General features: G+C 66.7%; 48 protein-coding genes (1 of these 48 running past the window's edge). 18 read left to right on the top strand and 30 right to left on the bottom strand.

What is annotated here, in order from left to right; genetic code table 11:
- Positions 1-174 precede the first annotated feature (174 nt).
- Positions 175-1,263: an extracellular catalytic domain type 1 short-chain-length polyhydroxyalkanoate depolymerase gene (locus AC3FNH_RS09815; protein WP_488719896.1), complete on the top strand. Its 1,089-nt coding sequence runs from the start codon at positions 175-177 to the stop codon at positions 1,261-1,263.
- Between the two features lie 65 nt (positions 1,264-1,328).
- On the opposite strand, the gene AC3FNH_RS09810 is transcribed toward AC3FNH_RS09815, so the two are convergent.
- The gene (locus tag AC3FNH_RS09810) at positions 1,329-2,639 is read right to left on the bottom strand and encodes an MFS transporter (protein WP_488719895.1); all 1,311 of its coding nucleotides are present in this window, start codon (positions 2,637-2,639) and stop codon (positions 1,329-1,331) included.
- A 298-nt stretch (positions 2,640-2,937) separates the two neighbouring features.
- Between AC3FNH_RS09810 and AC3FNH_RS09805 the strand changes: the two genes are divergently transcribed.
- On the top strand, positions 2,938-6,846 hold the full coding sequence (locus AC3FNH_RS09805; protein WP_488719894.1) for a DUF748 domain-containing protein: 3,909 nt from the start codon (positions 2,938-2,940) through the stop codon (positions 6,844-6,846).
- A 127-nt stretch (positions 6,847-6,973) separates the two neighbouring features.
- On the top strand, positions 6,974-7,171 hold the full coding sequence (locus AC3FNH_RS09800) for a rubredoxin (RefSeq protein WP_488719893.1): 198 nt from the start codon (positions 6,974-6,976) through the stop codon (positions 7,169-7,171).
- A 43-nt stretch (positions 7,172-7,214) separates the two neighbouring features.
- Here AC3FNH_RS09800 and AC3FNH_RS09795 read toward each other — a convergent pair whose 3' ends face one another.
- Together AC3FNH_RS09795 and AC3FNH_RS09790 are read right to left on the bottom strand one after the other, a co-directional pair.
- A complete protein-coding gene (locus tag AC3FNH_RS09795) occupies positions 7,215-7,367 on the bottom strand; it encodes a hypothetical protein (RefSeq protein WP_488719892.1) in 153 nt (50 codons plus the stop codon).
- A gap of 40 nt (positions 7,368-7,407) precedes the next feature.
- The gene (locus AC3FNH_RS09790) at positions 7,408-7,590 is read right to left on the bottom strand and encodes a hypothetical protein (protein ID WP_276103187.1); all 183 of its coding nucleotides are present in this window, start codon (positions 7,588-7,590) and stop codon (positions 7,408-7,410) included.
- 282 nt (positions 7,591-7,872) lie between these two features.
- Here AC3FNH_RS09790 and AC3FNH_RS09785 point away from each other — a divergent pair, with 282 nt between their 5' ends.
- The 7 genes from AC3FNH_RS09785 (at position 7,873) to AC3FNH_RS09755 (ending at position 14,744) form a co-directional block, all read left to right on the top strand.
- Positions 7,873-8,376, top strand: coding sequence for a hypothetical protein (locus AC3FNH_RS09785; RefSeq protein WP_276100950.1), 504 nt, complete (start codon positions 7,873-7,875; stop codon positions 8,374-8,376).
- Between the two features lie 303 nt (positions 8,377-8,679).
- On the top strand, positions 8,680-10,005 hold the full coding sequence (locus AC3FNH_RS09780; protein ID WP_276100951.1) for a cytochrome c oxidase subunit II: 1,326 nt from the start codon (positions 8,680-8,682) through the stop codon (positions 10,003-10,005).
- 10 nt (positions 10,006-10,015) lie between these two features.
- Positions 10,016-11,773 carry a cytochrome c oxidase subunit I gene (ctaD, locus tag AC3FNH_RS09775; RefSeq protein ID WP_276100952.1) on the top strand — a complete coding sequence of 586 codons (1,758 nt, stop codon included), beginning with the start codon at positions 10,016-10,018 and terminating at the stop codon, positions 11,771-11,773.
- Positions 11,770-12,417, top strand: coding sequence for a cytochrome c oxidase subunit 3 family protein (locus AC3FNH_RS09770; RefSeq protein WP_276100953.1), 648 nt, complete (start codon positions 11,770-11,772; stop codon positions 12,415-12,417). Before ctaD ends, AC3FNH_RS09770 begins: the two co-directional genes overlap by 4 nt.
- Before the next feature lie 17 nt (positions 12,418-12,434).
- Positions 12,435-13,130: a heme-copper oxidase subunit III family protein gene (locus tag AC3FNH_RS09765; RefSeq protein ID WP_276100954.1), complete on the top strand. Its 696-nt coding sequence runs from the start codon at positions 12,435-12,437 to the stop codon at positions 13,128-13,130.
- 8 nt (positions 13,131-13,138) lie between these two features.
- Positions 13,139-13,504 (top strand): cytochrome C oxidase subunit IV family protein, encoded by a 366-nt coding sequence (locus AC3FNH_RS09760; protein WP_276100955.1) that lies wholly within the window; start codon positions 13,139-13,141, stop codon positions 13,502-13,504.
- Between the two features lie 16 nt (positions 13,505-13,520).
- Positions 13,521-14,744, top strand: coding sequence for a DUF2252 family protein (locus tag AC3FNH_RS09755; RefSeq protein ID WP_488719891.1), 1,224 nt, complete (start codon positions 13,521-13,523; stop codon positions 14,742-14,744).
- A gap of 21 nt (positions 14,745-14,765) precedes the next feature.
- On the opposite strand, the gene AC3FNH_RS09750 is transcribed toward AC3FNH_RS09755, so the two are convergent.
- On the bottom strand, positions 14,766-16,193 hold the full coding sequence (locus AC3FNH_RS09750) for an NAD-dependent succinate-semialdehyde dehydrogenase (RefSeq protein ID WP_488719890.1): 1,428 nt from the start codon (positions 16,191-16,193) through the stop codon (positions 14,766-14,768).
- A gap of 312 nt (positions 16,194-16,505) precedes the next feature.
- On the opposite strand from AC3FNH_RS09750, the gene AC3FNH_RS09745 reads away from it, so the two are divergent.
- Positions 16,506-17,552, top strand: coding sequence for a patatin-like phospholipase family protein (locus tag AC3FNH_RS09745; RefSeq protein WP_276100958.1), 1,047 nt, complete (start codon positions 16,506-16,508; stop codon positions 17,550-17,552).
- A gap of 21 nt (positions 17,553-17,573) precedes the next feature.
- On the opposite strand, the gene AC3FNH_RS09740 is transcribed toward AC3FNH_RS09745, so the two are convergent.
- Positions 17,574-18,188, bottom strand: a complete 615-nt coding sequence (locus AC3FNH_RS09740; protein ID WP_276100959.1) for an HD domain-containing protein — start codon at positions 18,186-18,188, stop codon at positions 17,574-17,576.
- A 25-nt stretch (positions 18,189-18,213) separates the two neighbouring features.
- Positions 18,214-21,630 (bottom strand): adenylate/guanylate cyclase domain-containing protein, encoded by a 3,417-nt coding sequence (locus AC3FNH_RS09735; RefSeq protein WP_488719889.1) that lies wholly within the window; start codon positions 21,628-21,630, stop codon positions 18,214-18,216.
- Positions 21,631-21,803: 173 nt separating this feature from the next.
- On the opposite strand from AC3FNH_RS09735, the gene AC3FNH_RS09730 reads away from it, so the two are divergent.
- From AC3FNH_RS09730 to AC3FNH_RS09715, 4 genes are all read left to right on the top strand, one after another.
- Positions 21,804-23,303: an MATE family efflux transporter gene (locus AC3FNH_RS09730; RefSeq protein ID WP_276103188.1), complete on the top strand. Its 1,500-nt coding sequence runs from the start codon at positions 21,804-21,806 to the stop codon at positions 23,301-23,303.
- A 428-nt stretch (positions 23,304-23,731) separates the two neighbouring features.
- Entirely contained in the window at positions 23,732-24,193 is a 462-nt protein-coding gene (locus AC3FNH_RS09725; protein WP_276100961.1) for a tripartite tricarboxylate transporter TctB family protein, read from the top strand.
- 12 nt (positions 24,194-24,205) lie between these two features.
- A complete protein-coding gene (locus tag AC3FNH_RS09720) occupies positions 24,206-25,708 on the top strand; it encodes a tripartite tricarboxylate transporter permease (RefSeq protein WP_276100962.1) in 1,503 nt (500 codons plus the stop codon).
- Positions 25,709-25,949: 241 nt separating this feature from the next.
- Positions 25,950-26,246, top strand: a complete 297-nt coding sequence (locus AC3FNH_RS09715) for a helix-turn-helix transcriptional regulator (protein ID WP_276100963.1) — start codon at positions 25,950-25,952, stop codon at positions 26,244-26,246.
- Positions 26,247-26,327: 81 nt separating this feature from the next.
- Here the strand turns inward: AC3FNH_RS09715 and AC3FNH_RS09710 are convergent, their stop codons facing one another.
- The 8 genes from AC3FNH_RS09710 to AC3FNH_RS09675 all read right to left on the bottom strand — a co-directional run bounded on the left by AC3FNH_RS09710 (position 26,328) and on the right by AC3FNH_RS09675 (position 36,073).
- On the bottom strand, positions 26,328-27,116 hold the full coding sequence (locus tag AC3FNH_RS09710; RefSeq protein ID WP_276100964.1) for a DUF4397 domain-containing protein: 789 nt from the start codon (positions 27,114-27,116) through the stop codon (positions 26,328-26,330).
- A gap of 523 nt (positions 27,117-27,639) precedes the next feature.
- Complete coding sequence (locus AC3FNH_RS09705; protein WP_488719888.1) at positions 27,640-28,656, bottom strand: diguanylate cyclase; 1,017 nt, start codon at positions 28,654-28,656, stop codon at positions 27,640-27,642.
- Between the two features lie 92 nt (positions 28,657-28,748).
- Positions 28,749-29,774 carry a chemotaxis response regulator protein-glutamate methylesterase gene (locus AC3FNH_RS09700; RefSeq protein WP_488719887.1) on the bottom strand — a complete coding sequence of 342 codons (1,026 nt, stop codon included), beginning with the start codon at positions 29,772-29,774 and terminating at the stop codon, positions 28,749-28,751.
- A complete protein-coding gene (locus tag AC3FNH_RS09695; protein WP_488719886.1) occupies positions 29,771-32,050 on the bottom strand; it encodes a hybrid sensor histidine kinase/response regulator in 2,280 nt (759 codons plus the stop codon). Before AC3FNH_RS09695 ends, AC3FNH_RS09700 begins: the two co-directional genes overlap by 4 nt.
- The gene (locus AC3FNH_RS09690; RefSeq protein WP_488719885.1) at positions 32,047-32,736 is read right to left on the bottom strand and encodes a chemotaxis protein CheW; all 690 of its coding nucleotides are present in this window, start codon (positions 32,734-32,736) and stop codon (positions 32,047-32,049) included. Before AC3FNH_RS09690 ends, AC3FNH_RS09695 begins: the two co-directional genes overlap by 4 nt.
- 2 nt (positions 32,737-32,738) lie before the next feature.
- Complete coding sequence (locus AC3FNH_RS09685; protein WP_488719884.1) at positions 32,739-34,001, bottom strand: CheR family methyltransferase; 1,263 nt, start codon at positions 33,999-34,001, stop codon at positions 32,739-32,741.
- Entirely contained in the window at positions 33,998-34,486 is a 489-nt protein-coding gene (locus AC3FNH_RS09680) for a chemotaxis protein CheW (protein WP_276100970.1), read from the bottom strand. Before AC3FNH_RS09680 ends, AC3FNH_RS09685 begins: the two co-directional genes overlap by 4 nt.
- A 27-nt stretch (positions 34,487-34,513) precedes the next feature.
- The gene (locus AC3FNH_RS09675) at positions 34,514-36,073 is read right to left on the bottom strand and encodes a methyl-accepting chemotaxis protein (RefSeq protein ID WP_276103189.1); all 1,560 of its coding nucleotides are present in this window, start codon (positions 36,071-36,073) and stop codon (positions 34,514-34,516) included.
- A 317-nt stretch (positions 36,074-36,390) separates the two neighbouring features.
- Between AC3FNH_RS09675 and AC3FNH_RS09670 the strand changes: the two genes are divergently transcribed.
- Complete coding sequence (locus AC3FNH_RS09670) at positions 36,391-37,719, top strand: putative bifunctional diguanylate cyclase/phosphodiesterase (protein WP_276103190.1); 1,329 nt, start codon at positions 36,391-36,393, stop codon at positions 37,717-37,719.
- Positions 37,720-37,996: 277 nt separating this feature from the next.
- A complete protein-coding gene (locus AC3FNH_RS09665) occupies positions 37,997-41,167 on the top strand; it encodes a DUF6600 domain-containing protein (protein ID WP_488719883.1) in 3,171 nt (1,056 codons plus the stop codon).
- 75 nt (positions 41,168-41,242) lie between these two features.
- Here AC3FNH_RS09665 and AC3FNH_RS09660 read toward each other — a convergent pair whose 3' ends face one another.
- The 9 genes from AC3FNH_RS09660 to AC3FNH_RS09620 form a co-directional block, all read right to left on the bottom strand.
- The gene (locus AC3FNH_RS09660) at positions 41,243-42,415 is read right to left on the bottom strand and encodes an ABC transporter substrate-binding protein (protein ID WP_488719882.1); all 1,173 of its coding nucleotides are present in this window, start codon (positions 42,413-42,415) and stop codon (positions 41,243-41,245) included.
- 58 nt (positions 42,416-42,473) lie between these two features.
- Positions 42,474-43,181: an ABC transporter ATP-binding protein gene (locus tag AC3FNH_RS09655; RefSeq protein WP_276100973.1), complete on the bottom strand. Its 708-nt coding sequence runs from the start codon at positions 43,179-43,181 to the stop codon at positions 42,474-42,476.
- On the bottom strand, positions 43,168-43,932 hold the full coding sequence (locus AC3FNH_RS09650; RefSeq protein WP_224079194.1) for an ABC transporter ATP-binding protein: 765 nt from the start codon (positions 43,930-43,932) through the stop codon (positions 43,168-43,170). The genes AC3FNH_RS09655 and AC3FNH_RS09650 overlap by 14 nt, the downstream gene beginning before the upstream one ends.
- Positions 43,925-44,947 carry a branched-chain amino acid ABC transporter permease gene (locus AC3FNH_RS09645; RefSeq protein WP_488719881.1) on the bottom strand — a complete coding sequence of 341 codons (1,023 nt, stop codon included), beginning with the start codon at positions 44,945-44,947 and terminating at the stop codon, positions 43,925-43,927. Before AC3FNH_RS09645 ends, AC3FNH_RS09650 begins: the two co-directional genes overlap by 8 nt.
- Before the next feature lie 11 nt (positions 44,948-44,958).
- A complete protein-coding gene (locus AC3FNH_RS09640) occupies positions 44,959-45,822 on the bottom strand; it encodes a branched-chain amino acid ABC transporter permease (protein ID WP_276100975.1) in 864 nt (287 codons plus the stop codon).
- A 518-nt stretch (positions 45,823-46,340) separates the two neighbouring features.
- On the bottom strand, positions 46,341-46,688 hold the full coding sequence (locus AC3FNH_RS09635; RefSeq protein WP_346348607.1) for a YkgJ family cysteine cluster protein: 348 nt from the start codon (positions 46,686-46,688) through the stop codon (positions 46,341-46,343).
- 57 nt (positions 46,689-46,745) lie between these two features.
- Positions 46,746-47,897 (bottom strand): DUF1275 domain-containing transporter, encoded by a 1,152-nt coding sequence (locus AC3FNH_RS09630; protein WP_276100977.1) that lies wholly within the window; start codon positions 47,895-47,897, stop codon positions 46,746-46,748.
- 39 nt (positions 47,898-47,936) lie between these two features.
- Complete coding sequence (locus AC3FNH_RS09625) at positions 47,937-48,767, bottom strand: fused MFS/spermidine synthase (protein WP_276100978.1); 831 nt, start codon at positions 48,765-48,767, stop codon at positions 47,937-47,939.
- Between the two features lie 13 nt (positions 48,768-48,780).
- Positions 48,781-49,053, bottom strand: coding sequence for an HPr family phosphocarrier protein (locus tag AC3FNH_RS09620; protein ID WP_276100979.1), 273 nt, complete (start codon positions 49,051-49,053; stop codon positions 48,781-48,783).
- Positions 49,054-49,239: 186 nt separating this feature from the next.
- Here AC3FNH_RS09620 and AC3FNH_RS09615 point away from each other — a divergent pair, with 186 nt between their 5' ends.
- A complete protein-coding gene (locus tag AC3FNH_RS09615; RefSeq protein ID WP_276100980.1) occupies positions 49,240-49,440 on the top strand; it encodes a CopG family transcriptional regulator in 201 nt (66 codons plus the stop codon).
- Between the two features lie 30 nt (positions 49,441-49,470).
- Here the strand turns inward: AC3FNH_RS09615 and AC3FNH_RS09610 are convergent, their stop codons facing one another.
- The 7 genes in view from AC3FNH_RS09610 to AC3FNH_RS09580 are tightly spaced (at most 10 nt apart) and all read right to left on the bottom strand, a layout consistent with a single transcriptional unit that may run on beyond the window.
- Positions 49,471-50,001: an NADH-quinone oxidoreductase subunit B family protein gene (locus AC3FNH_RS09610; RefSeq protein ID WP_276100981.1), complete on the bottom strand. Its 531-nt coding sequence runs from the start codon at positions 49,999-50,001 to the stop codon at positions 49,471-49,473.
- Entirely contained in the window at positions 50,001-51,551 is a 1,551-nt protein-coding gene (locus AC3FNH_RS09605) for a hydrogenase large subunit (RefSeq protein ID WP_488719880.1), read from the bottom strand. Before AC3FNH_RS09605 ends, AC3FNH_RS09610 begins: the two co-directional genes overlap by 1 nt.
- A 4-nt stretch (positions 51,552-51,555) precedes the next feature.
- Positions 51,556-53,010, bottom strand: a complete 1,455-nt coding sequence (locus AC3FNH_RS09600) for a hydrogenase 4 subunit F (protein ID WP_276100983.1) — start codon at positions 53,008-53,010, stop codon at positions 51,556-51,558.
- Between the two features lies 1 nt (position 53,011).
- Positions 53,012-53,671, bottom strand: a complete 660-nt coding sequence (locus tag AC3FNH_RS09595) for a formate hydrogenlyase (protein WP_276100984.1) — start codon at positions 53,669-53,671, stop codon at positions 53,012-53,014.
- A gap of 10 nt (positions 53,672-53,681) precedes the next feature.
- Complete coding sequence (locus AC3FNH_RS09590) at positions 53,682-54,629, bottom strand: respiratory chain complex I subunit 1 family protein (RefSeq protein WP_488719879.1); 948 nt, start codon at positions 54,627-54,629, stop codon at positions 53,682-53,684.
- A 10-nt stretch (positions 54,630-54,639) separates the two neighbouring features.
- Complete coding sequence (gene hyfB, locus AC3FNH_RS09585; protein WP_276100986.1) at positions 54,640-56,661, bottom strand: hydrogenase 4 subunit B; 2,022 nt, start codon at positions 56,659-56,661, stop codon at positions 54,640-54,642.
- A gap of 3 nt (positions 56,662-56,664) precedes the next feature.
- A protein-coding gene (locus AC3FNH_RS09580; protein ID WP_276100987.1) for a ribbon-helix-helix protein, CopG family crosses the window boundary here: on the bottom strand, positions 56,665-56,858 show its 3' portion. Its footprint extends 82 nt past the window's final position; only the last 194 of its 276 coding nucleotides appear in the window; its start codon lies off the right edge, out of view; its stop codon occupies positions 56,665-56,667.

Raw genomic sequence — 56,858 nt, 5'->3', positions numbered from 1 at the left:
GTTCCGCTTGAATTTTTTCGTTCTGGTGAGATGCCGTTTGCCGCACTTCGCCACTTTTCAAGGAGTGCGAAAAAGCCACGCTCGGGGCTGACCTGGCGGTCCATGTGCTATGCTGCGTCGCAACAATATGCAGAACACCGGGGGAGATTACGTCTCACGCGACCAGGAGTTCTCATGGCCAAAAGCCTCGCCACGGACTGGCAGGCGCAATTCCGGCGATTCAGCCGGGCGCAGGCCCAGACCGAAGCACAAGTGAAATCGTGGCTGGAACGTATTGAATCGTTGAGCCCGCTGGCGCCCCGGCGCCGTATCCGGACGCCGCATGGTGCGCCGCTTTCTCCGCGGCATCCCGTGCCGCAACTGCCAGGCAGCTGGGAATCACACCGTCTGCGCCTGGCGCCGCTGCCCGGTGAGCTGGTGCCGCAGCTTTCCTATCACCTCTATGTGCCGGCCAGCGCGAAGCGACGCTTTCGCGGTCCACTGCCGGTGGTGGTGATGCTGCATGGCTGCCGGCAGACCCCGGACGACCTCGCCGCCGGCACGCGCATGAACGCGCTGGCCGAGCATGAAGGCTTTATCGTGGCGTATCCCCAGCAGCCGTTGCGGCGCCAGCTCCAGCGCTGCTGGCAATGGTTCGACCTTGCCGCCGGCGAGGGCGGCCGGGAAGCGCAGGCGGTAGCGACACTGATCGAAACGCTGGCGCGACGCCACGACGTGTGCGACGACCAGGTCTACGTTGCCGGGATGTCGGCTGGCGCGGCCATGGCGGCGGTGGTGGCCCTGCGCTACCCGGAGCGCGTGGCGGCGGTAGGCCTGCATTCCGGAGTCGTGGTGGGCGCGGCCGATAACCCGCGCGCGGGCCTCAAGGCCATGCTGCACGGGTCGGCAACCGATCCGGCGATCCTGCTCGACGCAGTCGGTGCCACGCCAGGTGGCCCCGAGTTGCCGGCGATGGTGATACACGGCCTCGACGACGATGCTGTCCATCCGGTCAACGGCCGTCTGCTGGCGCGCCAGTTCCTGGCCTACAACCGCCTGGAAGACCGTCTGGGCGGCATTCCCGAGGCGCAGGTGCGCATGCCGGCCGGGCATTTCCATGAAGCGCGCTTCGGGCGCTGGAGCCACGACCTGGTCACGCTGGTGGAAGTGGAAGGGCTGGGCCACGCCTGGAGCGGTGGCGACGGCGACTACCACTACCACAGCGCCATTGGCCCGGATGCCAGCGCGATGATGTGGGAGTTCTTTCGCGAGCACCGGCGCTAGCGGAACGCCCATGAAAAAAGGAGGGCGCCAGGCCCTCCTTCATTGCAGCCACGCAAGGGCCGGCGTCAGCCGCGCGCGGGGTCCTTGACGAACAGTGCAGTGACCATGCCCAGCGCGCACACCGCGACCACGTAATGGGCGGGAGCCAGCGGATCGCTCTTGAGCATCAGCGTGACGACCATCGGCGTCAGGCCGCCGAAGATCGCATACGACAGGTTGTACGAGAACGACAAGCCCGAAAAGCGCACCTGCGCCGGGAAGGCGTTGACCAGCACGAACGGCACCGCGCCGATGGTGCCCACCAGGAAGCCCGCCAGCGCATAAAGCGGCACCAGCAAGTCCGGCCGCGTGTGGATGGTAGTGTAGAGCGCGTAGGCGCTTGCGGCCAGCAGCAGGCCACCGAAGAACAGCGTCCGGCGCGCGCCGATGCGGTCGGCCAGCGCGCCCGAGATCACGCAGCCGAAGGTCAGGCACAGCGTGGCCACGCTGTTGGCCACCAGGGCCGTGCGCGCGTCGAAGCCGTACAGCTTCTGCAGGAATGTCGGGGTCATCAGGATCACCACGACGATGCCAGCGGACAACATCCACGTCAGCAGCATCGACACCGCCACTGCGCCGCGGTGGTCGCGTACCACCGACTTCAGGGGCATTTCCGCCGCCAGTGCCTTGCGCTTCTGGAGTTCGGCGAAGACCGGCGTTTCATGCAGCCAGCGGCGCAGGTACATCGAGGCAATGCCGAACACGCCGCCAATCAGGAACGGCACGCGCCAGCCCCAGTCAGCCAGCTCGGCCGGCGTGAATACCGAATTGATGCCGGTGGCCACCAGCGAACCCAGCAGGATGCCCGCGGTCAGCCCGCACGTCAGCGTGCCGCACGCATAACCCACGTGGCGCGCGGGCACGTGTTCCGACACGAACACCCATGCGCCGGGCACTTCGCCGCCCACGGCCGCGCCCTGCAGGATGCGCAGCACCAGCAGCAGCACCGGGGCCAGCAGGCCGATGGTGTGGTAGGTCGGCATCAGGCCCATCAGCAGCGTGGGCACCGACATCAGCAGGATCGACAGCGTGAACATCTTCTTGCGGCCCAGCAGGTCGCCGAAGTGCGCCATGATGATGCCGCCCAGCGGGCGGGCCAGGTAGCCCGCGGCGAAGATGCCGAAGGTCTGCAGCTGCCGCAGCCAGTCGGGCACCGACGGCGGGAAGAACAACTGTCCGATCACCGTCGCGAAGAACACGAAGATGATGAAGTCATAGAATTCGAGGGCGCCGCCCAGTGCGGCGAGGGAGAGGGTCTTGTAATCCTGCCCCGTCAGGGGGCGCGCGGGCCGGGCTTGCGCGCCTGCGATCGGAGCGGTACTGCTGGTGGTAGACATGAATGGACTCGCATGAAAGGCATCTCATGCGAAGCGCACAACACGGGTTGCGTGGAGGGTGTGGCCGGGGTTACAGCGCGGGAGAAGCAGGCACTACGTGGCGGGTAAGCCGCAGGCTTGCGACGAGACGCTTCGCAAAGGCGTAAAGATATCAGATCGGCGCTTGTCTTGTTGATAAGACAAAAGTTGATAGCTTTGCTTTGCGTGGAAGCATTGCGATAATGTCAAAAAAATGTGAAATCCGGGGCACAAAAGTGCGGTGCGTCACCGGAGCGGGGTCAGATTCATCGGGAATGACATGGAAATCAAGAGTTCCATCCAGTTCGCCACGGCTACGCCGCGGCGAAAGCTGGCCGCGCGCGTGGCCGGCGGCGTGGTGGCCGCGTTGGCGGTGTTTGGGCTTGCGGGCTACTTCGGCGGTCCGCCACTGATCAAGTCGCTGATCGAGAAGAACGCCACCGAGGCGCTCGGCCGCAAAGTGACGCTGGGCAGAGCGCACGTGCGTCCGTTCGAACTGGGCGCGACGCTGAACGACCTCACCATCTACGAACGCGACGGGAAGACCGCCGCGGTGACGCTGGGCGAGCTGGAGGCGAACACGTCGCTGGCCTCGGTCTGGCACCTCGCTCCGGTGGTGGATTCGCTGCATATCGACCGGCTGGCCGTGCATGTGATGCGCGAGGCCAACGGCAGCATGAGCTTTGCCGATATCCAGGACAAGCTGGCCGCCCGGCCGCCGAAGCCGCCCGATGCCAAGCCGGCCCGCTTCTCGGTCAACAACATTGCGCTGACCGGCAGCACGCTGGCCTATGAGGACAAGGTGGCCGGCTCGGCCGTGCGCGTCGACAACCTGACGCTGACGCTGCCGTTCCTGTCGAACCTGCCGCACGATGTGGAGATCGTCACGCGGCCCACGCTCAGCGCGCACATCAACGGCACGCCGCTGGCGTTGGATGGCACGGTCCTGCCGTTTGCCGATTCGCGCGAGACGCATCTGAACGTCAATCTCGACGGGCTCGATGTCGCACGCTTCATGCCGTTCGTGCCGAAACTCAAGGATGCGGAGGTCAGGCACGGCCTGCTCGACACGCGCCTGACACTGGGCTTCCGCCAGCAAAAGGACAAGCAGGACATCTTCGTGTCGGGCACCGCGGCGCTGCGCGAGCTGGACGTGCGCACGCTGGCGGGCGCGCCGCTGCTCAGCAATGGCAAGCTGGCGCTGGACATCGACCGCGTGGAACCACTGGCGCGGCGCGCGCATCTGCGCAGTGTCGATGTCGAAGGGCTGAACGTGGCCGCGGCGCGCCGCACGGACGGTTCGCTGAACCTGGCGACGGCCTTCCTGCCACAGGCTGCTCCCGCCGCCGAGGCCACGCCCCAGCCGGCGGCGCCCGCATCGGCGCCGGCCGCGGCAAAGCCGCAAGCGGAGGCCTGGCGCTACGCGGTCGACCGCGTCAGGCTCAAGCAGGCTCGCATCGGCTTCGAAGACGACCTGGCGCCGTCCGGGCCGGGCAAGCTGGCGCTGGGTCCCATCGATGCCGAAGTGAATGGCCTGGCCAGTGCCGAGGCCGACCAGGCGACCAGGCTGCAGGCCACGATCATCGTAGCCGACGGCCAGACGCTTACGCATAGGGGCGAACTGTCAATGCGGCAGGGCACGCTGGCCGGCACGCTGGAAACCACGGGGCTGCAGCCGCAGGGGTTTGCGTCCTGGTGGCCGCGCGAGTTGCGCGCCCAGTTCGGCAACACCGCGGTCAACGCGGAGCTTCATTACCGGATGTCGTGGGCGCAGCCCGTGTTCCAGTTCGTGCTCGAGAAGTCGCGGCTGGAACTGGCGCCGCTGCATGTCGCGACGCGCGAGCCGGTAGCCATGCCGGCGGCCGCCGCTTCGTCCAGCGAGCCGGCGGCGCGCCAGGCGCGTGCTGAACGGGCCGAGCGCGCCAGCCGCGCCCGTCGTGCGCGCGAGACCGACAGCGAAGGTGCGAACCTGCCCTTGCTGCAGGCCGACAAGGTGGTGCTGGACGACATCGGCCTGGACCTGGCCAAACAGACTTTCGAGGCGGGCCAGCTCGCGCTCACCAAGCCGCAGATCGCGGCGACGCGCGACTACCAGGGGCAGCTGCTGGAAATGGCGCGTATCTGGGCGAGCGAATCGGCGCGCCAGACCCGGGCCGAACGCAGGCAGCCGCCCGTTTCGTCCACCACGGCGAACGGCGCGGCACCGCCCGCCGGCGGTGGCTGGAAGGTGCGGCTCGGCAAGGTGGGGCTCGACGGCGGCGCGGCCCGGCTAGCTGACTACGCGCCGGCCGAGATCAACCGGGGCCGGCCAGTCATCCTCGAGTACCGCAATATCGGCCTGACCACTGGTGCCATCGCGTGGCCGCTGGCGGCCGCGGCGGTGCCCGTCAAGTTGCATGCCGAAACGGGCAAGCGCGGCATGATCAGCATGGAAGGCAATGTGCTGCCGGCGGCCCCGGCCAGCCAGTTGCAGCTTGACCTGCGCGAGATCGACCTGGCGCCGGTGCAGCCCTACGTGGGCGATCGCCTGAACGCGGCGCTGCGCAGCGGCACGCTGACTGTCAAGGGCAGGCTGGCTCTCAGCACGCCACCAGGCAAGCCGATTGCCGCGCGCTTTGCCGGCAACGCGCAGCTGGCCAACGTGCGCACCGTGGACCGCGTGACCGGCGATGACTTCCTGCGCTGGCGCTCGCTGGCCGTGTCGGGCATCGACTTCAACATGGACGACGGCAAGGGCCCGATGCGCGTGACGCTGAACAATATCGCGCTGTCGGATTTTTATGCGCGCGTGATCCTGAACGCCAACGGCCGCCTGAACCTGCAGGACGTGATGGCGGGCGGCGCGGCCAAGGGCGAGGCGCAGCCGGCCACGAGCCTGACGCAGGCGAACCCGGCCTCGGCGCCAGCGGCCTCCGCGCCGGCAGCGACGCCGCCCGCACAGGCTGCCGCGGGTCCGAAGCCGCAGGTGCTGATCGGCGGTGTGTCGGTGGACAAGGGCAACATCAATTTCTCGGACTTCTTCGTCAAGCCGAACTACAGCGCCAACCTGACCGGCATGAAGGGCTCGGTGTCGAAGGTGTCGTCGGGCGACCCGACGCCGGCCGACCTCGTGCTCAATGGCCGGCTCGATGACGATGCGCCGGTCAGCATCAGCGGCAAGATCAACCCGCTCGGCGAGCAGCTCTTCCTGGACATCGCCGCCAAGGCGTCCGGCGTGGAACTCACGCGCCTGACGCCGTATGCGGCCAAGTACGCCGGCTACCCGATCACCAAGGGCAAGCTGACCGTGGACGTGGCCTACAAGATCGACCAGGGCAAGCTCGACGCGAGCAACCACCTGTACCTCGACCAGCTCACCTTCGGCGACAAGGTCGACAGCCCGGACGCGACCAAGCTGCCTGTGCTGCTGGCGGTGTCGCTGCTAAAGGACCGCCACGGGGTGATCGACGTCAACCTGCCCGTCTCCGGTTCGCTGTCGGACCCGCAGTTCAGCATCGGCGGCGTGATCGTGCGCGTGATCGTGAACCTGCTGGCCAAGGCGATTACGTCGCCGTTCGCGCTGATCGGGTCGGCGTTCGGTGGCGGCAGTGGCGAGGAGCTTGGCTATGTGGAATTCGCCCCCGGCACGGCAACGCTTACGCCTGCGGCGAAGGACAAGGTGGCCACGGTTGCCAAGGCGCTCAATGACCGGCCGTCGCTGAAGCTGGAAATCAGCGGCCGCATCGACCCGGCCACCGACGAAGCCGGTGCCCGCCGCGCATGGCTCGACGCCCGCGTGGCCGAGCAGAAGCGGCGCGACCTGCGCAAGAGCGCGCAGGACGGCGAAGAAGCCGGCGACAACGAAGCGGGCGAGCAGGGCGCCGACGTGAAGGTGTCGAAGCAGGAGTATCCGAAGTATCTCGAAGAGGTCTACAAGCGCACCTCGATGAAGAAGCCGCGCAATTTCGTGGGCTTTGCCAAGTCGCTGCCGCCCGAGGAAATGGAGAAGCTGCTGATGGCGAATGCCACGGTGTCGGATACCGACCTGAGGCACCTGGCCGACCAGCGCGCGCTGGTCGTCAAGCAGGCGCTGGAGCGTGACGGCAAGGTGCCGGAAGACCGGCTGTTCCTGACCGCGCCGCACCTGAGCGCGGAGGGGATCAAGGACAAGGGCACGCCGAACCGGGTGGATTTCTCGGTCCGCCAGTAAGCGCACCCGTGGCCGGCGTCGTGCGGCGCCGGCCCCCACCGCGCGCTCGTGCATCGCAAAAACCGCGTATGATTCGGCCCGGAAAATGTATCGGGCCGCCAGTGGGCGGCTGCTCTGGGAGAAAGTTTTGCAGCAGGATCAGCTGGAAGCGGCAGTCGCCTACAAGACCTGGGTTTGCGTGATCTGCGGTTGGGTGTACGACGAGGAACTGGGCTGCCCGGAAGAGGGCATTGCCGCGGGCACGCGCTGGGAGGATATTCCCGATGACTGGCGCTGCCCCGAATGTGACGTCGGCAAGGGCGAATTCGCCATGATCGAACTGTGACGTTGCGGGCATGTGCCGGCAACGCGCCTGACGGCAGCGATGCCTAGTGCCTGGCAGCGTGCCGGCAGATGCCGGCGCGTTGCCGCGCGCAGCGGCGATAGTGCATGCGATAAGGGTGGCTGCACCGCCACACTGCGATCGCGACGGTCATGCACAGCAGTACCGCCATGACGGCGGCAAGCAGGCCGATGGACATGGCCGCCCCTCTCTCCAGAAAAGTGCCCGAGCCTTGCGGCTCAGATCAGCAGCGGTAGTGCCTCCAGTACCAGCACAGCGACTAGTGCGCCGATGAGCGCACCCATGGTGCGGCAGCTGATACGCAGGAATTTGGCGGTCACCGGGATCGAGCCCATGGCGATCACGCCCACCAGTGCCATCGGGATCAGGAATACAAGATCGTGCGCCTGAAAATGCCACATCATGGCGGTCTCCTGTCTCTCTGTCTTGTGGCTCCAGTATAGACAGTGTGTGGCGAAAGAACGGCCGCAGGCATTGGTACTGACCCGGACGCCGGGTCGTGCTGCATCGCACTGCAGCGTCATATGCGCGTACCGTCCATGCCACCTGGCGGGGTGATCGGTGTGGCGCCGCGCGGACTCCCGCATCTTTTTCGCCTCATCGGGTCTAACTGTGCAGCCCGCGTGTCCTATCCTGAGCGAATACACGGGCTTGTCCCGTGACTCAGAGAGGCGGAGGTGGCTATGGAACTTCACATGCATTCGCACCATTACGTGCGGCGTTCGCCGGACTGGACCGCGGCGGCGGTGTCCGGTCTGGCCGCCGGCGCGTTGCTGCTGGTGCTGGAGCTGTTCTGGTCCACGATGGTGTCGGGCGTGAATCCGTGGGGCACCACGCGCATGATCGCGGCGATCCTGATGGGCCGGGACGTATTGCAGACCTCGCTGTTCAGCGTGGGCACCGTGGCGGCCGCCCTGGTCATCCACTTCGTGCTGGGCGCCGTGCTGGGAATGGTGCTGGCCGTGATCATCGCGCCGTTCCAGCTGGATTCGAGCATCCGCATGATCCTGCTCGCGGGCGCCGTGTTCGGCCTGGCGGTCTATCTCTTCGACTTCCATGTCATGACCCGCTTCTTCACGTGGTTTGCCGATGCCCGCGGCTGGCACACGCTGGTGGGTCACATGATCTTCGGCATGGTGGCGGCTGTGACCTACTGGAAGCTCGAAAGCAAGGACGTATCGCATTGAGCGCTGTATGCGCTGACGCATAGAGAGCGGCGCCTGATGTGCGCCGCACCGCAAGATCGCTGATTTTGCCGCGCGCATTTGCTACTACACGGGCGGCGCGACGACGACGGCGGATGGGCGACGATTTCCCATCCGCCGTTTTTTCCTTGCCTGCCGCGCACGCGCCAGGCCGCGCGGCCCTTGTGCAATGCGGCAAGCGTACGCGCCCGTGTCGCCTTGCAGTGACCTGACGGCATGCACTAGTCTTATCTCAACCCTGCGTGACTTCCGCATCCCTCGCCATGCGCGAGGAGGAGGTTGGATATGGCGATGGCCATCGCAATCGTAGTCATCGTCGTCGCTTCGGTGCTCTTTCATTTCCTGAGCCCGTGGTGGGCGACCCCGCTGGCGTCCAACTGGAGGCAGATGGACGACACGCTCACCATTACCCTGGTCATTACGGGGATCTTTTTCATCGGCATCAACCTGTTCATTGGTTACAGCGTCTGGCGCTTTCGTCATGATGCGCCGCGGCACGACGGACAGCGCGGGCACCGTGCCGACTACCATCCCGAGAACAAGAAGCTCGAAATCTGGCTGACGGTGGGTACGGCGCTTGGCGTCATGGCGCTGCTCGCACCGGGTCTGTTCGTCTACGCCGACTACGTCCGGCCACCGCGAGAGGCCATGGTGATGGAAGTGGTCGGCCAGCAGTGGCAATGGGCGTTCCGCTTCCCGGGCAAGAGCGGCCAGCTTGGCACGTCCGACCCGCGCTTCATCAGCGGCACCAACCCGCTTGGTCTCAACCCGGAGGATCCGCGCGGCCAGGACAACGTCGTCATCAGCGGGCCGGAAGTGCACCTGCCGCTGAACCGGCCGGTCAAGGTGCTGCTGCGTTCGCGCGACGTACTGCATGACTTCTACGTGCCGCCGTTCCGCGCGCGCATGAATATGGTGCCGGGCATGGTGACGTCGTTCTGGTTCACGCCGACGCAGGCCGGCCGCTTCGAGATCCTGTGCGCGCAGCTCTGCGGCGTGGGGCACTACAACATGCGCGGCATGGTGGTGGTGGAAGAGCAGGCCGCCTTCGACGCCTGGCTGGCAAAGCAGCCGACCTTTGCGATGACGCTTGCCAGGGCAGCGGCACCTCCGCCGCCCGCGCCCGCCGGGGCAGCCAGTGGCGTAGACGCCGTGCTGATCGAAAAGGGCCACGCGCTGGCGCAGAGCAAGGGATGCGCGGGATGCCACAGCGTTGACGGCAACCCGGGCGTAGGACCGACGTGGAAGGGCCTGTTCGGCAGGACCGAGACCTTTGCCGACGGCAGCAGCGCGCCGGTCGACGACGCCTTCCTGAAAGAGGAGATCACCGATCCGCAGGCCCGCCTGGTGAAGGGGTTCGGCCCGGTCATGCCCAAGATACCGCTGACCGACGATGAAATCGGTGCCCTGATGGCGTATATCCGCGCCCAGGGCAGCGGCGAGGGCGCGGGCGTTGCGCCGCCGGAGCCGGCGTCGGCAGGGGCGCCGGCTGGGGCCACTACCGCGGCCGAGGTCAGTTCCCAGGCGGCGTCAGCGGCTTCCGGCACCTACACGACATCCAATGCCGCCGTAGTGCCGCCGACCGCCTCGCCCAAGGCGGCGACGAAGTGAGGAGAGACGCATGGCTTACGCCGACGATGCAGACCACCACGCACCGTACAGTTTCTGGACCCGCTATGTCTGGAGCCAGGACCACAAGGTGATCGCCGTGCAGTACACCATCACTGCCATCGTGGTGGGGCTGGTGGGCGTGGCGCTGTCGAACCTGATGCGCATGCAGCTTGGGTTCCCCGGCAAGTTCGATTTCATCGACGCCAACCGCTACTACCAGTTCGTCACCATGCACGGCATGATCATGGTGATCTACCTGCTGACTGCACTATTCCTCGGCGGCTTTGGCAACTACCTGATTCCGCTGATGGTGGGCGCGCGCGACATGGTGTTCCCGTTCCTCAACATGCTCAGCTACTGGGTCTACCTATTGTCGGTGATCGTGCTGCTGGCCAGCTTCTTCGTGCCGGGCGGCCCGACCGGCGCAGGCTGGACGCTGTATCCGCCGCAGGCCATCCTGCCCGGCACGCCAGGCTATGAGTGGGGCATCATCCTGATGCTGGTGTCGCTGGCGATCTTTATCGTCGCGGCCACCATGGGCGGCCTGAACTACGTCACCACGGTGCTGCAGGCACGGACAGAGGGCATGACGCTGCTGCGCATGCCGTTGTCGGTATGGGGCATCTTCATGGCGACCATCCTGGCGTTGCTGGCGTTCCCGGCGCTGTTCGTCTCGGCCGTGATGATGCTGCTCGACCGCACGCTCGGTACCAGCTTCTTCATGCCGGCGATGGTGTCGATGGGCCAGCAGCTCAACTACAAGGGCGGCAGCCCGCTGCTGTTCCAGCACCTGTTCTGGTTTTTCGGACACCCGGAGGTGTACATCGTCGCGCTGCCGGCCTTCGGCATTGTCTCGGACCTGGTCAGCGTGCATTCGCGCAAGAGCATCTTTGGCTACCGCACCATGGTGTGGGCCATCCTGGCCATCGGCGTGCTGTCGGTGGTGGTGTGGGCGCACCACATGTTCGTGAGCGGCATGAACCCGTACTTCGGTTTCTTCTTCGCCACCACCACGCTGATCATCGCCATACCGACGGCCATCAAGGTCTACAACTGGGTCATCACGCTGTGGCGCGGCGATATCCACTTCACGGTGCCGATGCTGTTCGCCATCGCGTTCATCAGCACCTTCGTCATCGGCGGGTTGACGGGGCTGTTCCTTGGCAACGTGAGCGTGGACATCCCGCTGTCGAACACGTACTTCGTGGTCGCGCATTTCCACATGGTGATGGGCGTATCGCCGATCCTGGTGGTGTTCGGCGGCATCTACCACTGGTATCCCAAGGTGACGGGCCGCATGCTGGACGACCACCTGGGCCGCGTGCATTTCTGGGTCACCTTCATCGGCACCTACGCCATCTTCTTCCCGATGCACTACCTGGGTGTGCTGGGCATGCCGCGGCGCTACTACGCGTACGAGAACTACGCGTTCATTCCGGAATCCGCGCACGTGATGAACATGTACATCTCGATCGCGGCCTTCATCGTCGCAGCGGCCCAACTGCTGTTCGTCTTCAACCTGGCCTGGAGCGTCAGGCACGGACGCAAGGCCGACAGCAACCCGTGGCGCGCGGCGTCACTGGAATGGCAGACACCGCAGACGCCGCCCGCGCACGGCAACTGGGGCCCGCACCTGCCGGTGGCCTACCGCTGGGCCTATGCCTACAGCGTGCCCGGCGCGAAGGAGGACTTCATCGCGCAGAACGCGCCGCCCGAGGCCGGCGGCGCCGAGCCCGAACCTCACCCCAGCCGTGGAGCCGTGGCATGAACGCCGAAGCTCTCTACAAGGTCAGCCGCGACGAGTTCGGCGGCAGTCCGTCGGGCGGTGGCCAGACCCGCAATGAGAACGCCGGCGGCGCGCCCGCCTCCATCGGGCTGTGGGTCTTCATGGGCGTGGTCACGGTGCTGTTCGCGCTGTTCCTGACGGCGTATGCCATGCGCATGGACAGCCCCGACTGGCAGCGCATTGCGCTGCCGTGGCAGGTATGGCTGTCCACCGCGCTGCTGGCGGCAGGCAGCGTGGCCATGCAGGCGGCGGTGCGCCTGGCACGTGCGGGCCGCATGGCCGGGGCGCGGCGGGCGCTGCGCCTGGGCGGGCTGGGCGCGGCGGCCTTTGTCGCGTCGCAGCTATGGGCCTGGCTGGCGCTGCAAGCCGCTCATGTCGGTCCGGCGAGCAACCCGGCCGGCAGCTTCTTCTACCTGCTGACTGCCACGCACGGGTTGCACGTGCTCGGCGGCCTCGCGGGCTGGGCCTTCGCGGCGGGATTCCGGGGCAGCGGTGAAGGCGCCGTGCTGCGCATGGTGCTGTGCGCCCGGTACTGGCATTTCCTGCTCGCGGTGTGGGTGGTGCTGCTGGCCGCGCTGGGCTGGCTCACGCCCGAGATCGTGCGCTACATCTGCGGCACCGCGTAGCGCTGAGGAGAGAGCCCATGTCTTCGAACGTCTCGTCGCAGCCCGCCGCGCCGGGGGCCATCGCCACGGGCCTGCGCGGCCTGGTGGCGGACTGGTCTTCCGACCAGCGCGCCTTCAAGGTGTCGTGGGGCAAGGCGATGATGTGGATCTTCCTGCTGTCCGACACCTTCGTGTTCAGCTGCTTCCTGACGGGCTACATGACGGTGCGCATGGCCACCACGGTGCCCTGGCCCAACCCGAGCGAGGTCTTCGCCCTCAATATCGGCGGCCGCGACGTGCCGCTGATCCTGATCGCCATCATGACCTTTGTGCTCATCACCAGCAGCGGCACCATGGCGATGGCCGTCAACTTCGCCTACCGGCGCGCGCGGAAGCAGTGCGCTCTGCTGATGATGGTGACCGCGCTGTTCGGTGCGACCTTTGTCGGCATGCAAGCCTTCGAGTGGACCAAGCTGATTGTCGAGGAAGGTGTGCGTCCCTGGGGCAACCCGATGGGCGCGGCCCAGTTCGGATCGACCTTCTTCATGATCACGGGCTTTCACGGCTTTCACGTGACCTGCGGCGTGATCTACCTGCTGGTCGTGGCGACCAAGGTCCTGCGAGGCCGGTACGAGGCGAGCGGCAACTACCAGATCGTGGAGATCGCGGGCCTGTACTGGCACTTCGTGGACCTGGTCTGGGTCTTCATCTTTGCATTGTTCTACCTCTGGTGAGGCTTGCCATGGCTTCGACTCCGACTCCCGCCTCGCCCGGCGCTGCGCACGGCCAGGACGACACCGCGCACACTGGCCAGCAGCATCCGATCAGCCTCTACCTGAAGATCTGGCTGCTGCTGTTCGTGCTGTCCACGCTGTCATACATGGTGGACTACGTCGGCTTCACCGGCTACCTGCGCTGGACGCTGATCCTGCTGCTGATGGTGATGAAGGCCGGCCTGATCGTCGCTGTCTTCATGCACATGGCCTGGGAGCGCATGGCGCTGATCTGCGCGATCCTGGTGCCCCCACTGTGCCTGCTGGTGCTTGTCGGGCTGATGGCGGAAGAGGCAAACTACACGTTCCTGACGCGCGGCATCTTCTTCCACTGAACCGACCCCCGCACGCATGCATCCTGCCACCGAAGCCATCCTGCGTTTCAACCAGGGCCGCGACCCCGAGCGCTTCACGCGCAAGCTCGCTGCCATCGCCGCCGACCCGTTCGCCTTCTTTCGTGGCACCAATCACCTGTACGTGGCATCGCTCAGCCATGCAGACGCGCTGCTGGACGCGCCGTCCACCTATGTCTGCGGCGACCTGCACCTGGAGAATTTCGGCAGCTTCAAGGGCGACAACGGCCTGGTCTACTTCGACCTGAACGACTTCGACGACGCGCTGGTCGCGCCGCTGACGGTGGATGTGGTCCGCGTGCTGTCCAGCGTGCTGGTGGCGGCGGGCCAGATTGGCCTGTCCGACGAGGACGCGGATCGCGCCAGCGAGGCGATGCTGGCCGAATATGCGGGGGTACTGGAGGGCGGCAAGCCGCGCTGGCTCGAGCGCGCCACCGCCACCGGCATGGTGGCCATGCTGCTGAGGCGGGTCAAGCGGCGCCGGCGCGGCGAACTGGTCGCGGAACGCACCCAGACGCGCAAGGGGCGGCAGCGGCTGGTTTGCGATGGCAGTCACGCCTTACCCGCCGACGCCGACGCCCGCAAGCGGGCCGTGGAGATCCTGAACGCCTATTCGGGCCAGCCGCACGGCCATCGCTTCCGCGCCGAGGATGTTGCGCGGCGCGTGGCCGGCATCGGCAGCCTGGGACTGGAGCGCTACGTAGTGCTGGCGCGCGACGAGCGCGCGGGCGGCATGCCGCGCCTGGTCGACATCAAGCGCGCGGCGCCTTCCGCCTGGCAGGACCTGCCGAACCGCTCGCAGCCACGCTGGGGCAGCGATGGCAGGCGCGTGGCGACCATACAGAAAATCATGCAGGCGGCATCGCCCGCGCTGCTCTCGTCCGTGGACAAGGGCCGTGCGTCATACCTGGTGAAAAGCCTGCAGCCCACCGCGGACCGGGTCAACCTGGCGCACTGCGACAGCGCCGCGTCGCTGCGCGAAGTGCTCGCGACCATGGCCCATGCCGCGGCCTGGGCGCACCTGCGCGGCTGCGGGCACCATGCCGCGGACCGTATCGAGCAACTGCAGGAATTTGCCGCCGGCACGCGCTGGCGCAAGGCAGTGCTGCGCCTGGCACGGCATGGCCATGCGGTGTCGCTGGCGCAGTGGAAGGTCTATGCGGAGGACTACCGCAAGGCCAGGGGCAGCGCCGTCAGCCTGCCTGCCGACGGCGCCCGGTAGTGCAACGCAGGCGGCAGGACGTCAGACCTGCGTGATGAACTTGGTCACCAGGTAGCCATCGAAGGTTTCCATGCCGCCTTCGCTGCCGATGCCGGAGTCCTTGACGCCGCCGAACGGCGTTTCGGACAGTGCCATGCCGAAATGGTTGATGTTGACCATGCCGGCTTCCAGGCCGTTGGACACCTCGTGCGCGGTCTTCAGCGAATTGGTGAAGACATACGAGGCCAGCCCGTAGGGCAGGCTGTTGGCGCGGCGCAGCACCTCGGCCGTGTCCTTGAAGCGCGTGACGGGGGCCACCGGGCCGAACGGCTCGTCGACCATCAGTTTGGCGTCGTCGGGCAGGTCGGTCACCACGGTCGGGGCGAAGAAGTAGCCCTTGTCGCCGATGCGCGAACCGCCAGCCACGACCTTGCCGCCACGCTGGCTGGCATCGTCCAGGAATTGCTCCATCGAGAACACGCGGCGCTCATGGGCCAGCGGGCCCATCTGCGTGCCTTCTTCGAGCCCGTTGCCGACCTTGATCGAGCCGATCACCTCGGTGAAGCGGGCCAGGAACTTGTCATAGGCCTTTTCCTGCACGTAGAAGCGCGTTGGGGAGACGCACACCTGGCCCGCGTTGCGCAGCTTGAAGCGCGCCAGCATCTCGGCGGCGGGCTCGATATCGGCGTCGTCGAACACCAGCACCGGCGAATGCCCGCCGAGTTCCATGGTCACGCGCTTCATGTGCGCGCCGGCCAGCGCGGCCAGCTGCTTGCCCACCGGCACCGAGCCCGTGAAAGAGATCTTGCGCACAATCGGCGATTCGATCAGGTAGGTAGAGACCTCGCCCGGCACGCCCCAGACGATGTTGAGCACGCCCGGGGGCAGGCCGGCATCATGGAACAGCTGCGCCAGCGCGACCACGGCGCTGGGCGAGTCTTCCGGTCCCTTCAGGATCAGCGTGCAGCCCGCGCCCACGGCCGCCACGATCTTGCGGATGGCCTGGTTGAACGGGAAATTCCACGGCGTGAAGGCCGCGCAGACGCCGATCGGCTCGCGCACCACGATCTGGCGCACATTGGGCTGGCGCGGCGGGATCACACGGCCGTAGATGCGGCGGCATTCCTCGGCGTGCCAGTCGGCATGCTCGGCGCAGACCAGGACTTCGCCGACCGCCTCGGCCAGCGGCTTGCCCTGGTCCAGCGTGATATTGCGGCCGATGTCCTTGGCGCGTTCGCGAGCCAGTTCGCCCACGCGGCGCAGGATCCGGGAGCGCTCGAGCGGCGAAGTTTTCTTCCAGCTTTCAAAGGCACGCTGGGCGGCGGCCAGGGCGCGGTCCAGGTCGGCGCGGCTGGCGTGCGGCAGCTTGCCCAGGACTTCCTGGGTGGCGGGGTTGAGCACATCCTGCTCGCGCCGGTCGCCGCCCTTGATGAATTCCCCGTCGATATAGAGGGCAAGATCCTGGTACATGCGTGTTCTCCTGGTGGTCGTGTCGGGTCAGACGTGTCGGCGGCGCGACGGTGCGCGCTGCCAGGTCCGCTAGCTTAACGCCTCGGCGCGGATCGTGCTGGCGATGCGGCCGGCGCAGATGGGGGGCAGGAGACCGATAAAGCCGCACGTGCGCAAAGCGGCCGCGACGACGCCGCATCTTCACTACACTCTACGAAAAAGGGTCGCAACGGGTCGCGTCCCCGGCGCCCCGCCGGAACGCGGGGCAGGTCAGGGATGCAGAACCTCCGCGCTCACGCCCCAGTGCCCGGGCCGCATACCAGGAGCCACGCCATGGATGGAAATTCGGGCAATCGTGCCGGCGGCGAACGCAAGCCCATCGCGCTGGCGCTGCAGGGCGGCGGCATGCACGGAGCCTTCACGTGGGGCGTCATCGACCGGCTGCTCGAGGACGGCAGGCTCGACATCGAAGGCATCAGCGCCACCAGCGCCGGCGCCATGAATGCCGCCGTGCTGGCTTACGGGATGCTCAAGGGCGGCCCCGATGGCGGGCGCCAGGCGCTGCATGACTTCTGGCTGGCGATTGCGCGCTCGGCCGAGCGCTACAGCCCGTTCCGCTGGATGCCGTGGATGAAGGGCGGCCACAGCTTCGGCCTGGACAACTCGCCGCTGTATGCGATGGCCGACATGGTGCTGCGCATCCTGTCGCCGTACCAGTTCAATCCGCACAACATGAACCCGCTGCGGGACGTGCTGGCCAGCCAGGTGGATTTCGAGGCCTTGCGCCGCGAGTGCCCGTGCCATCTGTTCCTGTGCGCCACCAACGTGGAAACCGGGAAGATACGCATCTTTTCGGGAGCGGACATGTCGATCGAGGCCGTGCTGGCCTCCGCCTGCCTGCCGACGCTGTTCCAGGCCGTGGCCGTCGATGGCCAGCACTACTGGGACGGCGGCTACGTCGGCAATCCGGCCATCTTCCCGCTGATCTACCAGTGCAAGACGCACGATGTCGTGATCGTCCACATCAACCCGATCGTGCGCCCGGGCGTGCCAAGGACTGCTGCCGAAATCCTCAACAGGGTGAACGAGGTCAGCTTCAACTCGTCGCTGATGCGCGAGATGCGCGCCATTGCCTTCGTGACCTCGCTGATCCAGCAGGGCAAGGTCGACAAGAAGGAGATGAAGGAGATGCGCATCCATTCGATCCGCAACGACGAGACCATGGCCGCGCTCGGCGTATCGAGCAAGTACAACGCGGACTGGAAGTTCCTGTGCTTCCTGCGCGACAAGGGCCGCGACCATGCCGGTACCTGGCTGGAGCGCAATTATGACCACGTCGGGCAGCGCTCCAGCGTGGATATCAGCGGCGAATTCCTCTGAGCCCGGCCCTGCCCGGCACCGTCAGCCACGCACCGGCTCGGCGAGCCGCAGCGCGAGGTTGCGTCTGGCCAGCGCCTCGTAGCGGTCGTGGAACAGGTCGGTCAGGTAGAGGCGCTGGCGCGCCAGCAGCCGGCCCAGGTACTTGCGCTCGGCCGCATCATAGGCAGCATCGTCCAGGTCCGGACGCTCGGCGCGCAGCAGCATTCCATTGCGGCGGAACCGCACGCCGGGGCTGCCGAGCGTCGCCAGGTCGATATCGACCGCATAGCAGGCGGCCAACCCGTCGGGTACGCCGGTGTGCGTGGTGTCCAGGATCATGGCGGCAATGTCGTCGGCGCGGGCAATGCGTCCGTCGGCCCGGCGCAGGAACCAGTCCGCGCTGCGTGCCTCGTTGTCGCGCGCGCCCGGCACGTAGATGACGTCGTGGCACCAGAGTGCGAGCTCCACGGCGTCGGCGTCGGGAACCTGGGCGTGGGCCCAGTCCAGGTCGCGCAGGCAGCGGCGCACGTGGAACAGCGTGTGGTAGTAGCGGCCCGGCCCCGAGTAGTGCCCGGACAGTTCGGCATAGGTGTCCTGAGCGCGCTGGCCGCCGCAGCGCGACCACAGGGACTCGAAGCGGGCCTGGAACCGGTTCATGGGCCTCCTTCGCGGCTGCGCCGGTTCAGCCGACCTCGTCGAGCAGGGCCCGCGCCTGTTGCAGGTCGGCCGTGTCGAAGCCTTCGCGGAAGGCGCCATAGATGCCGGCCAGTACCTCGCGTGCGGCATCGGGCTTGCCTTTGCGGCACAACAGCCGCGCCAGGCTCAGCGCCGCGCGCAGCTCCAGCGACCTCGCTCCCTGCTCGCGTGCAATGGCGACGGCCTTGCGGAAGCAGGCTTCCGCTTCGTCCCGGACCAGCCGGCCGTCCTCGGACCCGGCGAGGATAAGTTCTCCCTTCAGGCGGAGCAGCGTTGACGCGTCCAGCCGTTCGCCGGTCTTCTCGGCAAGCGGCATGGCCTCGTCGAGCAGCGCCAGGCCGGCGCGGTACTCGCCGGCCAGGCCGTGCGCATCGGCCAGCAGGCCCAGCAGGCTCGGCCTCGCCAGTGACGCGCCGGTCGCAGCGTAGGCGTCGAGGCCTTGCTGTATCTGCGCGATGCCCGCCTGATGGTCGCCGCGCTCGGCCACCGTCCAGCCCTGCAGCACCACGCCCCATGCCAGGTAGATCGGAAAGCCCTGTTCGCCGGAAATGGCGATGGCTGCCTCGGCAAACTCGCGCACCTGCGGCACTTCTCGCCGGCACAGGTGTACTTCCGCTGCGAAGATCAGGCACAGGGCAAGATTGAATGCGTCGGGACGCTGCCTCGCCAGCGCCAGCGCTTCCAGCGAGCGCGCACGCGCGAGGTCCGGCAAGCCCTGGTACCACAGGATCCAGCCCAGCGTGGCCATGGCATGCACGGCGGGGTCGCGCCCGTAGCCAAGCAGGAATTCGTAGGAGGACTGGTCCGGCCGCTGCACGGCCAGCACTTGCTCCATGTGGTCGCGTGCGACGCTGATCTGGCCGAGGCGGAACGTGGTGGAGCCCAGCACGCGATGCCCTTCGGCGAGCTGGTCCGGCTTGTGCGAGCGCAGGGCCATGCCAAGCAGCCGCTTGCCGAGTGGCAGCGACACGTTGTACTGCGCGCGCAGCTGGTAGAACGCCCACAGCCCGAGCTGCGCGGAAAAGACCTGCGGCGTAGGCTCGCCCTGTTCGCACAGCGCGAGCGCGCGCCGGTAGTTGGCTTCCACCTCGGTGGAGGCCTGGCCGCGCGTGGCGATCAGCGCGGGCCCCAGCGTCAGCAGCAGCGACAGCTCCTGCCGCGCGCGTTCGGGTGTGTCCGGCAACTGCTTGAGCAGCGCAATGGCCTTGCCCAGATGGCCGATCGCCTCGGGCAGGGCAGAGCGTTGCACGGCTTGCTGGCCCGCGGAGTGCAGGTACTCGATCGCCTTCGGCACATTGCCGCTAAGGCTGTAGTGGTGGGCGAGCTCGCCGCAATAGTCTTTCAGCCGGCCCGGGAACAGCGATTCGATCGCCAGCGCGGTACGTTCATGCAGCGCGCTGCGCCGCTCGGTCAGCAGGCCGTGGCCGGCGACTTCCTGGGTCAGTGCGTGCTTGAATGCATACTCGACATCGGGGAAGGCAGGCTGCTCGTAGATGAAGTCGGCAGCCTGCAGCGCGGCGAGCAGCGGGCGCAAGGTGTCGTCATCCTGCCTGGTGACGTGGCGGATAAGGCTCAGCGAGAATTCCTTGCCAATCACCGCCAGCGTTTGCAGCAGTTCCTTCTGTGCCACGGGCAGCCGGTCGATACGCGCGGCCAGCACGCCCTGGACCGTCGTCGGGATGTGCAGCAGGGCCGGTGCCTGTTCGATGCGGAAGTTGCCTGGCGGCCCGAGCAGTACGCCTTCCTCGGTCAGCGTCTGGACCACTTCTTCCATGAAGAACGGGTTGCCCTCGGTCTTGTCGAGGATCAGCCGCTTCAGCGGCACCAGGCTGCGATCGTCGCCCAGCAGCGCGGTGAGCAGGCCCTGGGCCTCGGCAGGGCCCAGCGGTTCGAGCTGGAGTTGCGTGTAGGCGCCGCGGGCATGCCAGTCGTGCGAATACTCGGGGCGGTAGTTGACCAGCAACAGGATGCTGGCGTCCGGCACATGGTCGACGAGGATGCCGAGAAAGCCCTCGGTCTCGCTGTCCAGCCACTGCAGGTCCTCGAAGATCAGCGCGAGTGGCTGGTTCTGGCTTTCGCGCACCAGCAACTGGGCAATGGCCTCGAAGGTCCGCTGGCGCCGGATCGTGGCATCCATGGCCGGCAAGGTCGATCCTGGCTCGCTGTTGCCGAGCAGGTAGAGCAGGTAGGGCAGGTGCACCTCCAGCGAGCGATCGAGCGTCAGCAGCTTGCCGGTCACCTTCTCGCGGCAGGTCCGGTCGTTGTCCTGCGCGGCCACCTGGAAGTAGTTTTTCAGCAGTTCGATCAGCGGCAGGTAGGCAAAGGCCTTGCCGTGCGATACGGAAAAGGTTTCCAGCACCTGGCAGCCTTGCCGCGACCTGGCCTTGAACTCGTGAAACAGGCGGGACTTGCCGACGCCGGCCTCGCCGACCACGCCGACGATCTGGCCCTTGCCGGCCCGGGCCAGCTCCAGTGCCGCGTGCAGCCGCTCCAGTTCGGCCTGGCGGCCGACGAAGCGAGCCAGCCCGCGGTGCGCCGCAACCTGCAGGCGCGTGCGCAGCGCGCCGAGGCCCAGCACCTCGTAGACGGCCAGTGGATCGCGCACGCCTTTGACATGCGTGGTGCCGAGCGCCTTGAACTCGAAATAGCCTTCGGTGAGCTTGTGGGTCGACTCGCTGATCAGGATCGAGGCCGGCGTCGCCACGCCTTCCATGCGCGAGGCGATGTGGATCGTGTGTCCCACGGGATCGTAGTCCGTGTGCAGGTCGTCCTTGCGGATCGAGCGCACCACGACCTCGCCGGTATGGATGCCGACGCGGATCTGCAGCGGGATGCCCAGCTCCAGGCGGACCCTGTCGCTGTGGCGGCGCATCGCGTCCTGCATGCGCAGCGCCGCGTACAGCGCGCGCAGGGCGTGGTCCTCGTGCGCGATGGGCGCGCCGAACAGGGCCAGGATGCCGTCGCCGAGGAACTTGGCGACGTAGCCTTCGTAGTGGTGCACGGCCTCCATCATCAGCGTGGCGACCGGGTCGATCAGGCGGCGGGCCTCCTCGGGGTCCAGGTCCTGCGTCAGCGCGGTCGAGCCGGCCATGTCGGCGAACAGCGCGGTAATGGTCTTGCGTTCGCCCGCGGCTTCGCCGCGCGCTTCCATGGCCGCGCGTTCGGCCAGGATGCGCTCGGCCAGGTGCGGCGGGGTGTACTGGACGGGGGGCGTGGCCGATGCCGGGGCGGACGCCTGAGCGGCTGCCAGGCCGGCGAGAGGGGCGCCGCATCCGCGGCAGAACTTGGCCGTGGGGCCAGCCGGCTCGCCGCACTGCGGGCAGGCCCGTGGCAGTCCGGCACCGCACTCCTCGCAGAAGTTGGCCTTTGCGAGGTTCTCGAACCCGCAATTTGTGCAGCGCATATCGCCTCCTGCCCACCCTGGCCCGCGTGATTCCGGCTTCAGTCCATTAGACGCGCGATCGGGGCGGTTGGCAAGGCGCGCCAACGGCCGCCGGCGGGATCGCGTATGCTGGCAGGCTGACCGCCTCGCGCAGGGACCATGCAGGGCCCATGCAGCGGCGAAACAAGGACGACATGAAGCCTGACGCCAGACTCACCACCGGCCCCATCGGCCGCACGCTGCTGACGTTCTCGCTGCCGGTGCTCGGCAGCAACATCCTGCAGTCCCTCAATGCCTCGATCAACTCGGTCTGGGTCGGGCGCTTCCTGGGCGAAGCGGCGCTGACCGCGACCTCGAACGCCAACATCATCCTGTTCTTCCTGCTGGGCGTGGTGTTCGGCATCAGCATGGCCAACACCATCATGATCGGGCAGGCCGTCGGCGCGCGCGACCTGGACGAGGCGCGCAAGGTCGTCGGCACCAGCACCACGTTCTTCGTGCTGCTGTCCGTGGCCGCGTCGGTCTTCGGCTACATCTTCACGCCAGACATCCTTGCGGCCATGCAGACCCCGCAAGACGCTGCGCCGCTGGCGGTGACCTATCTGCGCATCATCTTCGTTGCGCTGCCGTTCATGTACTTCTACAACTTCGTGATGATGACGCTGCGCGGCGCCGGCGATTCGCGAACGCCGTTCTACTTCATGTTGTTGTCGGCGGTGCTCGACGTGGTGCTCAATCCGGTGCTGATCTTTGGCGTGGGCCCGCTGCCGGCGCTGGGCATCGCCGGCTCGGCGCTGGCCACGCTGATCGCGCAGCTCACCAGCCTTGCCGCCATGATCGCGCTGCTCTATCGCCGCCGCCATTTCCTGCTGCTGCACCGCGAGCAACTGGCGCTGCTGTGGCCGGACCCGGCCATCATCCGCGCGCTGGTGGCCAAGGGGTTGCCGATGGGCCTGCAGATGGTGGTGATCTCGTCGTCGGCGATCGTGATGATGTCGCTGGTCAACGCCTACGGCTCGCAGACCACTGCCGCCTACGGCGTGGCCTCGCAGCTCTGGACCTATGTGCAGATGCCGGCGCTGGCGGTTGGCGCGAGCGTGTCGTCGATGGTGGCGCAGAACGTCGGGGCCGGGCTCTGGCACCGCGTCACGCGCATCACCCGCGTGGGCATGCTGTTCAACGTGGCGATGACCGGCGCGCTGGTCGCGCTGGTCTACCTGTTCGACCGCCATTCGCTCGGCCTCTTCCTCGGCACCGACGGCGTGGCCATCGGCATCGCACAGCATATCAACCTCGTGGTGCTGTGGTCGTTCATCCTGTTCGGCTTCACCATCGTGATCTTCGGCACGGTGCGTGCTACGGGCGCGGTGATGGCGCCGCTGGTCATCCTGTTCCTGTCGATGTGGGTGATCCGGCTGCCGTTTGCATGGGGCCTGGGCAAGAGCTGGGGCGCGGAAGCAATCTGGTGGAGTTTCCCGCTGGGATCGGTGGTGTCGGTTGCGCTGGCCGCGGGCTACTACCGTTTCGGCAACTGGCGTGCGAGCCATATCCTGCCGGTACCGCCGCATGCGCCAGAAGCGCTGGGCCAGGCACCCGACACGAGCATGGGCACGCCGTGCGAAGACGCCGGCCCGGTTGCCGAAGCGGATGAGACGGGCGAGGCGCCGTCCCGTACGGTGGAAACCGTACGTTGAAAGCCAATCGAAAGATCCGCGTGGCATTGTGCGTCCGCTGCTGGTTTTCGCGGCAGCGGATGCGTTCGCCCGCGTGCGAGCGGACGACGTCCGCGCATGCCACAGTTCCTCTCCCATACCGCGTCGTTGCCGCATGGCAACGGCGCGCGTCCGGCCTTCCTAGCCCCACCTTCCCGCTCGCTCCGGCATCGCATCAATACATCATGTGGTGATGTATTGGCGCGGATGCGCAGCTGCGGGCCTGTCGCGCGCGCAGCGCATTGGTGAATACCCGTAAGCGAAGACAAATGAAAGGCGGCTGAAAGATCGCGTCTCTAACGTTCCGATCTACCGTCGGGGCATGCGCATGCATGCAGCAGTTCGCGCGACAGAGCCAGCGCACGAAACCGGCACGGCATTAGTGAAAGTGAACTTTGAGGAGAATCGTTTTGCGCATACGTAGCCAAAAGGACTTTGCCTCCGGCCTGATGTTTGTTCTGGTCGGTCTGGGCTTTTCCTGGGTCGCACGCGGCTATTCCATGGGAACCGCCGCGAAGATGGGCCCCGGATATTTTCCGTTCCTGCTCGGGCTGGTGCTTGCCGTGCTGGGCGGCCTGGTGCTGATCTCGTCGTTGTCCAGCAAGGGCGAGCAAGACCATCTCGCACGCTGGGACCTGAAGACGCTGCTGTGGATCCTCGGTTCGGTGGTGCTGTTCGGCCTCCTGCTCAAGCCGCTGGGCATGGTGCTTTCCGTGTTCGTACTGGTGCTGGTGTCGTCGATGGCCAGCCACGAGTTCAGCTGGAAGGGCGCATTGCTCAACAGCGTGGTGCTGGTGCTGATCAGCCTGGGCGCCTTCGTGTACGGCATCAACCTGCAGATGCCGGTGTGGCCTGCATTCATCACCGGTTAAGGGAGCGCCGAGATGGAATTGATTGAACACCTTTCACTGGGATTCTCGACGGCAATGTCGCTGCAGAATCTCGCGTACGCGTTCCTGGGCTGCGTGCTCGGTACGCTGATCGGCGTGCTGCCGGGGCTGGGGCCGCTGGCCACCATCGCCATGCTGCTGCCGGTGACCTACACGCTGCCGCCGGTGGCCGCGCTGATCATGCTGGCCGGCATCTACTACGGTGCGCAGTACGGCGGCTCGACCACCGCGATCCTGGTGAACCTGCCGGGTGAATCGTCGTCAGTGGTGACGACCATTGACGGCTACCAGATGGCACGGCGCGGACGCGCCGGCGTGGCGCTTGCCACGTCTGGCCTGGGCTCGTTCTTCGCGGGTTGCGTGGCCACGCTGATCCTGGCCGCGTTTGCCACGCCGCTGTCGGAACTGGCGTTCAAGTTCGGCCCTGCCGAGTACTTCTCGCTGATGGTGCTGGGCCTGATCGGTGCCGTGGTGCTGGCCTCGGGCTCGCTGCCCAAGGCGGTCGCCATGATCGTGCTGGGCCTGCTGATGGGCCTGATCGGCACCGACGTGAACTCGGGCGCCGCGCGCTTCTCCTTCGACGTGCCAGAACTGACCGACGGTATCGACTTCGTCGCGCTGGCGATGGGCATGTTCGGCTTCGCGGAAATCATCGCGAACCTCGAACAGAAGGAATCCCGCGAAACCTTCACCGACGCGGTCACCAATCTCTGGCCGACCAGGGACGACTTCAAGCGCATGGCGCCTGCCGTGCTGCGCGGCACGGTGCTGGGCTCGGCCCTGGGCATCCTGCCGGGCGGTGGTGCGGCGCTGGCCTCGTTCGCGGCCTACTCGCTGGAGAAGAAGACCTCGAAGTACTCGCACGAGTTCGGCAAGGGCGCGATCGAAGGCGTGGCCGGTCCGGAATCGGCCAACAACGCCGCGGCACAGACCTCGTTCATCCCGCTGCTGACGCTGGGCATTCCGCCCAACGCGGTGATGGCGCTGATGGTGGGTGCGATGACCATCCACAACATCCAGCCCGGCCCGCAGGTCATGACCAGCAACCCGGCGCTGTTCTGGGGCCTGATCGCGTCGATGTGGATCGGCAACCTGATGCTCATCATCCTGAACCTGCCGATGATCGGCATCTGGGTGAAGCTGCTGACCGTGCCGTACCGCTTCCTGTACCCGGCCATCCTGGTGTTCTGCGGCATTGGCGTGTACTCGGTCAACAACCAGACCTTCGACGTCTTCATGGCGGCTGGCTTCGGCGTGATCGGCTATCTGTTCCTGAAGCTCAAGTGCGAACCGGCTCCGCTGCTGCTGGGCTTCGTGCTGGGGCCGATGATGGAAGAAAACTTCCGCCGCTCGCTGCTGCTGTCGCGTGGTGACTTCAGCGTGTTCGTGACCCGTCCGCTGTCGATGGGCCTGCTGATCGCGGCTGCGGCGCTGGTGGCGGTGGTGGCCCTGCCGTCGATCAAGGCCAAGCGCGAGGAAGCGTTCCAGGAGGAGTAGCCCCCGGCGCTCCGGAACCGCGCCGCCCCAGGGCGGCGTGTGCAACGCAAGCATTCGGGGTGCCTTCGCGCACCCCGTATTTTCTTGCGGCGGGGCATGGCTGCGCGACGATCGTTGAAGCAGAGCGTGCCCGGCTGCGGCAGCAGTCATGGGCCGCGAAAAGATGAACAGGAACTCCGCTCCGGCCCTTCACCGGATCCCAGCATTCCGGTGTCGTGGGGCGGGAGCTTCGCCGGCGCCGATGAAACCGCCTTCCCTTGATCGGGTCTTTTCCCGGATCTTCATCCTCAAGCTCGTGCGCGCGAGCCCGTCGACCGTGATGAATCTGGTCGACCAGCTGCGCGAGTACGGCATCGAACTGAACATTCGCTCGTTGCGCCCGATCCTGCGCAGCCTGATGATCGCGCGTGCGATCACGGCCGAGCTGGTCGAAGGCAGCGGCCGGGTGTACTGCATCACCGACAGCGGCCGCGACGAACTCGAGCGCTATCTGTCCCATCTCGATATCCTCAAGCGAGGTGGCAATGCCGATGGCTGACGCTGTCGCACGCAGAAACAGAAATGGGCCCGCTTGCGCGGGCCCATTGCATTCCGGGATGGCGTTGCCGGATTACTGGCTCTACTGGGTCACGAGTTCCAGGCCAGCCTGTGATTCATCATTGCCGCGCGCGACCAGCACCTTGATGCGGTTCGGCAGCGTAGCCTTGATGCCGTCCACGGGAATCGTGGTGATCAGCCAGTCGGCATTGTTGTCCAGCGTCAGCGGGCCGGAATCGAAGATCACGGTCTTGCTGCCGGCGGTCGTGATGCGCAGCCGGTAGGTGCCACCATTCAGGTTGATCGAATCCTTGCCCGAGGCAGGCACCGCGGACTTGAACGTCACGGCCGAGAATGTCGGTGTGACGGAGTTCAGGTCAACGGCCGGCACGGTCACGTAGATGTCCACGTTCTGCGCGTTGAACGATGCGTTCAGTGCCCTGACGCGTGCCTTGTCGGAGAACAGGCCGACTTCGAACGGATCATCGATCTGGATCACATCCGCGGCGGTGTCGCTGCCCGGCATGGCCACCACCGTGTACTTGTGGCCCGTGTGGGTGTTCACGGTCGTGTGGCCGAGTTCCGTGGTCGTGCCGGCCACGTCAAAGGCGAAGAGCTGGTTCCCCTCGTCGACGTCGCGGTAGGTCGACACGAACTTGTAGGGCTCGTTCAACAGATTGGTTTTCGCTCCGTTCTGCAATATGTCGACGTTCGGCCCACCTGGTATGGCATGGATCAAGCGTACGGTCGGCTTGCTGAGGCCGACGCGTGCGGCAATGCTGTCGTCACCGCCTCCGCCGCAAGCGGAAAGGACTGCTGCGGCTGCAATGGCGAGGCCGAGGATAAGACTGGTCTTCTTTGAGCGGATCATAGTGCCACCTTTCTCCGATGCGTTGGTTTTGGGGCGAGCGCCGGCACGGCCGCGGCTGGGGCGGCTGCATGGGCGAGGCGTGTCATCAGGCCGGTGACGTCGTTTCTGGAGTCGGGTGGCCTTATTGCAACGATAGGAAGGAACTTTGGGGGGAGGCAGGCGCGGGTATCCGATATCGGTGTCGGAGGATTCCCACAGGGGGATTGTTGGCGGACGGGGAGGGTAGTTATGTGGGGCGCCGTTTTTCTTGGCATGCGCTGCTGTTTCGCCGGCTACGCCGGCGAAACAGCAGCGCATGCCAAGCACGTCAGCGCATCATCATCAATCAACCCAAGCCCTTTTGGCATCAACGTCGCAGGCGCGAGCGCTTCCCTTCTTCGTTTTTCTGCTCGGCCGCTCGCAGCGGGGGCCACTATGGATGTAGCGATTTTGAAGGAGGTGGGCCCGGCGAGCTTGGGCTTGTGCACGCAGGAAGGCGCGCTTTCTGGTTCTTCTGCCGCTCGGACAGAAAGTGATTCGCGGGCTATGACGCCACCACCACCCGATTCCTCCCATTGCGCTTCGCCTCATACAATCCTGCATCCGCAACCTCGACCAGCCGGCTGCTCGCTTGCCCCTCTTCAGGCACGATCACAGCCGCACCGATGCTGACGGTAACGCAGCCGCCCGTGCCCGCCTCGCTGTGGGCGATGCCGAGCGCTTCAATGTCGCGCCGGGCCTTTTCCGCGAGGAGCCGGGCGCCGCCGGGCGAAGTCGAGGGAAGAATCATCGAGAACTCTTCACCGCCAAAGCGCGCGGGGAGGTCGGCCGGGCGCGAGCAGTTGTCGCGCAGTACCGCGGCGACGCGCCGCAATACCTCGTCGCCGGCCACGTGCCCATACGTGTCGTTGTAGGCCTTGAACGCATCGACATCGATCATCAGCAGCGCGAGCTGGCTCTTGTCACGCTGCGCGCGCTTCCACTCTGCGTTCAGGTATTCGTCAAAGTAGCGGCGGTTGGACAGCCCCGTGAGCCCGTCCGAATTGGTGAGCCGCTGCAATTCAAGATTGGTCTCCAGGAGCTGCTGCTGGCTTTGGCGCAGCGCGCGATAGGCTTCGTCGCGCTGCAGCAGGTTGAGGTACGAGCGCGAGTGGTAGCGGATGCGCGCAATCAGCTCGATGCTGTCCGGCAGCTTTACAAGATAGTCGTTGGCGCCCGCAGCGAAGGCCGCGCTTTTCATCGCCGCCTCCTCCTTGGTAGACAGCACGATGATCGGGATATCGCGCGTGGCGGCGTGGTCGCGGTAGCGGCGCACCAGCGTCAGGCCATCGACGCCAGGCATGACCAGGTCCTGCAGGATCACCGTAGGGCGGGTGCGCTCCGCCACGGCCACGGCGTCGTCCGGTGTCGCGCAGTAGTGGAAATCGATGTCGGGCTCGGTGGCGAGGGCGCGCCGTACGGCTTCGCCGATCATGGCCTGGTCGTCCACCAGCAGCACCATGGCGGGATAGCTGTTCGCTGCGGCAGTGGCGGTAAGAGCGTGGTTCTCGGGTTGTTGCATGCTGGCTTCCTGGATGGCTCGACCCCAAATCGTTCCTGGTTGAGGCATCGGCGATCTATTGTCGTTCTGGTATGTTCTGTTGGCTGCAGCGGTCAGCCCGGTGCGGGCCGCAAGCCGCTGCAGGCCTGCACCAGACGCGGTGCAATGGCCGCGAGCGGCAGGATCTCGGTGGCGGCGCCAATCGCCGCGGCCGCCTTGGGCATGCCATAGACCGCGCTGGTGGCCTGGTCCTGGGCAATGGTCAGGCAGCCATGGCCGCGCATGGCTTTCAGCCCGCTGGCGCCGTCGCGGCCCATGCCGGTCAGCAGCACGCCAATGGCACGTCCGCGCCAGTGCTCCACCACGCTTTCAAAGAACACGTCGATGGAGGGCCGATAAAGATAATCGCTGGGCTGCTCGGTATAGGCCATGCGGCTCGACCCTAGCAGGCGCAGATGGTTGTTGGTACCGGCGATCAGCACCGTGCCGGCCTGCGGCGCTTCGCCGGTGGCGGCCACGCGCACGGGCAGCGCGCACTGGCCATCGAGCCATTCCGCCATGCCGGGCGCAAAGGCTTCGTCGACGTGCTGCACGGCCACGACCGCCGCGCTGAAATCCGCGGGCAGGGCGCCCAGCAGCGTGGCCAGCGCCGCCGGCCCGCCGGCCGAGGCGCCGATCGCCACCAGCCGCGAGGCGGCCGGCTTGCCCTGCACCTCGGCCACGACGGGCCGTGGTGCCGCCCGTCCCGCCACCAGCCGGCCGACATTGCGCATCTTGCGCAGCAGCGGGCCCGCGGTCAGCTTGGCGTCGGATTCGGTCAGCGTGGGCGTGTCCACGGCGTCGATGGCGCCATGTCCCATGGCGTCGAACACCTGGCTGGCATTGCGGCCGAGATCCATGGTGACCACCACGATCGGGCACGGCGTGGCCGCCATGATGCGGCGCGTGGCCTCCACGCCGTCCATGACCGGCATCAGCAGGTCCATCAGGATCAGGTCGGGCGTGTGCGAGGCCGCGAGCTGTACCGCCTGTTCACCGTCGCCGGCGACCCATGCGATTTCAAACGCAGGGTCCAGCGCGATGGCACGGCGCAGTGCGGCCACGGCCAGCGCCGAATCATTGACGATGCCGACTTTCATGGTCTTGCCTCACCGATCAGGTCGTGCACCGCATCGAGCAGCGCAGCGTCATGGAAACTGCCTTTCGCAAGATAGTAATCCGCGCCGGCCTCCAGGCCGCGCTGGCGATCCTGCTCGCGGTCCTTGTACGACACCACCATGACCGGCAACTGCTGCATTCGCGGCTCTTTGCGGATCAGCGTGACAAGCTCGATCCCATCCATGCGCGGCATGTCGATATCGGTGATGACCAGGTCGAAGGGCTCCGCGCGCAGCACGTTCCAGCCGTCCATGCCATCGACCGCGACCGTGACGTCGTAGCCGCGCCCGGCCAGCAGCTTGCGCTCCAGCTCGCGCACGGTGAGGGAATCGTCCACCACAAGCACGCGCTTGCGCCGCACCTGCGCGGCGGCCGTAGCGGCCTGGCGTACGTGCTCGATGCGCCCATCGGTCACGAGCTTCTCGACCGAACGCAGGAGGTCGTCCACGTCGAAGATCAGGACCGGCGTGCCATCGTCGGTCAGCGCGCCCGCGGCGATGTCCTTGATCTTGCCAAGCGCCGGCGCCAGCGGCTGCACCACCAGCAGGCGCTCGCCCAACATGCGGTCCACGGCAATGCCGTAGACGCGCTCCTGTTCGCCGATGATCACGACCGGAATCTCGTCCCCGTCCAGCGGGCGTTCCGGGCGCTGCAGCACCTGCGCGGCACTGACCAGGCCTACCGCGCGCCCGGCGTGGTGGAAATGCTGGTGGCTCTCGGTCTGCGCCACGTCCTGCCGGCCCACCGTGGCGGCGCGCAGCACATGGCCGAGCGGGAATGCGTAGGCTTCGCCGGCGATCTCCACCAGCAAGGCGCGCACCACCGACAGCGTCAGCGGCAGCTCCAGGCGGAACTGCAGCCCGCCACCGGGCGGCTGCGCCAGGCGCAGGTTGCCGCGCACGCGGCGCACCATTTCCTGCACCGCGTCCAGGCCGACACCGCGGCCCGAGACCTCTGAAACGGTTTCGCGCATGCTGAAGCCCGGCAGCAGCAGGAACTCCAGCAGCTCGGCCTGCGACAGCCGCGCGGCAGTGTCCTCGCTGGCCAGGTGCCGCCGCACGATCGCCCGGCGCAGCGCGTCAAGATCCACGCCGGCGCCGTCGTCGCCGATCTCGATCACGAGCCGGCCGGCATTGTGCCGCGCCTGCAGCAGGATGCGCCCTTCGGCAGGCTTGCCACAGGCCAGGCGTACATCGGGCGGCTCGATACCATGATCCACGGCATTGCGCAGCAAGTGCGCCAGTGGCGCGTCCAATGCCTCGAGGATGTCGCGGTCCACCTGCGTGCCGGCGCCGACCAGTTCCAGGTGCACGGCCTTGCCGAGCGAGCGCGCAAGGTCGCGCACCATGCGTGCGTAGCCCGCAAGGCCATCGGATAGCGGCCGCATGCGGCAAGCCAGCGCGGTGTCATAGAGGCGGCGGGCCAGCCGGGCAGTGCGGTGCTCATACTGGTCCAGCTCTTCCTGCCGCTGTGACAGGTCTTGCGCGCCGTCTTCGAGCAACTGCCGGGCATCGGACAAGGCGGCCATGGCGCCGGCATCGGCGCCGCTCCCGGCGAGCGCGTCGCGCAGCGTGTCCAGCGCCTGCAGCGCACGCGCCTGTTGCCGGCGCGCCTGCAGCATGGCCTTGGCGAACGGGCGCAGCCAGTGCGATTCCACCATGGCCTCGCCCGACATGGCCAGCAACTGGTCAAGCGACTCGGCGCCGACGCGCAGCATGCGCTCATGCGATGCCGGGGCAGGGCCCTGGGGCTGCACCGATTGCTCCGGCGGCGCGGGCGTGCCAGGGTCGGCCGTGCTGGCCACGGCGGGAGGTTCCGGGTGGTCCAGCGCAACTGCCGCGGCCGCGCCTTCTCCGCCAGGCAGCGCCTGCAGGCGCTGCACCACGGCGATGATCTCCGCGCGACCCTGGCGGTCCGCCCAGGCGGGGTCGCCATCAGGCGGGTGGCCGATCCGCTGCAGCAGGTCGGTGCCTTGCAGCAGCGCGTCGATATGCTCGGCGCTCAGTGCCATGCCGCCTTGCGCGGCCACCAGGCAATCTTCCATGGCATGCGCCAGGTGCACGCCGCCGTCCAGCCCGACAATGCGCGCCGCGCCCTTGATGGAATGCGCCGCGCGCATGCAGGCGTCGAGCTGGCTGGCGGCAGCAGGGTCGCGTTCCAGCGCGAGCAGGCCTGCATTGAGCACCTCGGCCTGGGATTCGGCCTCGAGCGCGAACAGTTCGAGCAGCGAAGCATCGCGCAACTGGTCGGGGTTCATGCCAGGCTCCGGGTCAGCGCCTGGCGCACCAGCGCGGCGTCAAGCAGGCCGACACTGCGGCCCTGGTCGTCAAACAGCGCCTGGCTGTAACGCGTGGACGCCCGCGTCAGCGTGGCCGGCAGCGGCTGCAGCGCATTGCCGTGCAGGCGGCGCACGCCGCTCACTTCGGCGACCGGCAGGGCGATGGCGCCGCGGCCCTGGCCGAGCACCAGGAAGCGCTGCCCCTGCCGCGGGCCCGCCTTGGCATCGGGCTCCGCTTCCATGCCGAACAGCCTTGCCAGCGACAGGCAGGCCAGCAGGCTGCCGCGCACGCTTGCCAGGCCCAGCACCGCGGCGTCGCGGCGATGCGGGAGCGAATGCACGGGACAGGGCGCGGTGACCTCGCCAACGGCTTCGGTAGGAAGGGCCAGCCATTCCTCGCCGACGCGAAACACCAGGCAGGACAGGCCGGTGCCGGACGGCTCCGCATCCGGCTCGCGGTCTGCCGGCGCATCGGGCAGCCCGGTCATGGCCTGCGCATCGAGCAGGGCCTTGGCGGCCTGGGAATAGGTGGGACAGTTGCGGCAATGGATGTGCGTGTCCAGCAGCGGGCAGCTGCCGTCGCCCCGCACGCCGATGCGGCGCCAGCAGTCGTCGACAGTTGCGTTGACAGGCGCGTTGACGGAAAGAGTCGGATGGTGAGCCATGGCTAGCCGGTACGGGTATGGCGCTGTGCGCGCTGGCGCAGGCGCGCGGCGCCGGCGTGGTCGCCCTCGGATTCGAGCAGCGCGGCCAGATGGTAGAGGGCCTCCTGGTGGCCCGGGTCCAGGTAGATCGCGCGGCGATAGGCGTCACGCGCGCTCGCCGCGCGGCCGCTGGCGTCATGGAGCACGCCAAGCATGCAGCAGGCATCGGCGCTCGGGCCCTGGCTGGCAATCAGCGCTTCGCAGGCCGCGGTAGCCGCTTCCAGCTCGCCGCGATCGGCCAGCGTTGAAATCCTGGCGAGCGCGTCAGCCGGTTCACCGGCTGACGGCTGCGGGCGGTGGTGGCTTGGCCGTGGCGTGCGCATCGCTGGCGCAGCGCGTGCATGAAGCGCGGCCGGCCGGGGCGGCACACTGGCAGTCACCCTTGCGGGCGTGGCACTGCCCTGCATTGGCCATACAGTGCGCGCTTCACCCGGCAGCGGCTTGTGAAACGCAAAGGCCAGCGGTACCCCGGCGGACTGCAAGCCTTGCGCGCTGAGCAGGCTGGCTTCGGCAGGGCCGACGAAGATCATGCCATCGCTCGCAGCCAGCCGCACCAGGGTTTGCACGGCGCGCCGCTGCACGTCGGCATCGAAGTAGATCAGCAGGTTGCGGCAGAAGACGAAGTCATACGGCGCCTCGCCGGCCAGCAGGTCGGGGTCGACGAGGTTGCCCAGCTGCGTCTGCACCAGTTCGCGCACGCGCGCGTCAAGCGCGAAACCACCCGCGCAGGGCTTGAAATAGCGGTCGCGGAAATCCAGCGGCGTGCCGCGGAAGGCATTGCTGCCATAGATCGCGGCGCGCGCGCGTGCCAGGGCGCGTGCGCTGATATCCAGGGCATCGATGCGCAGGCGCGCGGGCGGGATGCCTGCGTCGAGCAGTGCCATGGCGATCGAATAGGGCTCTTCGCCGCTGGCGCAGGGCAGGCTCAGCACACGGAGTTGCCGGGTGGGGTTGCCGGACACGCGCCCGGCCGCAAAGCGCCCAAGTGCGAGCAGCGCCTCGCGGTGCCGGAAGAACCATGTCTCGGGGACGACCACGGCTTCGATCAGCGCCTGGAACTCGTCCGGGTGGCTGTGCAGCAGGTTCCAGTAAGCCGCTACATCGTGCGCTTGCAAGGCGGCCTGGCGCTCGCGCAGCGCGCGTTCGAGCGCGCCGGGGCCAATCGATCTCGCATCCAGCCCGATGCGCGCCTTCAGCAATGCCTCGATATGGGTTGCCGTGCTCATGGCAAATACGCCGGGCAAGCGTCACGCGCGGCGTCGAACAGCATGGCGTGGACGTCGTCGGGCAGCAGCGCGTGGACCCGCACCCATTGCACCAGGCCACGCTGCTCGTCATGGCGCACAGGGCCCAGGTAGCGGGCGGTGCCGGCATGGATGCCAGCATCGACGAACGACTCCGGCGCACAGCGCAGGGTCTCGGTGGCATGCTCCAGACGCAGCCCGAGCAGGCGCGGCGCATCGCCTTCGCGGCGCCGGTAATCGACCAGCACGGTGCGCGTGCTGGTGCGCTGCGCCGAGGCGGCGCCCGTGGCAAGCGCGCATAGGTCGATCACCGGCACCGGCTGCCCGCGCCGCGACAGCACGCCGGCCACCCATGCGGGGGTGCCGGGAATCTGCTTAAGCGCGGTCAGCGGCAGGACCTCGGCCACTTCGGTGGCATCGAGCGCATAGTGGTCATTGCCGAGCCGGAACAGCAGGAACAGCTTCATCGGCGCACGGCCTCCCGCCCCACGACGCTATACCTTGAAGCGCGAGACGCCGCTGCGCAGCTCATTGGCCACCAGCGTCAGCTCGTCGATGGCCAGGCTCGACTGGCGCAGCGACTCGACGGTCTGCTGGGCGGCTTCGGACAGCTGCATCAGCGCCTGGTTGATCTGCTCGGCGCCGCCGGCCTGCGCCTGCATGCCTTCGTTGACCATCTGCACGCGCGGCGCGAGCGACTGCACCTGCCCGATGATCTGCGACAGCTGGTCGCCCACCTGGGTCACGTCGGACATGCCGCGGCGCACCTCTTCCGAGAACTTGTCCATGCCCATCACGCCGGCGGCCACTGCGGACTGGATCTCGCGCACCATCTGTTCGATGTCGTAGGTGGCGACCGCGGTCTGGTCGGCCAGGCGGCGGATCTCGGTGGCCACCACCGAGAAGCCGCGGCCGTATTCGCCGGCCTTCTCGGCCTCGATCGCGGCATTGAGCGACAGCAGGTTGGTCTGGTCCGCCACCTTGGCGATGGTGGTGACCACCTGGTTGATATTGCCGGCCCGTTCGTTGAGCGTGGCGAGCTTGGCATTGACCGAGCCGGCCGCGTCCATCACGTGCTGCATGGTGGCTTCCATGCGCGACAGCCCGACCTGGCCCGTGCCCGCGAGCCCGGCGGCCTGCTCGGCCGCGTTCGAGACTTCATTGATGGTGCGGACCAGGTCGCGCGCGGTGGCGGAAATCTCGCGCGACGTGGCGCCGATCTGCGTCGTGGTGGCGGCGGTCTCGGTGGCGGTGGCCTGCTGCTGCCGCGCGGTCGCGGCAATCTCGTTGACCGAGGTGGTGACCTGGATCGCGGAGCGCTGCGCCTGGCCGACCAGCGAGGTCAGCTCGCCCGTCATTTGGTTGAAGCCTTCCTCGACGTCCTGGAACTCGTCGCCGCGCTTCAGCGCCATGCGCAGGCGCAGGTCGCCGCCGCGGATGCCGGCCAGGAGGCCGACAATGGAGCGCATCGGCACGGTAATCGCGCGCAAGAGCAGATAGCCGCAGATGGCCGCTACCGCGACCGCCACGAGCAGGGCCACCTCGATGCCTACCTTGGCCGAGCCGACCGCGTCGTTGATGCCGCGCGCCGCGCGCTCGTTGACGGCATTGTTGTCGTCCACCATGCTCTGCGCGAGCTTGCGCACCTCCGCCCATGCGTGGTTGGCGTCGCCGCGCAGCAGCGCTTCCGCGGCCTCGTTGCCCTTCCAGCTTGCCGGCTCCAGCAGCGGCAGCGCCACCTGCTCAAACCTGGCCTTGGCCGCCTTGTACTGGCCGAAGTTGGCGCGGTCATTGTCGCGGGTGATGGTGGTCTCGTACTGCTGCTCGAACCGGTCCAGCCGCTGGCGGACATCGGCGACTTGCTTCTGGTAGGCCTGGCGCTGGGAGTCGCTGGTGGCCTTGACGGTTTCCCAGGCCAGCACATAGATCTCGCCCCAGGCGCCGCGGATGCTGGTGCTGTGGTCGAGGCCCGGCAGGGCGTCCTTGAGCATCAGGGTGGTTTCCCGCTCGATCGACGACAGCCGGTTGTAGGCCACAACCCCCATCAGTGCCATGACCAGCAGGATGAAGGTAAAGCTTGCCAGGATGCGATTGCGGATGGTCCAGTGGTTCAAGGCTCGGTTCCCGTTTTCGTTCTTCTTCAGCGGCAGCCGCCGCGCCCGACGCCGGGCCGGCTGTGCGGCGATGCGCGGTAGGGTACTGTAACGCCGGGGCGGTTTCAACGTTGCGCGCCGCTCAGGGGGCGGGCGTTGCTACGCCGCATTGGCGCGCGGGCTGGAATGCCTGAAGCGCTTGCTTTTTTCATGGTTTTCGTCACACTTCCAGAATCGCAGATCTGGTAACAATGTCGATAATTGCAAAAGAGGCAGGGATGGTGGCCAAGTCGGGGGCGAAAGCGGCTGGCGCTTCGCCAGACGGGGAGACCGATCCGCTGACCGGGGTCGGGAATCGCGGGGGATTCCTAAAGCGGCTGGAGGCGCGCCTGCATAGCGAGGCCGTGCCCCGTTGCGCGCTGCTGCTGATCGGCATCGACGATTTCCGCGCCTTCAATGATATGCATGGCCATGCCGAGGGCGATCTGATCCTGCAGGGCGTGGCACGCCGGCTGCGCGACGCATCGCCGCGCGATGCCGTGATCGGCCGCATCGGCAGCGACGAGTTTTCGGTGCTGCTGCCTTCCATTTCGGACCCGACCCTGGTGCGGCACGTCGGCGCCGCCATTCTTTCCATGCTGTCCGCCCCGCACGAGTACAGCGGGCGCCGCCACCACGTGCTCGCCAGCATCGGCGCCTGCGTGCTGCCGGCTGCCGGCGATCTCGCGTCGGACGCGCTCGCGGCGGCCAGCCTGGCGCTGGCCCGCGCCAAGCACGATGGCGGGCGCACCATCCGGTTTTTCAAGCCGCAGATGCGGCAGGACGTGACCACGCGGCTGTCGCTGGTCCAGGCGCTGCACGAGGCGTACGCGCAGCGCCAGTTCGAACTGCATTACCAGCCCCAGGTCGACCTGCGCGATGGCCGCATCCTGGGGGCCGAGGCGCTGCTGCGCTGGCGCCATCCGACGCGTGGCCTGCTCGCGCCGGCCAGCTTCATCGATGCGCTGGCGTCCAGCAGCGTGGCCAGCGACGTAGGCATGTGGCTGCTGCAGACCGCCTGCGCGCAAGCGCGGGCGTGGGCGCTGACATTGCCGCAGGCACCGCGCGTGGCCATCAACCTGTTCGCGGCGCAGCTGGCCGAAAGCCGCCTGGTGACCGAGGTGCGCCACGTATTGCGCGCCCTGGAGCTGCCGCCGACCAGCCTGGAGATCGAGATCACCGAGACCATCGCCCTGCAGCAGGGCGACGAGGTGTCCGACCAGCTCCAGGCGCTGCGGCGCGACGGCGTGACCCTGACCTGCGACGATTTCGGCACGGGCTACGCCTCGCTGAGCTTCCTCAAGTCGTTCCCGGTGGACCGGCTGAAGATCGACCAGTCCTTCGTGCGTAACGTGACTCAGGACCCGGTGGATGCCGCCATCGTCCGCTCCGTCATCAACGTCGGGCAAAGCCTGCAGATCGACGTCGTGGCCGAAGGCGTCGAAACGGTGGAGCAGCGCGACTTCCTGCTGGCCAACGGCTGCTGGGAGGCGCAGGGATACCTTTACGGCCGCCCGATGCCTGCGGAGCGCCTTTCCGAGCACTTGCGCAATCAGGAAACCCGCTGATCCATTTCCTTTCGCCTGCGGCGCGTCCCCGGGGACAGGCCACGGAGTTGTATCCAGCTTTCACCGCCTCTGGCCGGCTCCCGGCAGGATGCACGCGCGCCATCCGCGCCAGTGGCGCCTGTTGAGGCGGTGCGGGGCCGATTGCGCTGCGGCGCGGCGAAATACCCGCTTACAAAGTCCTGTGCGCTACCGGTGCCGGTGCGCGTTGGTTGGGATATCTACACTGATAACAGGATGGTCCCGCGTGACTGGGGCCCTTCAACCATCATTTCCAGCCATGCCTCCTTTCCCTAGATTCGATGGCGCCGACCGCGGCACTGCCCGCGTGCCGGCAACCGGCCGGCTGCGCCTGCTTGCGGTGGCGGCCGGACTCGCCCTGGCGCTCGTGCAATGGCCCGCGCAGGCCCAGCCATCGCCGCTGGGCGATCCCACCGCGCAAGTCGGGCAGACGGATCCTTCGTCGCGCATCGCGACCCTGACAGACGTTCAAGGCAACCTCAGCTTCGCGCCTGCCGGATCCGACGACTGGGCCGCGGCCAGGCAGAACCGTCCAATCACAACAGGCGACCGCCTGTGGGTGGACAACGGCGGACGGGCTGAACTGCACGCCGGTTCCACGGCCATCCGCCTGGGCGGTGCGACCGCCGCCAGCGTACTGAACCTCGATGACAACGCCACCCAGGTCAAGCTGACGCAAGGCACGCTGCAGCTGCGGGTGCGGGCGCTGCCGCCCGACCAGTCGGTCGAGGTCGATACGCCCAACCTGGCCTTCGTGCCGCGCGAGCCGGGTGATTACAGGCTGGACGTAGCGCCCGACGGCAGCACCACCACCGTGACGATGCGGCATGGCCGCGCCGTCATCTATGGCGACAACCGCTCGCTGGAAATGCGGCGCGGCGAGCAGATGAGCTTTGCCGGCACCGACCTGGCCGATGCGGGTTCGGGCGGTATTCCGCCGGGCGATGCCTTTGACCGCTGGACCGCCGCGCGCGATGCGCGCGAGGACGCCTCGCGCTCGGCGCGTTATGTGCCGCGAGAGATGACTGGCTACGCCGCGCTGGATGACTACGGCGACTGGCAGGAAGACCCCGGCTATGGGGCGATCTGGTTCCCGCGCGTGGTGGACACCGGCTGGGCGCCGTACAGCACGGGCCACTGGGCCTGGATCGCGCCGTGGGGCTGGACCTGGGTTGACGACGAGCCGTGGGGGTTCGCGCCGTTCCACTATGGCCGCTGGGCGCATATCGGCAACCGCTGGGGCTGGGTGCCGGGCCCGTATGTGCCGCGGCCGTGCTATGCGCCGGCCTTGGTCGCCTTCGTCGGCGCAAGCGGCCCCAACTGGAGCGTGAGCATTGGCGGCGGGCCCGGTGTCGCCTGGTACCCGCTTGGTCCGCGCGATGTGTACCGCCCGGTCTACCGGGCCAGCCCGGCGTACATTACGCAGATCAACCAGGTGACGGTCAACAACGTCACGATCAATGAACGGCTCCGCGGCGAGCCGCGCTTTAACCGCGATGTGCCGGGCGCCATCACGGGAATGCCGGCGCGCAATTTTGTCGAGGGCCGGCCCGTGCCGCGCGACATGCATCGCGCGGAATGGCGCAATCTGCCGGCTGGCGAAGCCAGGGGGGCGCCGCCCGTGGCGCCGGTCAAGAGCAGCCTGCTTGGTGCCGCCCCGGTCCATCAGCTGCCGCCGCAGGCGCGGCAGGGGTTTGAACGGGAGGCAATCGCTGCGCGCGCGCCTGGCCGCCCGGCGCAGGATGAACTCGCCCGGCGTTTTGCCCGCGAGGGCGGCGTTGTGCCCGGAGCCGGCCCGGCATGGCGCGGCGGCGACATGCGGTCAAGGCACCCCAACGCGCCGGCCGTACCCGAGGTGCGCATGAGCCAGGCGGCAATGGCAGCTCCTGGACGCGTGCCGCAGGGCCCCGAAGGCCGCGGGCCGGGCACGCGGCCGGACCAGGCACGAGGCATGGCGCAGGCGCCGGATGCGCAGCGGCAGGGGCAGGAGATGCAACGCCAGCAACAGGCGATGCAGCGCCAGCAGATGGATCAGCAGCGGCAGATGCTGGAACAACAACGCCAGCAACAGCCGGGTCACGCCGACGGCCGGGGCCTGAGCACGCGACCAGACCAGGCGCATGGCATGGCGCAGGCGCCGGATGCGCAGCGGCAGGGGCAGGAGATGCAACGCGAGCAACAGGCAATGCAGCGCCAGCAGATGGATCAGCAGCGGCAGATGCAGGAACAACAACGACTGCAACAGGCCGGTCACGCCGATGGCCGGGGCCTGAGCACGCGACCTGACCAGGCGCGTGGCATGGCGCAGGCGCCGGATGCGCAGCGGCAGGGGCAGGAGATACAACGCCAGCAGATGGAACAGCAGCGTGCCGCGCAGGATCAGCAGCGCGCCATGCAGGAGCAGCAGCACCAGCAGCAGTCCGCGCAACGCCAGCAGATGGAACAGCAGCGTGCCGCGCAGGATCAGCAGCGCGCCATGCAGGAGCAGCAGCACCAGCAGCAGTCCGCGCAACGCCAGCAGATGGAACAGCAGCGTGCCGCGCAGGATCAGCAGCGCGCCATGCAGGAGCAGCAGCGCCAGCAGCAGTCCGCGCAACGCCAGCAGATGGAGCAGCAGCGTGCCGCGCAGGATCAGCAGCGCGCCATGCAGGAGCAGCAGCGCCAGCAGCAGTCCGCGCAACGCCAGCAGATGGAGCAGCAGCGTGCCGCGCAGGATCAGCAGCGCGCCATGCAGGAGCAGCAGCGCCAGCAGCAGTCCGCGCAACGCCAGCAGATGGAGCAGCAGCGTGCCGCGCAGGATCAGCAGCGCGCCATGCAGGAGCAACAGCGCCAGCAGCAGTCCGCGCAACGCCAGCAAATGGAGCAGCAGCGTGCCGCGCAGGAACAGCAGCGCGCCATGCAGGAGCAGCAGCGCCAGCAGCAGGCCGCGCAACGCCAGCAGATGGAGCAGCAGCGTGCTGCGCAGGAACAGCAGCGCGCGATGCAGGAGCAGCAGCGCCAGCAGCAGGCCGCACAGCGCCAGCAGATGGAGCAGCAGCGTGCCGCCCAGGAACAGCAGCGCGCGATGCAGGAGCAGCAGCGCCAGCAGCAGGCCGCACAGCGCCAGCAGATGGAGCAGCAGCGTGCCGCCCAGGAACAGCAGCGCGCGATGCAGGAGCAGCAGCGCCAGCAGCAGGCCGCACAGCGCCAGCAGATGGAGCAACAGCGTGCCGCGCAGGAACAGCAGCGCGCGATGCAGGAACAGCAGCGTGCCATGCAGGAGCAGCAGCGCCATCAGCAGGACCAGCAGCGGCAGATGCAGGAACGCCAGCGGCAACAGCAGCAACAGCAACAGCAGCAGATGGACCAGCAGCGCCAGCAGCAGCGCGCGCAACAGGATCGCGGGCACATGGAGGCCCGCAACGGCCAGCGGGACGGCGACGGCCGCTAGCCGGTCCGCAACCGGGCAAAGCAACACGGGCCGTCAGGGTGTCCCCTGACGGCCCGTGTTGCTATGTCCGCCGGCTTACTTGGCCAGTTCCGACAGGCGGACCGGCGAGATCTTGCCGTTCTGCACCCAGCCTACCACGGTGTCGGCGACTGAACCGCCCTTGGCATCGATGCCTTCCACCTCGTTCGGGTTGGCGTCCTTCGGCAGCGCCTTGACGGCATCCGGCATCTTCGCGCGGATCGCCGCGGCATCGCTGGTGGTGCCGGCCAGCTTCATCGCACCGGCCAGCGCATACACCATGGTGTAGTTCAGCGACATCTCGGTCGTGGCATCGCGCCCGTCGTGCAGCTTCTTGTACCTGGCATTGAAGCTCTGCGCGGCCGGGCGGCCGTCGTTGACCAGCGGCAGCACGCCGATCGAGCCTTCCAGCATGGCCAGGCCGTTGGTGACCTTGGCCATCTCGTCCATCTTGGCCTGGTCCATGACGATGAAGCCGCCCTTGAAGCCGAGCTCGCGCGCCTGCTTGACTACCAGCGCGGTCGGCTCGGACGGGCCGCCGATGAACATCACGTCGGGCTTGTCGGTGATGGCGCGCGACACGCCGCTGTAGAAGTCGGTGGCCTTGGTATAGGACATCGGGTTGTTGCCGACGACCTTGCCGCCCGCGCCTTCCCAGGCCGGGACGAAGGCCTGCACCCAGGCCTTGGCGTAGTCGTGGTCGGCCGGCGCCAGCGCCACGTTCTTGCCGTAGCGCTTCATCTGCGCCTTGACGAAGGGCTCGATGTAGCCGGTGTAGGCGGGCGGGATGCGGATGGTCAGCTTGTTGCCGGCATCGGTGATGCGCGGCACGCTCGAATAGGCCATGACCAGGAACTTCTCCTGCTCGTTGAAGGCCTGCAGCGCGAAGATGCCGCCCGAGTGCGGCACGAACACGGCGGTGGTCTTGTGCTGCTGCACCAGGCGGCGCGCGTTGATCGCGGCCTCGGCGGGCGAGTACTTGTCATCGAGCGCCACGACTTCGAGCTTCACCTTCTTGCCCTTGACCTCGAGGCCCGCGGCGTTGATCTCGTCCACGGCCATCTGCACGCCCGACAACACGTTCTTGCCATACAGCGCGGCGCCGCCCGACAGCGGGCCGGTGTAGCCGATCTTGACGACCTCCTGGGCCAGTGCCGCGCCCGAGGCCAGCATGGCGGCGACGGCGGTGGCCGCGAGCGGGAAGAGTCGGCGGAAGGTGTTGCTCTGCATGTCTGTCTCCTTTATGGATGCCTACTGCGCTGGTCCAGCTTGATAGAAGCGCGGCTTCCTAGCCGCCGATATATGCCTTGCGAATGCCCTCGTCCTTCAACAGCGAATCGCGGTCCCCCTCCATCACGATGCGCCCGCTTTCGATCACATAGGCCCGATGCGCGATGCCCAGCGCCGCATAGGCATTCTGTTCCGCCAGCAGCACCGTGGTGCCGGCGCGGTTGATGCGCTGGATGATTTCGAACATCTGCTTGACCACCAGCGGCGCCAGGCCCAGCGAAGGCTCGTCGAGCAGCAGCGCTCGCGGACGGCTCATCAGCGCGCGGCCGAGCGCGACCATCTGCTGCTGACCGCCGGACAGCGAACCCGCGGGGTCGTCCTGCTTCTGGCGCAGGATCGGGAACATCTCGTACACCTCTTCGAGCGTCTTGCGCATGCCGGCGGCATCGCGGCGATGCACGTAGGCGCCGAGCGTCAGGTTCTTCTCCACGCTCATGGCCGGGAACAGCTTGCGGCCTTCCGGGCAATGCACGAGCCCCGCCTGCACGATCTGCGACGGCTTCATGCCCGACAGCTCGCGGCCGTCGAAGCGCATGCTGCCGCTGCTGATGCGGTGGATCGCGCTCAGCGCCAGGAAGATCGAGCTCTTGCCGGCACCGTTGGCGCCGAGCAGCACCACCAGCTCGCCGGCGCCTGCATGCAGGGTGATGTTGTCCAGGGCGCGGAAGCTGCCGTACGACAGCGAGACGCGTTCAAGCTGCAACATGGTCGGCTCCCAGGTAGGCTTCGATGACATGCGGATCCTGCTGGATCTGCGCGGGCGTGCCCTCGGCAATCTTCTCGCCGTAGTTCAGCACCATGATCTTGTCGGCCAGGCGCATGATCATGTCCATCTTGTGTTCGATCAGGCAGACCGTCTTGCCGTGGCGGACCATCTTGCGGATCAGTTCGGCCAGGCCCACGGTTTCCTCCGGATTGACGCCGCCGGCCGGTTCGTCGAGCAGCAGCAGTTCGGGGTCGGTGGCCAGCGCCAGTGCAAAGGCCACGCGCTTGCGCGCTTCCTGCGTGATGTCGGCGGCGATCTCGTGGGCCAGGTGCGTGAGGCCTACGAAGTCGAGCGCCGCTTCCGCCTTCTCTCGGCACAGCCGCTCCTCCTCGCGCAGGCGGCGCGTGTTGAACAGCACGTCGCCAAGGCCTGAGCGCGTGCGCAGGCGGTGGCCGACGATCAGGTTGTCCAGCACTGTGGCGCGGTCGAACAGCGCGGTCGCCTGGAACGTGCGCGCCACGCCGAGCCGCGCGATCTGGTCGGCGCGCAGGCCGGCCACGTCCTGCCCCTTGAACAGGACCTGGCCCGAACTCGGCGCATGCGTGCCGGCGATCAGGTTGAAGAAGGTGGTCTTGCCGGCCCCGTTGGGGCCGATGATGGCGTTGATATGTCCCTGCTCGAAGGTCACGGACACATCGTTGACCGCGGTCAGGCCGCCGAATTTCTTGGTCAGGTTGCGGATCTCAAGCACGGTCGGCTCCGGCGGGGGTGGCTACGGGGGAGGCAGCGGGGGAGGCAGGCTGGCGGTTGCCGCGGCGCGCGGCCGCGGCCTTGCGCGCCTGCTTCTTCAGCCAGGAGCCGACGATTCCGTCCGGGAAGAAGATGATCAGCAGGATCAGCACCGGGCCGAACACCAGCATGCGGTAGTCCTGCAGGAACTGCAGCGTCTGCGTGACCCACGGCACCAGCACCGCGCCCAGCAGCGGCCCGAACAGCGTGCCGGTGCCGCCGACCAGCATTGCCATCACCATGTCGAAGGTCAGGTCGGTGCGCGCGATATCGGGGCCGAGGAAGCGCACCTGGCCCGCGTAGAGCGCGCCCGCGAAGCCGGCGTAGCCGACCGACAGCACGAACGACAGCACCTTGGTGCGCATCAGGTTGATGCCGAGCGCCTCGGCCAGCGCGTCGCTGTTGCGCACGGCCATGAAGCTGCGGCCCAGCAGCGAGGTGACGATGCGGTGCATCAGGAAGGTGCCGGTTACCAGGAAGGCCAGCACCAGGTAGTACTGCGCCGGCACGCTGTCGAACGTGACGGGGCCGATCGCCGCCGGCACCGGGATGCCGATCAGGCCCACCGTGCCGTGCGTCAGGCTTTCCCACTTCTCGATCAGCAGATAGATGATGTAGCCGATGCACATCGTGAAGATAGAGAAGTAGTGTCCCTTCAGTCGCAGCGATACCAGGCCCACCACATAGCCGACCGCCATGCTGACCACGCCCGACAGCGCGAAAGCCAGCCAGAACGGCACCTGGTGGTCGACCGTCAGGATGCCCAGCGTGTAGGCGCCGATGGCCATGAAGCCGCCATGCGCGAGATTGAGCTGGCCGGTGTAGCCGGTGATCAGGTTCAGCCCGAGCGTGGCGATGGCGTAGATGAAGGCCAGCGTCATCACGGTCAGGTAGTAGCTGTTGGGCGCGATCAGGGGGAACGCAATCGCCAGCGCCAGCAGCAGGGTCCAGCCGGTCTTTCCTTGCAGTGCTTTCATGGTCGTATTCCTCAGGCCGCCTTGCCGGCGAACAGGCCTTGCGGCCGGATCGACAGGATCACCACCAGCAGCACGAAGGCGATGATGTCCTTGTAGTCGGTCGATACATAGAAGCCGCCGAAGCTTTCGGCCATGCCGATGATCAGCCCGCCGGCAATGGCCCCGGGAATGCTGCCCATGCCGCCCAGGATGATGATGACGAAGGCCTTGGTGATGACCAGGTTGCCCATGCTCGGGTAGACCAGGTTGATCGGCGCGTAGAGCGTGGCGGCGATGGCGGCGAGCGCGCCGGAGATGGCGAACACCAGCAGCGTCACGCGCGTCGCGTCGATGCCGACCAGCGCGGCGCCTTCGCGGTTCTGCGCCATGGCCATGATGGTAGCGCCGGTCATGGTGCGCGTGAGGAACAGGTGCAGCAGCACCATCAGCGCGAACGCGGCGGCAATGATCAGCAGGCGCTGCAGCGGCGCGGTCAGGCCGAACAGGTCCACGACCTGCCCGTAAGGCGTCGGCATGCGGTGGAAATCCGCGCCCCACAGTGCCTGCGCGCCGGCTTCCAGGAACAGCAGGATGCCGATGGCCGCGATCATGTCGTGCAGCTCGGGCGCGTTGCGCAGCGGATGGAACACCAGCCGGTCGGCCAGCATCGACAGCATCGCGACCACCACGGCCGCGCCGAGCATCGCCAGCCAGTAGTTCATGCCGAGCGACGTCATCAGGTAGTACGAGACGTAGGCGCCGGCCATGTAGAACGCGCCGTGCGCAAAGTTCGGCACGTGCAGGATGCCGTAGACCAGCGTCAGGCCAAGCGCCACCAGGCTGTACACGCCGCCCAGCGTCAGGCCGTTCAGGATCTGTTGAAGGAACAATGCCACAGGCTCACCTCGTGCGGTTCACGAAACAGGGCACGCGCCGGCCGCAAGCGGGCGCGCGGATTCATGGCGGCAGCCTTGGGCCGACGCGCATGCGGAAGTGGGGATCAGTCGAGGGCTCGGGCCGCCGCAAGCGATGCCGGGTCCGGATTGGCGCGGTGCGCCGATCGAGTGCCGTGCTCGCGGACAGGTGCATACTGCTGATGCTGCATGGTTTGTCTCCTATGCGATGCGGTCTGCGCTGTTGCGCCGCGGTGCCGGTCGTGGCCGGCGACGCCGTTGCGTGGAAGCGATAATTCCCGCACGGTCGTTCGTTTTCAACGACTTTTGCATAGGGCCGAAGGGCCAGTCAAGGAAACCGGCCTAGTATTCCGCAGGGCGAAATAGCGGGCTGCTGCGGGGCCTGCGGGCAGCATTTGACATAGAGGAAATCCCTGACTGGGGTGCGGGATGCACGGGCCGCATTGGTCAGGTCACGGGGCAGGGCACGCATCGTCCATGGCGGACCGCTGGCTCCTGCTTCAGACCAGCACGTGACGTGTCTCTGCAAAGAAGCGCTGAATCTCTTGTTCGATGTCCGGGTCGATCATTTTGTCCGGCCTGTTTCCGTTCGGACAGGCAAGCCTTGGGGTGGTGCCAAACAAGCGACAAATCAGCGGACGCTCCGCATACACGCTGCAACCCCTGGCATCAAGATGAGGGCAGCTCAGGTTTGCTAGCGCAGCCTCGTGCTCGGCCTCACTCTTGACGGGAAGCCTTGACATCTCTTCCGACGACGTTGTCACGGGACCACAACAGTCATGACATCCAGGGGTGCACTCGAATGTGGGAATTCGCGAGCGAAGAAATCTGATTTTTTGACTATTCATTGGCGCAGGTTCAGGCAGCCGGTCATCAGAAGCGGGGGCCGATCTCTTGCAGGTACATCAACGGCCGGGCAGATGCCGCACGAGCCAGATCGACGCCGACATTGCGGCAATAATCCAGAGCGCTACGATCAACATCGCCGCAGCGTAGCTGACGGGGCGATTTGCGGCCTCTGCCGCGGCTGCACGATGCTGGCGCATCACGTCAACCGGAATCCATCGTATTGCCAGCAGCAAGGCGAGAGGCACCAACACCATGTCGTCCAGATGGCCAAGCACCGGAATGTAATCAGGAATCAGGTCAATGGGTGACAAGGCATAGGCGGAGACCGGCAAGGCAATCGCCTTCGCATACCATGGTGTGCGGGGATCCTGGGCGGCCAGCCATACCGCATGCACATCCTGCCTGACTGCATGCGCCCAGCGCCGGGACCGTGCGAGCAGATGAGGCAGAAGATCACGGCGCCACAAGTGCAGACGCACATCGTCCAGGACCGGGACGGCAGCGAGCGCGACCAGCAGGGCTGCCAGCGCAAGCGTGGCGCTGAACCCGACGTGCTTGAACCCCAGCGCGCCAATCACGCCACCGGCAAAGAACAATGCGACCAGTGTGATGAGTACCCGCAGCTTGTGCCGATTGGCGAGCACCAGTGGCTTGCCAGGATCGGCTCTGGACAGGTTGCAATAGAACAGCTTGCCGAGCTCGATGCCGATGTCGGTGACCATGCCGGTCACGTGCGTGGTGCGGATCTCGGCGTTCGACAGCTTGGTGACCATGGCATTTTGCAAGCCCATGATGAAACAGAGCACCATGACCGTTGCTGGTACAAACAACCATTCGTGGTGCTCGAGATTGCCGCCGAGCAGGCCAAAACACACCAGCAGCGCGGCCTCCAGCATGAGCGGCAATGCATATTCGCTATGCAGCCTCTCGCGCCGGGCCCAGTTGATCAGCACCGCCGAGCAGGCCGCGCCCGCCAGGAACGACAGCAGGGCCCCCAGGCCATCCAGCATCAGCCAGAAACTGCCAAGCGCCAGGTTGTCGGCCATGGCGGACACGATGCCCGACATGTGCGAGGTGTACTGCTGCACAGCCAGGAACCCGCCCGCGTTGGTCGCCCCGGCGACAAAGGCCAGGTAGCAGGCCAGTTGCCGATTGATTCCGGGATTGCGCTCCTTCCCGGTGAGCCTGCGCAAGTACAGGATTGGCATGGTCGCGTTGATCAGGGGGCTGTGCGCGAGAGGGGGAGGTCAGGACAGAATCTGCGGCCTTGCCAGCTTATGCCAGGCGGCGCGATCCGACGCAAGCTGCTCGCCGCGCTTCAGGCGGCGGGCAGCCGTAGTGAGTTTCAGTGAATGCGCCGTTTCCAGGATGCGCGCCCGCGCCATCAGCGTGTCCAGGGAGGGCAGCCTGTGCGCGCCCTTCCAGGCGAATAGCGTGTAGTTGGCGCTGTCCTCCGAAAGGGAAATTGACATCGAATTGCCGAACGCGGTACTGACTTCCTCCAGATAGAGCGGGATATCGGGATCGCTTTCGAGGAAATTGGCGACCAGCACGCCCGTATCGCTCAAGCGTGCATGACAGGCCGCATAGAAGTCAGCGGTGCCCAACTGCACTGGCATGCCGTCGGCCAGGAACCCGTCCACCAGGATCACGTCCGGCCGCGCATTCTGGTTCGCGACATATTCGGCGCCATCCGCGCAGACCACCTCGAGTCGTTCGTCGTCCGGCGGGATCTGGAACTGCTCGCGCAGGGCAATGACCGCCGGGTTGATTTCGATCGCCACAATCGTGGTGTTGGGCAGATGCCGGTAGCAATATTTGGCAAGAGAACCGCCACCCAGGCCGATCATCGAGATTCTGGCTGGAGTCGGGTGCAACAGCAGGAATCCCATCATCGTCCGGGTATATCCCAGCACGAGCTTGTCGGGGTCCTTGCGCGACATGAAGCTTTGGGTAGCCAGCGCGTCGAAATGCAGCGACAGGGCGTGCTGGGTTTCCAGCACCTGCGGCGTGCCGTCGTTGGTCGCCTCGGCAAGAAATTTCAGATAAGCCTCAAACGAGGAGCGGTCGGCGAGCATCTGTCGGTTTCCATTAGCGCGGTCTGGGGAGCGCTTCCCCCCTGAGCAAGGCGGCGATGGTGACGATCGCGGCGGCCTCGTCCACGCCGTCCGCCTGGATGCACAGGTGTGTTCCCACGCGGGCGGACAGGCGCATGACCTCAAGCACGTTCTTGGCGTTCGCGATCCAGGGGCCGTTGGTGAGTCGGATCTCGCACTCGAACTGATTGGCCGTGAAAGCCAGTCGCGCCGAATTGCGTCCTTGAAATCCGTCCCTGGCAGTTGCCTCTAACGTCACCTCTACCACTGTGTCCTCATTGAAGAATAGTGAACTCCAGGACGCCTACGTGCTGGCTTCGCCTGTGTATTACTCGGCACGCGTCTAATGATTGGACTCTCAGAGGCATGGCGGTATGGCATCGGGTGAGCGTGGCGGGCGTCGTAGTTGTATGTAATGATAATGCAGTTATCACACAATGACACTCCAGCACGTATGGAATCCAAGACTGCCCGCCTGACCGTACTAATCGATCCGGTGAAGAAACAGGCCCTTGAGACGCTGTGTGCCGCCCAGGACCAGACACCGTCTCAAGTTGTTCGCCAGCTGATTCGCGACTATTTGCAGGAGCACGAGGTGGACTACGCCACCAGGCCGAGGGTCGGCACGCCCAGGATGGCGAAGGAAGGCGGCTGACACTGATACGTAGTAGAACGGGCAATCGCGCTAGCGCCGTGCGGAACCGGTCTGCCGCCGTCGCACGGCGTTCAGAATTCCGCGCAGGATCTCGATGGGGGGCGGTGGACAGCCTGGCACGGCTAAGTCGACCGGGATGACGTTGGCGACGCGGCCGCAGCTCGCATAGCTTTCCCCGTAGATCCCGCCGGTACAGGCGCAATCGCCTGTCGCCACCACCAGTCTTGGTTCGGGCGTCGCCGCGTAGGTGCGCCGCAGGGCCTCTTCCATATGACGCGAGACGGGTCCGGTCACCAGCAGCATGTCGGCATGGCGCGGGCTGGCGACGAACTTGATGCCCAGGCCTTCGATGTTGTAGTAGGGGTTGCCGAGTGCATGGATCTCCAGCTCGCAGCCATTGCACGAGCCGGCGTCGACCTGGCGGATCGTCAATGCCCGGCCGAGAATGTCGAGCAGTTCCTGGTGGATGTGTTGAACGGAGGCAGCCTCACCCTCCGCGCAAGGCGGCGCAGGCTCGGTGACGATGCCGGTGCGGACGATCTGCTTGAGGATTTGCCACATCAGAGGTCGTGCCCCGAATAGCTGAGGTTGAATGATTTGTTGATGAGCGGGAAGTCCGGCACGATATTGCCGATGATGGCGTGCTCGAGCACCGGCCAGTTCTGCCACGACGGGTCGTGGCAATGGCAGCGCAGGATACGGCCGTCATCGGCAAGTTCGAGCGAGACGAAGACCTCCCCACGCCAGCCCTCCACCCATCCCGCCCCGATCGTGGCGGTGCCGGGCGCCTGCGGCACGATTCGCGCGGCGCCCTCCGGCATGTCTGTACAGATGGCCCGGATCAGGCGCAGCGACTCCAACACTTCGTCGAATCGCACCGCCACGCGGGCGGCGACATCGCCGGCACTGTGGGTGGCCATTTTCACTGCCAACGCGTCGTAGGGCAGCCAGGCGTAGTCGCAGCGCAGGTCCGCCGCGCGGCCGCTGGCACGCCCTGCCAGGCCGGTAAGCCCAAGCTCGGCAGCAAGCTGCGGCGACACGCGGCCCGCCCCAAGAAAACGGTCCTGCAGTCCGGCATGCTCGTCGTACACCGCGCGCAGGGTACGGACTTCCTGCTCGATACGGTCGCACTGCTGCCGCAGGCGCTCAAGCATGGCGGGCGTCAAGTCCTGCGCAACGCCGCCTGGTACCACGGCATCCATCATCAGCCGATGGCCGAAAGCCTCTGCGGACAGCCGCTGCCAGTCTTCGCGCAGGCGCGAGAATTGCGCCAGGCCGAAGGCCAGCCCCGCGTCGTTGCCCAGCGCCCCCAGGTCGCCCAGGTGATTGGCCACCCGCTCGCGCTCTAGCATCAGGGCGCGCAGCCAGCTTGCCCGCGGCGCGGGCGCGCAGTCCCAGGCGGACTCCAGCGCCATGCAGTAGGCCCAGGCATAAGCCACGGTGGAATCGCCCGAGACCCTTCCGGCCAGCCGGCAGCCCTCGAGCGGTGCCAGTTCGGTGAAACGCCGCTCGATGCCCTTGTGCGTGTAGCCCAGGTGTTCTTCCAGCCGCAGCACCTTCTCGCCGACCACGGAAAAGCGGAAGTGACCGGGTTCGATGATGCCGGCATGTACCGGGCCGACCGCAATCTCGTGCACCCCATCTCCCTCCACACGCACGAAAGGATAGTCGGCAGGCAGTTTGCCGGCCGTGGCCACACCCGCCTGCGCGCCGCTTTGCAGCGGCCGCGGCCCTGGCGGCCACAGGCCGTGGTCAAGCCAGGGCCGGACATCACGGCTGCCCTGCACGGCGATACCCACCAGGTCGGTCATGGCACGCTGCATCCGGTCCGCGCTTGGGAATACGCCGCTGAGATCCGGCACTACGGGCGCGGCACCATCAAGGCGTAATTCGAGCCATATCAGTCCTCGCGGCACGGCGTACGCTGCACATGCCGCCAAGGTACCGCCGATGGCAAGCCGGTCGACGCCCCATAGCGCGACCAGGCGCCCGCCAGCGTCAGCCACCGCGCGGGCCGTTGCGGACCAGTCATCCTGCCCGACCAGGCCATGCCAGAGCGGCGGCGGCGCGGGCAACTGCTCCAGATCGAGGCTGAGATCTGCTGGTGTCATCGGCTCAGCTCCCCAGCATTGCGGCTGCCTGCCGGTACCAGGTGTTGAGATACGGCGGGACATAGAGACCCAGCATCAGCCCCAGGGCGAGGTGTGTGAACACCGGGACCAGGGCTGGCGGATGCGCCAGCGGCTTGAGCGTGGTGTCGCCGAAGACCATTGGCTGCACCCGGCTGAACACCGCCGCGAACGCCAACCCGAGTGCGATCAGCAGGAAGGGCGTAGCCCACGGCTGCTCGCGCATGGCGGTGGTGACGATCAGGAACTCGCTGGCGAAGACGCCAAACGGCGGCATGCCCAGGATGGCGAGCGCCCCCAGCATCAGGCCCCAACCCACCGTGGGGCTGACGCGGATCAGTCCGCGGATGTCGTCCATGACTTGCGTGCCCGCTTTCTGCGCGGCGTGGCCGACGGCGAAGAAGATCGCAGACTTGACCAGCGAATGCACCGTCATGTGCAGCAGGCCGGCATAGCTGGCGATCGGTCCGCCCATGCCGAAGGCGAAGGTCATCATCCCCATGTGCTCGATGGATGAATACGCAAACATGCGCTTGATGTCGCGCTGCCGGATCAGGAAGAAGACGGCTGCCACCACCGATACCAGGCCGAATCCCATCATCAGGCGGCCGGTGAGATGGTTGCCCAGTGCCGCATCGGTCAGCACCTTGCAGCGCAGCACGGCATAGAGCGCCACATTGAGCAGCAGGCCGGAGAGCACGGCCGACACGGGGGTAGGGCCTTCCGCGTGCGCGTCCGGCAGCCAGTTGTGCAGCGGGACCAGCCCGACCTTGGTGCCATAGCCGATAAACAGGAAGGCGAACGCCAGCGTGATGATGTTGGGATCGAGCTGGTGCTTGACCGCGTCCAGATTGGTCCACAGCAACGCGCCACCCTCCGCGCCGATGACTTTCTCGGCGGCCATGTAGAGCAGCACCGTGCCGAACAGCGCCTGGGCAATGCCCACCCCGCACAGGATGAAGTACTTCCATGCCGCCTCCAGGCTGGCCGCAGTGCGGTAGACGCTTACCAGCAGCACCGTCGTCAGCGTGGCAGCTTCCATCGCGACCCAGATGATGCCCATATTGTTGGTCGTCAGCGCCAGCAGCATGGTGAAGGTGAAGAGCTGGTACATGCTGTGGTACAGGCGCAGCCGCGGCGGCGTCATCTTGCCGTGGTCGTGCTCCACCCGCATGTACGGCCGCGAAAAGATCGAGGTGGTCAGGCCCACGAATGCGGTCAGCGCTACGAGGAATACGTTCAGCGGGTCAATGTAGAACTCCCGGCTCCAGACCAGCATCGGGCCGTCGGCGACGATTTGCGCCGTCAGGACACAGGAGGCGAGGAACGTCCCCAGGCTGAAGGCGACATTGATGTCGCGTGCGCGCTCGCGATGCCCCACCAGAGCCAGTACCAGCCCGCCGGCGAGCGGACATGCGAGCAACAGGGCCAGCGCAATCAACTCAATCCTCCTTCAGTTTTTCAAGATGGCGGATATCCAGGCTGTCGAACTGCTCACGGATCTGGAACATGAACACACCCAGGATCAGCACGCCGATCAGCACATCCAGCGCGATGCCCAGCTCGACCACCATCGGCATGCCGTAGGTCGCGGCGGTGGCCGCGAAGAAGAGGCCATTCTCCATTGCCAGGAAGCCGATGACCTGCGGCACCGCCTTGGAGCGCGTGATCATCATCAGGAAGGACAACAGCACGCAGGCCAGCGCAATGCCCAGCGTGCCGCTGGCGAGCTTCAGCGACAGCCGCGCGATTGGCATGGTGAGATTGAAGGCGAAGATCACCACCAGGATGCCGATCAGCATCGTGGTGGGAATGTTGATCAGCGTCTCGACATCGCGGCGGATCTGGAGACGATCGATAACGCGGTGCAGCAGGTAGGGGATGAGCAGCACCTTGAGCATGGCGGTCAGGCCGGCCGACAGGTAAAGGTGCGGCTGGCCCGTCACGTAGCCGACGACGGCGGTGGCCACTGCCAGCGTCGCGCCCTGTAGCGTGAACAGGTTGATCAGCGACAGGATTCGTCGCTGCGAGATCATGGCGAAGGCGAGGATCAGGAGCACCGCACCAAGGAGGTTGACGAACTGGGTGAGGAGCGCAGTCATTGCCGGGTGCTCAGTGAGCCAGCAGCAGGTGGACCAGCATGCCGATCACCGCCAGCAGAAAAGCGGTGGCCAGAAATTCCGGCACGCGGAAGATGCGCATCTTGGCGCTCACCGTTTCCAGCGCCGCCAGCAGGATTCCACCCATGATGAGCTTGAACAGCAGCGCGGGCAGCGCCAGCAGCATGGCCAGGGGAGCCTGCGCTTCCGCGACTCCCCACGGAAAGAACAGCGCCAGGCCGATGCAGGAATAGGCAAACAGTTTCAGGCTTGCCGCCCACTCCAGGAGCGCCAGGTGCCGGCCCGAGTATTCCAGGATCAGCGCCTCGTGGATCATCGTGAGCTCGAGGTGGGTGGCGGGGTTGTCGACCGGCACGCGGGCGTTCTCGGCCAGCGACACCATGGTGAACGCCACGCCGGCAAACGCCAGTCCCGGATAGATGGCCAGGTCCCGGTGCGCAATCGTCTCGACAATGGTGGTGAGCGAGGTTGACTTGGAGACCAGCGAGGCGGAGAACAGCACCATCAGCAGCGCCGGTTCCGCCAGGAAGCCGACCAGCATTTCGCGCCGCGCACCGAGGGTTCCGAAAGCGGTGCCGACGTCCATTGCCGCCAGCGAGATGAAGACCCGCGCCAGCGCGAACAGGCCAACCAGGGCGATCGCGTCCGCGGCCGGAGCCAGCGGCAGGTCCGTGGACACGGTAGGGACGATCGAGCAGGCCAGCGCCATGCAGCCGAACACCACATAAGGCGTGGCGCGAAACAATGGCGACGCGTTATCTGCAATCACCGATTCCTTGTTGAACAGCTTGTGCAGCATTCGGTACGGCTGCCAGATGCTGGGCGCCGACTTGTTCTGCAGCCAGGCCCGCCACTGATTGACCCAGCCGGTCAGCAGGGGCGCAAGCGTAATCGAGATCACGATCTCGATCAGCTGTGACAGAATCCCCGTCAGGCTCATGTAGCCCTCATCACATCACGGCCAGCAGCGTGGCGGCCAGGGTCAGGAAGCTGTACAGCAGGTACGCCGAGATGCGTCCCTGCTGCATCAGGCCAATCAGCCGGGCCAGATACGACGCCAGATCGATCACCGGGACATACAGCCAGCGCCAGAAATGGTCCGCCACCGTGACCCGGTAGCGCGGCTGTTCATCGAATGGCGTCGGCAAGTCACGGCGCATCAGGAAAAACGGTTCAAAGATCTGGCGGATCGGCTGACCGAAACCCTCGGCCGTGTCCTGCATGCGCGCGGTGCCCCATGGGAAGCCGCAAGCCCACGGCGGGCTGCGGCGAAGCCGGCCGTGGTAGAAGCGGCGCACCAGCAGAAAGGCGAGCGCAAAACTGGCCAGAATGCCGAGCAGGAAAATGACCGGCCCGTAGCTGGCCTGGGCCTGCCCATTGGGTGCCAGCAACCAGTCACTGGCCGCGGTCCGGGCGCCCAGTCCGCTTGCCACCAGCTGCTGCGTCACCGGATCGATCAGCTGGACGAATTGCGTCGGCAGCAGGCCAAGCGCGATACAGCCCAGCGCCAGCCACAGCATGCCCGCCCGCTCCCAGCGGCCGGTGTCGTGCGCGTGGACCAGCTTGGGCTCGCGGGGCTGGCCGAGGAAGATCACGCCGAAGAACTTGACCATGGTGTAGCCGGCCAGCGCCGCCACCAGCGCGATCAGCGCGGCAACCACCGGGATCAGCATGGTCAGTATCGGTTCGGGAAGACCCGGCGTGAACAGGAAGCTTTGCAGCAGCAGCCACTCCGAGACGAAGCCGCCGAGCGGCGGCAGCCCCGCGCTGGCCAGCACGCCCAGCAGCGTCAGCCAGCCCACCCAGGGCATATAGCGAATCAATCCACCCAGCTTGCCGAGGCTTCTCTCCTCGGTGGCGTGCAGCACGCTGCCGGTTCCCAGAAAGAGCAGGCTCTTGAAGAAGGCATGGCTGGCGACATGATAGAGCGCAGCCGTCAGCGCCAGGGCGGCCATTGGCCTCATGCCGTAGGCCGAAAACAGCAGCGTCAGGCCCATGGCAACGAAGAGCAGGCCCATGTTCTCGACTGACGAATAGGCCAGCAGCCGCTTCATGTCGGTCTGCACCGCGGCGAAGACCACGCCGAACAGCGCGGTGGCCAGCCCAACCGCGAGCAGCAATCCGCCCCACCACCACAGACGCATCTGCAGCAAGTCGAAGCACACGCGCAACAAGCCGTAGATTGCCGTGTTGAGCATGACGCCACTCATCATTGCCGATACCGGCGAGGGCGCAGCCGGATGCGCCTCCGGCAGCCAGACATGCAGCGGAAGGATGCCAGCCTTGGCGCCGAACCCGAACAGGGCGAGCAGGAAGCCGGCGGAGGCCCAGAACGGCGTCAGCGCCTGGGCGCGCATATTGGCAAACGTGTAGTCGCCGGTGTTGGCCTGCAGCACGCCAAAGCACAGCAGGATCGCGATCGCCCCGATGCGGGCCATCGTGATGTAGAGATAGCCTGCGGCGCGCACTTCGGCGATGCGGTGGTTGGCGGTTACCAGGAAGAATGAAGACAACGCCATGGTTTCCCACATCACCATGAACGAGTACGCGTCGTCTGCCAGGATCACCCCGGCCATACTGGCGAGAAACAGATGGTATTCAAGGCAAAGCAGGCCCGGCGGCGTGCCTTCCCCCTTGCGGAAGTAGCCTGCCGCAAACGTCGAAATGCCAGCCGCTGCGCCCCCCATGACCATCAGGAAGTAGGCCGACAGGCTGTCGAGCCGGACGTGGAACGGCAGCGCGGGCAGGCCGATCGGCAGCACGGCAGCTTCAGGCGTGCCGAACACAGCGTGCAGCGCAAGACCGGACAGGGCCAGTCCCAATGCTCCCCCGATGGGGAATAGCACGCGGGATACCAGGGCAAACCGATGCAGCACCAGGATTCCTGCCACGCCGACAAGCAGCCAGGCGCCAACCACGATCAGGATCCAGTCGAGATGGAGCCATTGCGCGAGAGGGGGCACGCTGCTCATGGCTCAGGCTCCGCGACGGGCTGCCCGGCGCTTGGCAGGGGGCGCCGCACCGCGCCGCGACGGCAGCTCCATCGGTGGCCTCTCGTTGCCATTGGCTTCCGCTTTGGCCGTGTCCACGCCGCTAGGGACATATTGGACGCCATGCTGGACCAGGTAGTCGCGGATGAGGCGCCGGATCACCTGCGAGGCGGTCAGAT

The sequence above is a fragment of the Cupriavidus sp. 22TCCZM01-5 genome (genome assembly GCF_057798915.1).
The sequence above is the reverse complement of the archived record's forward strand: the minus strand, read 5'-3'. Positions and strand labels throughout refer to the sequence as shown.

Bases quoted from the DNA above. Each gene is read 5' to 3' on its own strand.
- AC3FNH_RS09815 (WP_488719896.1), top strand. From the start codon at position 175: ATGGCCAAAAGCCTCGCCACGGACTGGCAGGCGCAATTCCGGCGATTC.
- AC3FNH_RS09810 (WP_488719895.1), bottom strand. From the start codon at position 2,639: ATGTCTACCACCAGCAGTACCGCTCCGATCGCAGGCGCGCAAGCCCGG.
- AC3FNH_RS09805 (WP_488719894.1), top strand. From the start codon at position 2,938: ATGGAAATCAAGAGTTCCATCCAGTTCGCCACGGCTACGCCGCGGCGA.
- AC3FNH_RS09795 (WP_488719892.1), bottom strand. From the start codon at position 7,367: ATGTCCATCGGCCTGCTTGCCGCCGTCATGGCGGTACTGCTGTGCATG.
- AC3FNH_RS09790 (WP_276103187.1), bottom strand. From the start codon at position 7,590: ATGTGGCATTTTCAGGCGCACGATCTTGTATTCCTGATCCCGATGGCA.
- AC3FNH_RS09785 (WP_276100950.1), top strand. From the start codon at position 7,873: ATGGAACTTCACATGCATTCGCACCATTACGTGCGGCGTTCGCCGGAC.
- AC3FNH_RS09780 (WP_276100951.1), top strand. From the start codon at position 8,680: ATGGCGATGGCCATCGCAATCGTAGTCATCGTCGTCGCTTCGGTGCTC.
- ctaD (WP_276100952.1), top strand. From the start codon at position 10,016: ATGGCTTACGCCGACGATGCAGACCACCACGCACCGTACAGTTTCTGG.
- AC3FNH_RS09770 (WP_276100953.1), top strand. From the start codon at position 11,770: ATGAACGCCGAAGCTCTCTACAAGGTCAGCCGCGACGAGTTCGGCGGC.
- AC3FNH_RS09765 (WP_276100954.1), top strand. From the start codon at position 12,435: ATGTCTTCGAACGTCTCGTCGCAGCCCGCCGCGCCGGGGGCCATCGCC.
- AC3FNH_RS09760 (WP_276100955.1), top strand. From the start codon at position 13,139: ATGGCTTCGACTCCGACTCCCGCCTCGCCCGGCGCTGCGCACGGCCAG.
- AC3FNH_RS09755 (WP_488719891.1), top strand. From the start codon at position 13,521: ATGCATCCTGCCACCGAAGCCATCCTGCGTTTCAACCAGGGCCGCGAC.
- AC3FNH_RS09750 (WP_488719890.1), bottom strand. From the start codon at position 16,193: ATGTACCAGGATCTTGCCCTCTATATCGACGGGGAATTCATCAAGGGC.
- AC3FNH_RS09745 (WP_276100958.1), top strand. From the start codon at position 16,506: ATGGATGGAAATTCGGGCAATCGTGCCGGCGGCGAACGCAAGCCCATC.
- AC3FNH_RS09740 (WP_276100959.1), bottom strand. From the start codon at position 18,188: ATGAACCGGTTCCAGGCCCGCTTCGAGTCCCTGTGGTCGCGCTGCGGC.
- AC3FNH_RS09735 (WP_488719889.1), bottom strand. From the start codon at position 21,630: ATGCGCTGCACAAATTGCGGGTTCGAGAACCTCGCAAAGGCCAACTTC.
- AC3FNH_RS09730 (WP_276103188.1), top strand. From the start codon at position 21,804: ATGAAGCCTGACGCCAGACTCACCACCGGCCCCATCGGCCGCACGCTG.
- AC3FNH_RS09720 (WP_276100962.1), top strand. From the start codon at position 24,206: ATGGAATTGATTGAACACCTTTCACTGGGATTCTCGACGGCAATGTCG.
- AC3FNH_RS09715 (WP_276100963.1), top strand. From the start codon at position 25,950: ATGAAACCGCCTTCCCTTGATCGGGTCTTTTCCCGGATCTTCATCCTC.
- AC3FNH_RS09710 (WP_276100964.1), bottom strand. From the start codon at position 27,116: ATGATCCGCTCAAAGAAGACCAGTCTTATCCTCGGCCTCGCCATTGCA.
- AC3FNH_RS09705 (WP_488719888.1), bottom strand. From the start codon at position 28,656: ATGCAACAACCCGAGAACCACGCTCTTACCGCCACTGCCGCAGCGAAC.
- AC3FNH_RS09700 (WP_488719887.1), bottom strand. From the start codon at position 29,774: ATGAAAGTCGGCATCGTCAATGATTCGGCGCTGGCCGTGGCCGCACTG.
- AC3FNH_RS09695 (WP_488719886.1), bottom strand. From the start codon at position 32,050: ATGAACCCCGACCAGTTGCGCGATGCTTCGCTGCTCGAACTGTTCGCG.
- AC3FNH_RS09690 (WP_488719885.1), bottom strand. From the start codon at position 32,736: ATGGCTCACCATCCGACTCTTTCCGTCAACGCGCCTGTCAACGCAACT.
- AC3FNH_RS09685 (WP_488719884.1), bottom strand. From the start codon at position 34,001: ATGAGCACGGCAACCCATATCGAGGCATTGCTGAAGGCGCGCATCGGG.
- AC3FNH_RS09680 (WP_276100970.1), bottom strand. From the start codon at position 34,486: ATGAAGCTGTTCCTGCTGTTCCGGCTCGGCAATGACCACTATGCGCTC.
- AC3FNH_RS09675 (WP_276103189.1), bottom strand. From the start codon at position 36,073: ATGGCACTGATGGGGGTTGTGGCCTACAACCGGCTGTCGTCGATCGAG.
- AC3FNH_RS09670 (WP_276103190.1), top strand. From the start codon at position 36,391: ATGGTGGCCAAGTCGGGGGCGAAAGCGGCTGGCGCTTCGCCAGACGGG.
- AC3FNH_RS09665 (WP_488719883.1), top strand. From the start codon at position 37,997: ATGCCTCCTTTCCCTAGATTCGATGGCGCCGACCGCGGCACTGCCCGC.
- AC3FNH_RS09660 (WP_488719882.1), bottom strand. From the start codon at position 42,415: ATGCAGAGCAACACCTTCCGCCGACTCTTCCCGCTCGCGGCCACCGCC.
- AC3FNH_RS09655 (WP_276100973.1), bottom strand. From the start codon at position 43,181: ATGTTGCAGCTTGAACGCGTCTCGCTGTCGTACGGCAGCTTCCGCGCC.
- AC3FNH_RS09645 (WP_488719881.1), bottom strand. From the start codon at position 44,947: ATGAAAGCACTGCAAGGAAAGACCGGCTGGACCCTGCTGCTGGCGCTG.
- AC3FNH_RS09635 (WP_346348607.1), bottom strand. From the start codon at position 46,688: ATGAATAGTCAAAAAATCAGATTTCTTCGCTCGCGAATTCCCACATTC.
- AC3FNH_RS09630 (WP_276100977.1), bottom strand. From the start codon at position 47,897: ATGCCAATCCTGTACTTGCGCAGGCTCACCGGGAAGGAGCGCAATCCC.
- AC3FNH_RS09625 (WP_276100978.1), bottom strand. From the start codon at position 48,767: ATGCTCGCCGACCGCTCCTCGTTTGAGGCTTATCTGAAATTTCTTGCC.
- AC3FNH_RS09615 (WP_276100980.1), top strand. From the start codon at position 49,240: ATGGAATCCAAGACTGCCCGCCTGACCGTACTAATCGATCCGGTGAAG.
- AC3FNH_RS09610 (WP_276100981.1), bottom strand. From the start codon at position 50,001: ATGTGGCAAATCCTCAAGCAGATCGTCCGCACCGGCATCGTCACCGAG.
- AC3FNH_RS09605 (WP_488719880.1), bottom strand. From the start codon at position 51,551: ATGACACCAGCAGATCTCAGCCTCGATCTGGAGCAGTTGCCCGCGCCG.
- AC3FNH_RS09595 (WP_276100984.1), bottom strand. From the start codon at position 53,671: ATGACTGCGCTCCTCACCCAGTTCGTCAACCTCCTTGGTGCGGTGCTC.
- AC3FNH_RS09590 (WP_488719879.1), bottom strand. From the start codon at position 54,629: ATGAGCCTGACGGGGATTCTGTCACAGCTGATCGAGATCGTGATCTCG.
- hyfB (WP_276100986.1), bottom strand. From the start codon at position 56,661: ATGAGCAGCGTGCCCCCTCTCGCGCAATGGCTCCATCTCGACTGGATC.